54 protein-coding genes (2 of these 54 only partly in view) are annotated in these 55,661 nt (G+C 60.3%); 23 read left to right on the plus strand and 31 right to left on the minus strand.

Features of this window, described 5'->3' with window-relative positions:
- The 4 genes from FIV03_RS16345 to FIV03_RS16360 all read right to left on the minus strand — a co-directional run.
- Positions 1-216, minus strand: the 5' portion of a protein-coding gene (locus tag FIV03_RS16345) for a YHS domain-containing (seleno)protein (protein WP_152510289.1). 264 nt of this gene lie to the left of the window's left edge; the window shows 216 of its 480 coding nt (coding positions 1-216); it begins with the start codon at positions 214-216; the stop codon falls past the left edge of the window.
- 54 nt (positions 217-270) lie between these two features.
- On the minus strand, positions 271-1,128 hold the full coding sequence (locus tag FIV03_RS16350; protein ID WP_152510290.1) for a cysteine hydrolase: 858 nt from the start codon (positions 1,126-1,128) through the stop codon (positions 271-273).
- A gap of 209 nt (positions 1,129-1,337) precedes the next feature.
- Complete coding sequence (locus tag FIV03_RS16355) at positions 1,338-2,213, minus strand: HAMP domain-containing sensor histidine kinase (RefSeq protein WP_152510291.1); 876 nt, start codon at positions 2,211-2,213, stop codon at positions 1,338-1,340.
- A 292-nt stretch (positions 2,214-2,505) separates the two neighbouring features.
- Complete coding sequence (locus FIV03_RS16360) at positions 2,506-3,516, minus strand: AraC family transcriptional regulator (RefSeq protein WP_152510292.1); 1,011 nt, start codon at positions 3,514-3,516, stop codon at positions 2,506-2,508.
- A 329-nt stretch (positions 3,517-3,845) separates the two neighbouring features.
- On the opposite strand from FIV03_RS16360, the gene FIV03_RS16365 reads away from it, so the two are divergent.
- On the plus strand, positions 3,846-4,418 hold the full coding sequence (locus tag FIV03_RS16365) for a TetR family transcriptional regulator (RefSeq protein WP_173013869.1): 573 nt from the start codon (positions 3,846-3,848) through the stop codon (positions 4,416-4,418).
- A gap of 42 nt (positions 4,419-4,460) precedes the next feature.
- Here FIV03_RS16365 and FIV03_RS16370 read toward each other — a convergent pair whose 3' ends face one another.
- The 5 genes from FIV03_RS16370 to FIV03_RS16385 form a co-directional block, all read right to left on the minus strand.
- Complete coding sequence (locus FIV03_RS16370; protein ID WP_209009680.1) at positions 4,461-4,946, minus strand: hypothetical protein; 486 nt, start codon at positions 4,944-4,946, stop codon at positions 4,461-4,463.
- A 303-nt stretch (positions 4,947-5,249) separates the two neighbouring features.
- Positions 5,250-6,332 carry a hypothetical protein gene (locus tag FIV03_RS16375; protein WP_152510294.1) on the minus strand — a complete coding sequence of 361 codons (1,083 nt, stop codon included), beginning with the start codon at positions 6,330-6,332 and terminating at the stop codon, positions 5,250-5,252.
- Between the two features lie 235 nt (positions 6,333-6,567).
- A complete protein-coding gene (locus tag FIV03_RS16380) occupies positions 6,568-7,050 on the minus strand; it encodes a hypothetical protein (protein ID WP_152510295.1) in 483 nt (160 codons plus the stop codon).
- Positions 7,051-7,324: 274 nt separating this feature from the next.
- Entirely contained in the window at positions 7,325-7,495 is a 171-nt protein-coding gene (locus tag FIV03_RS31605) for a hypothetical protein (protein WP_173013870.1), read from the minus strand.
- A 140-nt stretch (positions 7,496-7,635) separates the two neighbouring features.
- Positions 7,636-8,598, minus strand: coding sequence for a helix-turn-helix domain-containing protein (locus FIV03_RS16385; protein ID WP_209009681.1), 963 nt, complete (start codon positions 8,596-8,598; stop codon positions 7,636-7,638).
- 187 nt (positions 8,599-8,785) lie between these two features.
- Between FIV03_RS16385 and FIV03_RS16390 the strand changes: the two genes are divergently transcribed.
- The 4 genes from FIV03_RS16390 to gstA all read left to right on the plus strand — a co-directional run bounded on the left by FIV03_RS16390 (position 8,786) and on the right by gstA (position 12,444).
- Positions 8,786-9,868, plus strand: a complete 1,083-nt coding sequence (locus FIV03_RS16390; RefSeq protein WP_152510297.1) for a methyltransferase domain-containing protein — start codon at positions 8,786-8,788, stop codon at positions 9,866-9,868.
- Between the two features lie 261 nt (positions 9,869-10,129).
- On the plus strand, positions 10,130-11,350 hold the full coding sequence (locus FIV03_RS16395) for an NAD(P)/FAD-dependent oxidoreductase (RefSeq protein WP_152510298.1): 1,221 nt from the start codon (positions 10,130-10,132) through the stop codon (positions 11,348-11,350).
- Positions 11,351-11,437: 87 nt separating this feature from the next.
- A complete protein-coding gene (locus tag FIV03_RS16400; protein WP_152510299.1) occupies positions 11,438-11,842 on the plus strand; it encodes a hypothetical protein in 405 nt (134 codons plus the stop codon).
- Positions 11,839-12,444, plus strand: coding sequence for a glutathione transferase GstA (gstA, locus tag FIV03_RS16405; RefSeq protein WP_152510300.1), 606 nt, complete (start codon positions 11,839-11,841; stop codon positions 12,442-12,444). Before FIV03_RS16400 ends, gstA begins: the two co-directional genes overlap by 4 nt.
- A 457-nt stretch (positions 12,445-12,901) precedes the next feature.
- On the opposite strand, the gene FIV03_RS16410 is transcribed toward gstA, so the two are convergent.
- The 7 genes from FIV03_RS16410 to FIV03_RS16440 all read right to left on the minus strand — a co-directional run bounded on the left by FIV03_RS16410 (position 12,902) and on the right by FIV03_RS16440 (position 19,331).
- Positions 12,902-13,525, minus strand: a complete 624-nt coding sequence (locus FIV03_RS16410; protein ID WP_152510301.1) for a hypothetical protein — start codon at positions 13,523-13,525, stop codon at positions 12,902-12,904.
- On the minus strand, positions 13,522-14,133 hold the full coding sequence (locus tag FIV03_RS16415; RefSeq protein ID WP_152510302.1) for a hypothetical protein: 612 nt from the start codon (positions 14,131-14,133) through the stop codon (positions 13,522-13,524). The genes FIV03_RS16410 and FIV03_RS16415 overlap by 4 nt, the downstream gene beginning before the upstream one ends.
- A 56-nt stretch (positions 14,134-14,189) precedes the next feature.
- Positions 14,190-15,731 (minus strand): ABC transporter substrate-binding protein, encoded by a 1,542-nt coding sequence (locus FIV03_RS16420; protein ID WP_152510303.1) that lies wholly within the window; start codon positions 15,729-15,731, stop codon positions 14,190-14,192.
- A gap of 5 nt (positions 15,732-15,736) precedes the next feature.
- The gene (locus FIV03_RS16425) at positions 15,737-16,615 is read right to left on the minus strand and encodes an ABC transporter permease (protein ID WP_152510304.1); all 879 of its coding nucleotides are present in this window, start codon (positions 16,613-16,615) and stop codon (positions 15,737-15,739) included.
- Complete coding sequence (locus FIV03_RS16430; protein ID WP_152510305.1) at positions 16,616-17,554, minus strand: ABC transporter permease; 939 nt, start codon at positions 17,552-17,554, stop codon at positions 16,616-16,618.
- Between the two features lie 327 nt (positions 17,555-17,881).
- Complete coding sequence (gene lysM, locus FIV03_RS16435; RefSeq protein WP_023000769.1) at positions 17,882-18,316, minus strand: peptidoglycan-binding protein LysM; 435 nt, start codon at positions 18,314-18,316, stop codon at positions 17,882-17,884.
- Between the two features lie 154 nt (positions 18,317-18,470).
- Positions 18,471-19,331 (minus strand): DMT family transporter, encoded by an 861-nt coding sequence (locus FIV03_RS16440; RefSeq protein ID WP_152510306.1) that lies wholly within the window; start codon positions 19,329-19,331, stop codon positions 18,471-18,473.
- A gap of 261 nt (positions 19,332-19,592) precedes the next feature.
- On the opposite strand from FIV03_RS16440, the gene FIV03_RS16445 reads away from it, so the two are divergent.
- From FIV03_RS16445 to FIV03_RS16470, 6 genes are all read left to right on the plus strand, one after another.
- On the plus strand, positions 19,593-20,984 hold the full coding sequence (locus FIV03_RS16445) for a PLP-dependent aminotransferase family protein (protein WP_152510307.1): 1,392 nt from the start codon (positions 19,593-19,595) through the stop codon (positions 20,982-20,984).
- 148 nt (positions 20,985-21,132) lie between these two features.
- Entirely contained in the window at positions 21,133-21,900 is a 768-nt protein-coding gene (locus tag FIV03_RS16450) for a glutaredoxin (protein ID WP_228872444.1), read from the plus strand.
- Between the two features lie 210 nt (positions 21,901-22,110).
- The gene (locus tag FIV03_RS16455; RefSeq protein WP_152510308.1) at positions 22,111-22,452 is read left to right on the plus strand and encodes a metalloregulator ArsR/SmtB family transcription factor; all 342 of its coding nucleotides are present in this window, start codon (positions 22,111-22,113) and stop codon (positions 22,450-22,452) included.
- Complete coding sequence (locus FIV03_RS16460; protein WP_152510309.1) at positions 22,449-23,375, plus strand: SRPBCC family protein; 927 nt, start codon at positions 22,449-22,451, stop codon at positions 23,373-23,375. The genes FIV03_RS16455 and FIV03_RS16460 overlap by 4 nt, the downstream gene beginning before the upstream one ends.
- Before the next feature lie 204 nt (positions 23,376-23,579).
- Entirely contained in the window at positions 23,580-24,566 is a 987-nt protein-coding gene (gene denD, locus FIV03_RS16465; protein ID WP_152510310.1) for a D-erythronate dehydrogenase, read from the plus strand.
- Entirely contained in the window at positions 24,563-25,339 is a 777-nt protein-coding gene (locus tag FIV03_RS16470; RefSeq protein ID WP_152510311.1) for an SDR family oxidoreductase, read from the plus strand. The genes denD and FIV03_RS16470 overlap by 4 nt, the downstream gene beginning before the upstream one ends.
- Positions 25,340-25,379: 40 nt before the next feature.
- Here FIV03_RS16470 and FIV03_RS16475 read toward each other — a convergent pair whose 3' ends face one another.
- Positions 25,380-26,300 carry a LysR family transcriptional regulator gene (locus FIV03_RS16475; protein WP_152510312.1) on the minus strand — a complete coding sequence of 307 codons (921 nt, stop codon included), beginning with the start codon at positions 26,298-26,300 and terminating at the stop codon, positions 25,380-25,382.
- A gap of 149 nt (positions 26,301-26,449) precedes the next feature.
- Here FIV03_RS16475 and FIV03_RS16480 point away from each other — a divergent pair, with 149 nt between their 5' ends.
- Together FIV03_RS16480 and FIV03_RS16485 are read left to right on the plus strand one after the other, a co-directional pair.
- Entirely contained in the window at positions 26,450-27,016 is a 567-nt protein-coding gene (locus FIV03_RS16480) for a hemerythrin domain-containing protein (protein WP_055655176.1), read from the plus strand.
- A gap of 76 nt (positions 27,017-27,092) precedes the next feature.
- Positions 27,093-28,133, plus strand: a complete 1,041-nt coding sequence (locus FIV03_RS16485) for a glutathione S-transferase C-terminal domain-containing protein (RefSeq protein WP_152510313.1) — start codon at positions 27,093-27,095, stop codon at positions 28,131-28,133.
- A 49-nt stretch (positions 28,134-28,182) separates the two neighbouring features.
- Here FIV03_RS16485 and FIV03_RS16490 read toward each other — a convergent pair whose 3' ends face one another.
- Positions 28,183-29,208 carry an AraC family transcriptional regulator gene (locus FIV03_RS16490; protein WP_152510314.1) on the minus strand — a complete coding sequence of 342 codons (1,026 nt, stop codon included), beginning with the start codon at positions 29,206-29,208 and terminating at the stop codon, positions 28,183-28,185.
- 242 nt (positions 29,209-29,450) lie between these two features.
- Here FIV03_RS16490 and FIV03_RS16495 point away from each other — a divergent pair, with 242 nt between their 5' ends.
- From FIV03_RS16495 to FIV03_RS16525, 7 genes are all read left to right on the plus strand, one after another.
- On the plus strand, positions 29,451-30,797 hold the full coding sequence (locus FIV03_RS16495; protein ID WP_209009682.1) for a lycopene cyclase family protein: 1,347 nt from the start codon (positions 29,451-29,453) through the stop codon (positions 30,795-30,797).
- Positions 30,794-32,359 carry a quinohemoprotein amine dehydrogenase subunit alpha gene (peaA, locus tag FIV03_RS16500; RefSeq protein ID WP_173013871.1) on the plus strand — a complete coding sequence of 522 codons (1,566 nt, stop codon included), beginning with the start codon at positions 30,794-30,796 and terminating at the stop codon, positions 32,357-32,359. The genes FIV03_RS16495 and peaA overlap by 4 nt, the downstream gene beginning before the upstream one ends.
- A 17-nt stretch (positions 32,360-32,376) precedes the next feature.
- Positions 32,377-33,813 (plus strand): quinohemoprotein amine dehydrogenase maturation protein, encoded by a 1,437-nt coding sequence (gene peaB, locus FIV03_RS16505; RefSeq protein WP_062488317.1) that lies wholly within the window; start codon positions 32,377-32,379, stop codon positions 33,811-33,813.
- Positions 33,810-34,142, plus strand: coding sequence for a quinohemoprotein amine dehydrogenase subunit gamma (gene qhpC, locus FIV03_RS16510; protein WP_152510316.1), 333 nt, complete (start codon positions 33,810-33,812; stop codon positions 34,140-34,142). Before peaB ends, qhpC begins: the two co-directional genes overlap by 4 nt.
- Before the next feature lie 36 nt (positions 34,143-34,178).
- Positions 34,179-35,270 (plus strand): quinohemoprotein amine dehydrogenase subunit beta, encoded by a 1,092-nt coding sequence (gene peaD, locus FIV03_RS16515; protein WP_152510317.1) that lies wholly within the window; start codon positions 34,179-34,181, stop codon positions 35,268-35,270.
- A 175-nt stretch (positions 35,271-35,445) separates the two neighbouring features.
- The gene (locus FIV03_RS16520) at positions 35,446-37,188 is read left to right on the plus strand and encodes an ABC transporter ATP-binding protein (protein WP_152510318.1); all 1,743 of its coding nucleotides are present in this window, start codon (positions 35,446-35,448) and stop codon (positions 37,186-37,188) included.
- Positions 37,185-37,862 carry a hypothetical protein gene (locus FIV03_RS16525; RefSeq protein ID WP_152510319.1) on the plus strand — a complete coding sequence of 226 codons (678 nt, stop codon included), beginning with the start codon at positions 37,185-37,187 and terminating at the stop codon, positions 37,860-37,862. Before FIV03_RS16520 ends, FIV03_RS16525 begins: the two co-directional genes overlap by 4 nt.
- Before the next feature lie 217 nt (positions 37,863-38,079).
- Here the strand turns inward: FIV03_RS16525 and FIV03_RS16530 are convergent, their stop codons facing one another.
- The 6 genes from FIV03_RS16530 to FIV03_RS16555 form a co-directional block, all read right to left on the minus strand.
- On the minus strand, positions 38,080-38,283 hold the full coding sequence (locus FIV03_RS16530) for a formate dehydrogenase subunit delta (RefSeq protein ID WP_152510320.1): 204 nt from the start codon (positions 38,281-38,283) through the stop codon (positions 38,080-38,082).
- A complete protein-coding gene (gene fdhD, locus FIV03_RS16535) occupies positions 38,273-39,091 on the minus strand; it encodes a formate dehydrogenase accessory sulfurtransferase FdhD (RefSeq protein ID WP_152510321.1) in 819 nt (272 codons plus the stop codon). Before fdhD ends, FIV03_RS16530 begins: the two co-directional genes overlap by 11 nt.
- Before the next feature lie 6 nt (positions 39,092-39,097).
- Positions 39,098-41,941 carry a formate dehydrogenase subunit alpha gene (gene fdhF, locus FIV03_RS16540; RefSeq protein ID WP_209010067.1) on the minus strand — a complete coding sequence of 948 codons (2,844 nt, stop codon included), beginning with the start codon at positions 41,939-41,941 and terminating at the stop codon, positions 39,098-39,100.
- A gap of 32 nt (positions 41,942-41,973) precedes the next feature.
- A complete protein-coding gene (locus FIV03_RS16545) occupies positions 41,974-43,491 on the minus strand; it encodes an NADH-quinone oxidoreductase subunit NuoF (protein WP_055655162.1) in 1,518 nt (505 codons plus the stop codon).
- Positions 43,488-43,916 (minus strand): formate dehydrogenase subunit gamma, encoded by a 429-nt coding sequence (locus FIV03_RS16550; RefSeq protein WP_229005909.1) that lies wholly within the window; start codon positions 43,914-43,916, stop codon positions 43,488-43,490. The genes FIV03_RS16545 and FIV03_RS16550 overlap by 4 nt, the downstream gene beginning before the upstream one ends.
- A gap of 175 nt (positions 43,917-44,091) precedes the next feature.
- Positions 44,092-44,976: a LysR family transcriptional regulator gene (locus FIV03_RS16555; RefSeq protein WP_031269215.1), complete on the minus strand. Its 885-nt coding sequence runs from the start codon at positions 44,974-44,976 to the stop codon at positions 44,092-44,094.
- 173 nt (positions 44,977-45,149) lie between these two features.
- Between FIV03_RS16555 and FIV03_RS16560 the strand changes: the two genes are divergently transcribed.
- A complete protein-coding gene (locus FIV03_RS16560; RefSeq protein ID WP_152510324.1) occupies positions 45,150-45,812 on the plus strand; it encodes a helix-turn-helix domain-containing protein in 663 nt (220 codons plus the stop codon).
- Here the strand turns inward: FIV03_RS16560 and FIV03_RS16565 are convergent.
- A complete protein-coding gene (locus FIV03_RS16565) occupies positions 45,764-46,159 on the minus strand; it encodes a VOC family protein (RefSeq protein ID WP_152510325.1) in 396 nt (131 codons plus the stop codon). The genes FIV03_RS16560 and FIV03_RS16565 overlap by 49 nt on opposite strands.
- A gap of 87 nt (positions 46,160-46,246) precedes the next feature.
- Positions 46,247-46,855 (minus strand): TetR/AcrR family transcriptional regulator, encoded by a 609-nt coding sequence (locus FIV03_RS16570; RefSeq protein WP_152510326.1) that lies wholly within the window; start codon positions 46,853-46,855, stop codon positions 46,247-46,249.
- Between the two features lie 141 nt (positions 46,856-46,996).
- Between FIV03_RS16570 and FIV03_RS16575 the strand changes: the two genes are divergently transcribed.
- A complete protein-coding gene (locus tag FIV03_RS16575) occupies positions 46,997-47,425 on the plus strand; it encodes a VOC family protein (RefSeq protein ID WP_152510327.1) in 429 nt (142 codons plus the stop codon).
- 145 nt (positions 47,426-47,570) lie between these two features.
- On the opposite strand, the gene FIV03_RS16580 is transcribed toward FIV03_RS16575, so the two are convergent.
- From FIV03_RS16580 to FIV03_RS16595, 4 genes are all read right to left on the minus strand, one after another.
- The gene (locus tag FIV03_RS16580; protein WP_173013872.1) at positions 47,571-48,065 is read right to left on the minus strand and encodes a hypothetical protein; all 495 of its coding nucleotides are present in this window, start codon (positions 48,063-48,065) and stop codon (positions 47,571-47,573) included.
- A gap of 169 nt (positions 48,066-48,234) precedes the next feature.
- Positions 48,235-49,701, minus strand: coding sequence for a hypothetical protein (locus FIV03_RS16585; protein WP_152510328.1), 1,467 nt, complete (start codon positions 49,699-49,701; stop codon positions 48,235-48,237).
- Positions 49,702-49,738: 37 nt separating this feature from the next.
- Positions 49,739-50,665, minus strand: a complete 927-nt coding sequence (locus FIV03_RS16590; RefSeq protein ID WP_055655153.1) for a DUF6384 family protein — start codon at positions 50,663-50,665, stop codon at positions 49,739-49,741.
- Between the two features lie 62 nt (positions 50,666-50,727).
- The gene (locus FIV03_RS16595; protein WP_055655151.1) at positions 50,728-51,933 is read right to left on the minus strand and encodes a hypothetical protein; all 1,206 of its coding nucleotides are present in this window, start codon (positions 51,931-51,933) and stop codon (positions 50,728-50,730) included.
- Between the two features lie 350 nt (positions 51,934-52,283).
- On the opposite strand from FIV03_RS16595, the gene FIV03_RS16600 reads away from it, so the two are divergent.
- Positions 52,284-54,710 (plus strand): DUF3772 domain-containing protein, encoded by a 2,427-nt coding sequence (locus FIV03_RS16600; protein WP_152510329.1) that lies wholly within the window; start codon positions 52,284-52,286, stop codon positions 54,708-54,710.
- 84 nt (positions 54,711-54,794) lie between these two features.
- On the opposite strand, the gene FIV03_RS16605 is transcribed toward FIV03_RS16600, so the two are convergent.
- Positions 54,795-55,661: the 3' portion of a pseudouridine-5'-phosphate glycosidase gene (locus FIV03_RS16605; RefSeq protein WP_152510330.1), read on the minus strand. 66 nt of this gene lie beyond the right edge of the window; the window shows 867 of its 933 coding nt (coding positions 67-933); its start codon lies off the right edge, out of view; its stop codon occupies positions 54,795-54,797.

A 55,661-nucleotide genomic window follows, 5' to 3' on the forward strand; every position in this document is an offset into this window, starting at 1 on the left:
ATAATAGTCGACACCATCATGGCTTGAGGTGTGGACCGCATCGCCAACGCCCGGGGTCGCGCCTGCGAACATGGAAACAGGGTCGATGCCGTGCATGCCGAGCGGATTGCCGTTGAGGGTGAGGCCGTTGGCAACGTTGTATTCGTCTGCAGCAAGGGCGGCGGTGGACAGAACAAGGGCTGCGGCCAGGGCCGGAAGGGCGAATTTGAGTTTCATCGGTTTGATCCAGTCTTGGGTTGGGTTAGTCGGTTTTGAGGAAAGTGCTGGTGGTCAGGCGGAACGGGCGATGCGTTCGACTGCGTCGTCGGTCCACCAGACGCCGTTGGCAACCATGCGGAAATTGATGATGGCGGCGAGGTAGCCGTCGCCCTCGGGCACCTTGGCGCCTGCGGTCGCATCGCGAACCACGGCCACTTCGAAGCCGAGCTCCAGAAGCTCATAAAGATGGGCCTGCGTGCACAGGTTTGCGGACATGCCGGCCAGGATCACCTTGTCGATCCCGCGCTTGCGCAGCTGCAGGTTCAGATCGTTCTGTGCCGGGCTGTAGACCTTGTGCGGTGAGCAGATGACGGTTTCGCCGTCCTCGATGTATTTCTTGTACTGCGGCATCCAGTCGGCGCCGGACCCTTCGAAATTCTCCAGGGAGAGCGGGCCCGGGCGATCGAACATGCCGATGGAATGCATGGTCTTTTCCAAGGTGCCCTCGAACTGCCACTTGTGGTCGTGCGGATAATAGTAGTGGGGCGAGATGAACACCGGCATCGCGGTAGCCTTGGCCGCCTTGAACAGGCGTTCGATGTTGTCGACGGTGCCTTGCTCGGTGACGCTTTCGCCAACGACACCCCAGGTGACACCGTCTTCGGACAGGAAGTCGATCTGCGGATCGGTAACGACAAGCGCGGTGCGGCCGGCTTCGATCTCCATGTCGATCTGCGGCAGGCCCGGGTTTTCCGGATCGGCATAGAGCGCACGGGCTTCTTCGGTTGCGGCGGTGGCGGAACCGGTGGCCATGGCGACGGCACCCACAGTTGCCGCACCGGCTGCCCCGGCAAGCAGGCGGCGGCGGGCGTGATCAACCGTTTCCGGTGTTACGCAGCAGGCGCAGGTCTTGTCATGTTCGTTGTCCATATGAAGTCTCCATTGCTTGTGTTGGACAGGGTTTGGGATGGGCAGCGCATCAACTTGAAACGCTGTCAGGTTCGCGGCCGATCACCGGGTGCCTGAAGGCACGGCTCTCCCGTTCCCGGCGCAGGGCAGGGTCGGCGTCGGGGGTGGCCGCGTTCCATGGGGCGGCACCGGCACGCCGGTGCCAGAAAGCTGAGGTCAGAAAGCCGAGGTCAGATAGTTGCGTGGTCCGGTGCCTTGCTGGCACGCTCGGGAACCTTCCGGCGGACTGAAACCGGTTTCGCATCATTTGCGGGTAGGGTCGGCAGGCGCACGGTCAGAACCGCGCCCCTACCACTGCTTCCGTCTCCGTTCCGGGCCGCAATCTTTCCGCCATGGCGTTCGGCAATCAGCCGGGCGATCCAGAGGCCGAGTCCCGAGGATGGCCCGGGCCGGGCCGCCTTTGCGGAAAGTTGGGTGAAGGGACGGAAGGCCCGGGCAAGATCGGCAGCGGTGAAGCCCTGACCCTGATCGCTGATACGTACGGAGACATTACCGTCATTTTCCCGGGTGATAGCGCAAAGAACGGTGCCGTCGTCCGGGCTGTGGCGCACCGCATTGCCGATGAGATTGTCGAAGGCCTCGAACAACAGTTCCGCATCGCCTGAGATCAGGCACGGGGATAGGGACACAATTTCCAGATTGACCGCATGGCGGCGAGCCAGCGGCTGGTTGACGGCGACCGCCAGCGCCAGAACCTCGGCCAGATCAACTGGCCGCAGCACGCAGGAGAGCGGATCCCGTCCTTCCTTGCCGCGCCTGACCAGGGCGCTGAGACTACCGGTCAGGTGCTGGAGGATACGGTCGGCCTTTGCGGCGTTATCCGCAATGGCGGGCTGACCTTCCCAGGTCGCGCATTGGGCAATGTGCTCAATCAACAGCGAGAGGTTGGCAAGGGGACCGCGCAGGTCGTGGGCGACGATGGAAAGCGTCCTGCCATAGGCGTTGCTGTCGGCCACGTTGTCCGAATGCGGCAGTGCTGCCGGAAAGGTCGAAGGTACATGGTCATGCCTGGCCGGACTGCGGGCCGTGATCTGTTCGATAATCATGTGGCGCTCCTTGTCTCAAAAGCCCCGGAGCGCTGCGGGAAAGTGCCCGGTGATGACCGCTCCGTCGTTCGATGACTTTTGAATACGCCGGGAGTGCCCTCTCGGTATCGGCCGGGCCTGCCACTGTTTTGGCCCTATCTGCCAAGCCAGTTCGGGCCCGCCAGAAGACAGCAAAACAGGTTGAGCCCGGCCAGTTTGGGCCGGGCTCTTCCGGGATTTGCGACTGTTTCGGGGTTTTTCCAGATCTGGACGCGACGGTTGCCGTGAGCCAGTGCGTCGGGCGGGTGTGTTCTCAGACGGTCGCGCTGTGTTGCCGGAATTGCGCCGGTGGCTGGCCGACCCAACGCTTGAACGCACGGGTGAAGGTGCTCTGTTCGGAAAAGCCCGTGAGGAAGGCAATTTCGGCAATGGAACAGCTGCTGCCTGCCAGCAGCTCCCGAGCCAGCTTCGTCTGTGCCTCGCGCAGCATGTCGCGGTAGGTCAGCCCTTCCTCCGCCAGGCGGCGATAGAGGGTGCGCTCGCTCATACCGAGATCACGCGCGACGGCTGCCGCGGAAGGTACGCCGCTGCTGAGTGTTTTCGTCAGGCGGTTCAGAAGATCGCGCGTCAACGCGCTGCCGGCAGGCAGGGCGTCGATTTCCGTCTCCAGATGATCGGTCAGGAAAGTGCAGACGCCTTGATCTCCAAGCCGGTTTGGCAGGTCCAGCATCGGCTGGGCCATCATAATGGCGTCTTGCGCTTCACCGAAGCGGACCGGGCAGCCGAAAAACGCTGCGTAGCGTTCTGCCTCACCGCGGCAGGGATGGCGAAAGGTGACAGCTTCAATTTTCAGGCGCGGCCCGACTTGAGACGCCAGATTATGAGCAAAGCCTGCAAGGGCACATTCGTTACGAAGATGCAGGATCGGCTGAGGGGAGGTCTGCCCGGCAATGGAGAAGACAGCAAGTGGCCCGTCTTCCTCCAGGCAATATACCGCGGTGTCGGTCACCAGCCGGAAGTAGCGCTCGATCAATTGCAGTGTGGTGCGAAGAGTGGGCGCGGTCTTGATGGCAAGGCCCAGAACGCCGAGATCGTCCGGTTTGATTTTCTGCGCATAGGCAAACACCAGCCCTGTTTCATCCGGATACCAGCTGCGTATCCAGTCGAGCAGCTCGAAGTGGGCTGTGTCCGGTATGCGCTCATCCTCGGTACGCACCTCATGGCGCACGGTTCCATCTGCTGCGACCAGCTTGCCGTCGCTGGTCATGGTCAGTCCTGCGGTAGCGGCCATGGTGTGCGCGAAGGCGGCAATGACACTGGCCATCGTCAGCCCCCTCTTGCTGCACGGTACGTCGGGATAGGGGCTTGACCTTGCGCCAGTTCAGAGCGCGCACCGGATACAGACCAGCTGGCAAGAGCCACGTAGTGCCAGTGAGACCGTTTCCCGGAACAAATGCCGGTGTCTGCAAGAATGTGAACCGCGATATGATTTCGGGACATGACTACCGCCTTCCTGATTGAAAACGTGACGTTGAGGAAATTTATACAGACAGGTCTGTATATATGTCAATAAGCCGTGATACCCTTGTGTGAGGGTGGACGAGAGGGGGCGAAACAGGATAGAGAAGTAGACAAACCTGTCTGTATATGGAGATGGTGGTGCAATCACGCCGAGACGAACTCGTGGATACAGCGCTCAGGCTGTTCTACACCCGCGGGTTCAATGCGACCGGAATAGACAAGATCCTCGCCGAGGCGGGGGTGGCCAAGATGACGCTCTACAAGCACTTCCGCTCGAAGGAGGAGCTTATCCTGGCCGCGCTCAACCGCCGGGACGAGCAGTTCCGCAACTGGTTGATGGGCGAAATGGAAAAAGCCTCGCCACGGCCGCGCGAGCGGCTTCTGGCCATGTTCGACGCGCTGGAGGACTGGTTCAACGGCCGTGCCTTCAAGGGGCTCGGCTTCAACGGCTGCGCCTTCATCAACGCGGCGAGCGAATTCGGCGACCACCAGCACCCGATCCACCGCACGGCGGCCGAGCACAAGCAGCGGATCGTCGATTACCTTGAGCCACTGTGTCGTCAGGCCGGCGCCGAAGACCCGGCAAGCCTTGCCGAACAGCTTGCCCTTTTGAAGGAAGGCGCCATCGCCACCGCACAGGTGCGCGGCATGCCGGCCGCCTCCAGAACCGCAAAGGCCATCGCCGAAACGCTGATTCCCGCCTGAGCAAGCGTTTGGCAGGACAGACCGGTCGAGTGTCTGGCGGTTTCAGATGCGGAAAGCGATGCCGGTCTGCTGTTCGGCCAGCTTGCCGAAATGGAGTTTCAACAGCTTGTGGTCATCCTCGGCCGAAGTCTGGAAACTGCGCCGCTCGGTGTCCTTCACGATCAGGAAGGCGGCGGCCCAGATGCCGATCAGAAAACCGGTGTCGTCGCGCAGCTCCAGCCGGTGGCCGATCAGGTCACTGCCGTCCAGGCCCACCGCATCCTTGCTGCCACAAACCTCCAGGCAAATCAGTCCGTTCTCGTAGAACCGCCAGGAGATCTTGTGCAGGACACAGTCCTTGATGGCCTGGTCCGACGTCCAGACGAACTCCTTCCAGGTGACCGGTTCTTCTTCCGGGCCAATTTCACCGGCGTTGTGGATGTCGGACGCCATCTGCCGGTGCGTGGAAAAATCGAGTGTTGCGGAAGGTCGGGACAGCGGAATCCAGGCCGTGCCCGTATCCCCTGTCACGGCCTTCTGTAACGCCACAAACCGCTCCCTGGCCTCATCACTGACACCAAGTTTCCCCAAAAGAGGCTTTGCAAAAAACGAAGCAAGCTGAATCACGACCGCCTCCCTTGGTGGGCGTTACCGGATCATCCCGTTTAGAGGATGGAGGGTAGGGTACAGGGGCGGCACGGGTATGACGAGAAAAAGCGAGCCGATTGGCTGGAAGGGGCCCGGAACTGGCAGCTTCGAACGTGGTGAAAGCCGATATTGCCGCCCCGGCACACCGTTGGCCTGACCTAAGCTGTGGTCTTCGTGCCGCGCACGCAGCAAAAGCAAGATGTTCTAGTCGTTTCTCAAAGCGCCGACACGATCCACGATATCTGCGCATTCGGCACGGCTCTGAGGTCCGCAGGTGGCGTTCAGCCGCGCGATCACGTTGGCAACTGCCGACGGGAAGGCGATGTTTGTGTCTTCCACGATGTATTCAAACAGCTCTTTGTACTGCCTTGCGTTGTTCACGCTGTAGAAAAAGGCGCGGGGCAGATAGGTTCGCAATTCGTCCTGTAGTTCCTTGTTGTCCTTGAACTGGTCAGGCAACTGGACAGGGTCCAGCGGAAAGTCCTGGGGGTGCTCGCCTTCCTGAATGTCGAAATAGAGAAAGGCGTTCTTGACGTAGCGCGGCAGTGGTTGACCGGCGATCGGGTTGCGTTTGCGGCAGGTAACGGTCTGCGCCAACCCGCCAAATTTGTAGAAGTCCGGATTTGTCCATTCGGAATCGCGATAGGCGAAGACCGTGAAGTCTAGCGCCACGGGACCCTCATCGGACTCAGTACCGACCCCGAGCTCGGAATTCAGCCGTCCGACGTAGTGGGTACCTTCCGGGTTCAACTCGACCTTGCCGACATCAAACAGCTCCAGCGCTTTCAACGACCAGTTCAGGCTGTTGACGTCCCAGGTCAGAGGCTGAGTATCGTATTGATCTTTCGGTACCTTGATCAGCGGTTGAACCGGGCGTGTCAGCCCGCAACCGGTTGAAATCTCTGAAGCATATCCGTCGTGAACCTTCAGGCGCGGGTGCACTCGGTCCTTGACGCGCGTGGAATATCCCCGCGCTTCATTCTGATCGAAAGCGTCCAGAGTGTGTATGATCCGCAGTTCCGATTGCGGGTTGTACAGAACCAGCCTTTCATCGTCTTCTTCTTCAATCTTGAAGGAATAGCCAATGCCGACTTCAGCCTCCAATGTACAGGCAAGATCCCGGCATCCCGTATAGGACTGATGCGTGACCACATCTGTCGTGTCGCGGCTTCCAAAGTCGTTTGCCGATATGTCGCGGGCCAGAACCGCTACGGGGATCCCGTAGTGTGTGGTGCCCTCAAGGTACTCTGATCGTCCTTGCACCGTGCTTCTTTCCAGATTGAACATGATCGTCATTCCGGGCAGGAAAGTCGCAAGTCTGTTTGCCTCCTTTTCCGCGCCCGAATAACTCTTGCTGCCTCTGAGCTCGTTGTCGCCAATTTTGGACAGCGCGAATGTGCCGCCAACGACCCAGCGTGCTCCTTCAGGGATATGGCCGGTCGGGTCCTGAGCGCATGCGACAGAAATTGAGCAGATAAAAAGCAAGCTGTGAAACATACATTTCATGATCAGGCATCCTTTCTTATCTGAAGTTCTGCGCCATCTCGTGCAGCGACGCTCCAAAGGTGGCTGCGAAGCCGTCTATGTTCTGCTGGGTCACTTGCGACGGTGTTGAGTACATCAGTTCTGCCTGGTCTTGCAGCTCGACCAATTTCGGGAACGCGGAAGTCGGGTAGATCGACCTGAGTTCCAGGAAAATCGTATTCAATTCCGTCAGGAAGGTCGCGATATCGCTTTTGCAGGCATTCGTCGAAAGGGTGCTAACGCTTCGCGTACAATCAAGGGCCAGAAAAGCGTCTGAAAACCGCGTGGTCAGCTTGGTTAAATGGCTGTTCCTGAAGGTGTTCAGCGCGTCGCGTTTCGACGCGACTTCGATTTGGTGGTCGACCCTGGCGATCAGGAATTGCGCGAAAAACACGATCACAAGGCCGGAGAGCACCGCTCTGAAGGTGATTTCCACCAGGCTTTGATTGAGCGACTCTTTCTTTCCCGACCAGAACGACACGCCTTACCTCACCAGTTCGAGTAAGCCTTGAACGCGCCGAACCTTTGAAACGGACAAGGCTCCAGACCAGCTGTTCTAACAGCGCTGATATCTCGGGTTGCAGGCTTCAGCCGGAACCGTAGACATGGTCGTGAAGACGATCGTCGCGGTAAAGAGTACTGCAAAAAACGTGTGCAAATTCCACGTCATCTCCAACTCCATATTTAAAAACGATATAAATCTTATATCTACAACTTATTCGATAACTTCCGTTACGTCAATATTTGATGGTTTGTCAAGCAAAGCCGCCAGGCTTGACGGTCAGCAAGATGGCAGCCCGGATGCTGATCAGGAAGCTGGTGTCGTCGCGCTGTTTCAGCCGGTGGCCGAACGGATCGCTGCCCTCCAACCCCGCCGCCTGCCTGCTGCCGCAGGCCTCCGGACGACCGGTTCCTGAGCCAGACATACCGTTGGTGTCCTTCGCAGAGAAAGACTGCTTTGCCTTTTTCGCCACGTGCTGCGAAGCGCATGAACGGCAGTTGCCTGGAACAGCAGAGACGGCGATGCAAACCTGGTGGCCCAGCTCGTAAGGGAGGGGGACCATACTCAGGATGAAACCGGAACCAACGCTTGCCATTTCTTTCGATAAGCAGACGCCGAGGTCCCGACGCGCTTTCGAAATGCAGATCGGAAACTCGAGGGTTCGGTATATCCGACCTCGGCTGAAATTTCCTCGATCGACATCGCCGTCGTCTCCAGCAGCTGTTTGGCTTCCTCGACACGCAAAGTCTGCACATAGTCGGCTGGCGCCTGTCCGGTCGCCTTCCTGAAGCGACGCAGAAACCCGCGCTCGGTCATTTGGGCCATTACCGCCATGGCGGTTACGGGACTTGATCTGTGGTAATTACGTGCGGCCCAGACCTGCGCCTCTGCAATCAGCTGGTCATCATGTTGTCGCCCGGAGGCAAGGGATGCGTATGTCAGCTGGCCCTGGTCATGTGGATCGATCAAATAGATCTTCGCGATCCTGCGGGCTTCTTCTGTTCCGGCGAACCGTCCGATCAGATACAGCATGAGATCAGCCCACGCCGAGGCACCACCTGCGGTGACCACCTGGTGACCGTCCCCCGCCGCGACGAGAATGCGTTCACGGCAAACCTTCACCTTCGGGAAGTTTCGTCCAAGCATATCCGCATAGCCCCAATGCGTCGTCGCTTCCTTGCCATCCAACAATCCTGCCGCACCCAGAAGGATTGAGCCAGAGCAGACGGAGGTGACAATCGCGCCGCGTGCGTAGGCTTCACTGAGCCAGTCCGCGACCGGGTTAAACTCTTCCGGCAGGTGGCCATTTGGGTCGAGGTGCAAATCGGACACGATAATCAAGTCGGGTTCCGGCGCTTCGGTCAGCATCCCGTCAGGTGTGATCTTGCGCCCGTTCACGTCCCAATAAGGTGCCCCATCGAGGGTTCTGAGGCTGACCTGAAACACCGGCGATTGCGCAGGCAAGCCGTGCAACATTTCCCAATCGCGGCCCACGGAGGCCAGCACGTCAAGGATCGAGAACAGCACGGACGTTCCGGTCAAGCGTGTTCCTATAACGGTCGTGTTCAAGCTCATATTGCACAAAACCCCTCAACTTTAGTCTGATTATCACCGTTTCATTCTTTTTCGCTTCTAACGCAGTTGGCGGATTTGGTCCATCCGTGGTCAGGACAGCGGCAGATCGTGCCGCATATTACCACCTCGGGAGCATCGGATGACCTACCAGAACCCAAACCTTGCATTCAACGAAGCGAAAGCCGAAGCCTTCGCCGAACGCTTTGTCGGTACACTGAACGAAGCGGCACTTGCGATCATGACGTCTCTCGGGCACCGCGCTGGACTGTTCGATGCGCTTGCGGCCAACCCCGGCCTCAATTCGCAGGTGCTTTCGCAGAAGGCCACTGTCAACGAACGCTACCTGCGTGAATGGCTCGGCGTGATGGTGACTGCGGGTGTCGTCGACTATGACCCGCGGGCGAGAAGCTACACGTTGCCGCCGGAGCACGCCGCGTTTCTGACCCGTAGCGCCAGCCCGGACAACATGGCCGTCACGACCCAGTTCATCAGCATCGCGGCGTCCATCGAAAACGAACTACTGGACCGTTTCCGCAGTGGCGAGGGCCTTTGCTACCACCATTTCGATCGCTTTCACGAGGTGATGGCCGAGGACAGCGCACAGTTGGTCGTCGCCAACCTTGTGAGCGCTATCCTGCCGGTGGTGCCGGGTCTGATCCAACGGTTGGAGGACGGCATCGACGTGGCCGATTTCGGCTGCGGGCGAGGCCTGGTGATGATGGCGCTGGCGAGCGCTTATCCAAACAGTCGCTTTCACGGTTTCGATCTTTGCGAGGACGCTTTCGCAGAGACGGCCGCTGAAGCCAGAACCAAGGGTCTGGAGAACCTGCACTTCGAAGCGCGTGATCTGTCGGCCGCAAACGAGTTGGGCCGGTTCGGTCTGGTGACCGCCTTCGATGCGGTTCACGACCAGGCGGATCCCAAGGCGTTTCTGCGTCTCGTGCGGCAGTCAATGCGGCCGGGCGGCGTCTTCCTGATGCAGGATATCGGTGGGTCGCGCGATCTTGAAAAGAACATCGCAAATCCCTTCGCGCCGCTCTTGTACACGATCTCGAGCATGCACTGCACACCCATCTCCATCGGTCAGGGTGGTCCGGGTCTGGGTGCGATGTGGGGAGTGGAGACGGCCGAAGAGTACCTCGCCGAAACCGGCTTCGCATCGGTCGAAACCCACCGGCTGCCGCACGATCCCATCAACGCGTATTTCACAGCCCGGATCTGACCGGGCACCAACAAGGACACATGACATGACGATCATATTGCCGTTCGTCGCCGGGCCGCACAGGACTGTCTCAAGTCGCATGAACAGCCTTTGGCAACGGATCAGAGAAGCGCGCGAAAAACGACGCTTTCGCCGGAATTTCGGAGACCTCTCGCGGCTTTCGGACCATCTCCTGCAGGATTTGGGTCTCGAACAATACGCACATCTGCGTGACCCCGAATTTCCTCAGCATTTGCTGAGAAGACATCGAAAGGACTGACCATGAAGTCCCAACAACATGTCAGCACGCTTGTCATCGGAGCAGGACTTTCGGGTCTTGCCATGGCACGCTCTCTTTCCGATCGTCGCCTTCCAGTCACCGTGCTGGAAGCACGGGACCGGGTTGCTGAACCCTGGCGGGCGCGGCATCCGGCGCTTCGGCTCAACATACACCGCAAGTTTGCCAGCCTGCCCGGCCAGAAGGCGCCCAAGACCGATGGCGTCTTTCTGAAGCGTGACACCGTAGTGGAATTTCTTGAAGCCTATGTCGCGGAACTGGAAACACATGTCCGATACGGTGGGAAGGTGACCGGGGTCACCCGTACGCCAGACGGGTGGCACGTCTCCGCCGCGACCGGTGACTATCAAGCAGACAATCTGGTTATCGCGACGGGCCGCGAAAGCATTGCGCACATTCCGGACTGGCCGGGACGCGACCAGTTTTCGGGTGAGTTTCTGCACTCGGCAGACCTCGGTGATGTGTCCCGCTTCAACGGCAAGCGCGTTCTGGTCGTCGGCGCCGGCAACTCGGGTACGGACGCGCTCAACCATCTCGCGCGGCACCAACCGGCAGAGGTCATCGTGTCTGTCCGATACGGGCCTGCAGTCGTACCACAGCGCATCTTCGGGTTTCCGCTGCACCGGCTGGCCCGGGTCTTTGCGGCCCTTCCAGCCTGGGTTCTGGATCCGGCCTTTCGGCTTACCGAGCGGGTTTTTCTTGGCAATCTTCGCCGATACGGGCTGAGCACCCATCCAGAAGGAGGCGGAACCCGGCTTTTGCGGGACGGTGTCACCTTTGCGATCGATGACGGATTCGTCGCCGGCCTGAAGACCGGGCGGTTCCGGGTCGTTCCCGGTGTTGACCGCTTCGAGGGGGACAACGTCATCCTCACGGATGGCTCAAGCTGCGAACCCGACGTGGTCATCGCGGCAACAGGCTATCGCACGGGGCTGGAACCGCTGCTGGGACATCTCGGCGTGCTCGACCCCAATGGGGTGCCGCACTACCCGATGGGCGAGCGTGATCCGGAAAATCCCGGTCTCTGGTTCACCGGGTTCAAGCCGATTTTCACCGGTTACTTTGATGCCGCCGGGATCGTAGCCAACAGGATTGCCGCCGGGATCGCCGCTGATACGACGCATGGCGTATCTTCTGACGACCACGGAGCGCGGAAGGTTCATGCCGACAACGGACAGTCCGTCCCTGCAAACGCAACCGCTTGATGTAGCCGCCCCGGGCCGGTGCAAGCCCGGCATGTCGGTAACCCGGGCTGCCTCGGGCGCAACACGCTTCGAACAGGAACCAAGAGAATGAAATTCGTCAAAATCTGCTCACGCGCAAACGGCGACTCCCATTTTTCGGATGAGTTCTGGACGCTGTCGGACGGTGATTTCACGCCGCCTTCGCCAAAGGGCTACAGTGTGACCGAAACCATAGATGCAACCGGCGTTCTCATGATGCATCCCCCCCCCGGGTACAAGGACGAATGGCATTGCGCGCCTGTACCTGTTCTTGGAACCGTTCTCGGTGGCTCGGTCCGCATTGAAACGAGCGATGGAGACACGCGGCTGCTATCTCCCGGTGATCAGTTCCTGGCTGCTGACCTGCATGGCTCGGGACACAGAATGGAGGAAGCGAACGGCCGGGCTTATGACGTTGCGCTCGTCCTGCTGGATGGCATTCCTGACATTGGGTCCGGAGGGCAATCGGAATGAAACTCTATTTCATGCCGGGAGCCTGCTCGCTGGCACCGCATATCGCCCTGCGTGAGGCCGGTCTGCATTTTCGTTTGATAAAAGTCGACTACAAATCACGACGGACAGAAGAAGGGGACGACTTTCGCCAGATCAACCCCAAAGGGTACGTTCCGGCATTCGAAATGAAGGATGGCCAACTGCTGACCGAAGTCCCCGTGATCCTGCAATATATAGACATGGTCCGTCCCGAGGCCCGCCTGTTGCCGGAAGCCGCACTGGAGCGCCTGAGAGCCCTGGAATGGCTGAATTACATTGCAACCGAGGTTCACAAAAGCTTCAGTCCGCTGTTTCGCCCAAAGACGCCGGAGGCATTTCTTACTCCAGGCCGCGCACACTTGTCGCTGCGGCTGAGTGTGATTGATCGACATCTCCAACAGCACAGATACCTGATGGGCCCAGCCTTTTCGCTGACCGACGCCTATCTGTTTACCGTTTGCCGTTGGCTTGACGATCAGAAGCTTTCGATTGCGGACTGGCCAGCCTTGCAACGACATTCCGACGACGTTGCAAGGCGGCAGTCCGTCCGCGATGCCCTGGAGAGCGAAGGTTTGGCAGAATAGGGCCGGCCATATCCGCTGACGAGGCAGCGCGGCGCGGACTGGGGGTCACCCTGTGAAGAGGTGAGAGATCCACGAACAAGCCCGTGCCGGCAGCGAACGCACCGCCAGTTGGCAGTGCGTCGCCGGCCAGAGCGGCGTGGGACACACGCGCCATCGTCAGATCTTCAGGAAAAGAGAGGCGGTCTAAGCGCAGGATCTGCGTGTGGGGGGACGAGAATGGTCTTTTCCAGCCGCGACGTGGGTATTGCCGGAAACCAATTTCTCTGCCGCCACTCCTCGGTATGTTCCTGATGTACTTCCTCGACACAGGCGTGTGCCGCTCAACATATTCGTAAATACCGGGGATCGTCAGGCTGGTTCCACCTACCAATTCTGAACAATCATGACGAATTCTGACAATGCCACCTTCACTCGAAGCGCATCGGGAACGCAGCGGAAAGGGCTGCGCTCAGGAGGCTTATGTCGTTGTCGCAAGTTCTGCAGTAGTCCCTTTCAGGAACGGCAGGAACCCGTCCAGAAACCGGGTTGTCGCCGGCATGAAGTAGCTGCCGTGATGGTACATCGGGTCGAGAGACGTGATCAGCAGGCGGCCGGGGGTGGAAACCGTGTCCTCGTAGAAGATCGAGCCGAGATCTCCGACATCGACCAGCGACTGCGCTCCGTCTGGCACCTGGAAATAACCATGATAGTGCCAGGTGACGTCGGCCAGGGAGAGCCGGTTGAAGAGGGGATGGTCGGGCGTTGCCAACTTCAGGCCGATCTCGCCGCCTTCCTTCCACCACCAGAAATTGGTCGGCGTGTCCGTCCAGTTCACATTGGGCAACCAGTCCGGATGTCCGGTGGAGCCCATGGCGACAACGGTCTTGCCGCTTGCCAGAAAGTCGGCGATCTGTTCGCGCCGGGGGCGCAGCACCGAAGGGTCCGTGCGGCAGGAAACAAGCAGGGTATCGACGCCGGATAAATCTGCTTCCGGCAGGTCGCGCGTGTAGATGATCTCGTCGAAAAAGTCGCGGTAGCGTGGCTCGTAAATGGTGCGATGATGGTAGTAGGTGCCGGCGTCGAGCACTGCGAGCGTGGTCATTGCTGGGGTCCTTTTCCGCTGGCCCAGGCGCAGAGCTGCGGGGCAATGCGCGCCGTTGTGTCGCTGGAGCCGACGTACATCCAAAGATCATTGCCGGCATGCATGAAGATTCGACCGCCGGACGGGCGCTCATAGACCCAGTCGCAGGGCAGGCGGTCCGGGCCGACACCGTGGAGGCTAACAGCGCCTTCCGGCGGCGGGTTGAAACCGCGGGCGTAGAAGCCGGCAACGCCCCGTCGATAGGTCAATTCCCCGGTTGAAACGCCTTCGAACACCGGGTGGTCGGTCAACCGGTGGATCTGAAGGTCTTCCAGCGAGAAGCGGTTCAGGGGAACGAAAGGCTGGAATTCGGGCAGCATTGGCCAGGCAACATGGCCGTTGAATACCAGCGTGCCGCCAGCATCCAGAAACTGTTCGATCTTCGCTGTCAGGCTGCCAAAAAATCGCTGGTCGAGATGGGCCGGCAGGCAGAGCGCGGGGTAACGCGACAGGTCGGCGGTTTCGAGGTCGTAATGGCCGATCACGTCGATGTCGGGCACATAATCGCCAACATCGGGCAGGTCGTTGCCGGCGCCCTTGATCGGTTTCAGAAAAAGGCAGGATGCCATTCGGGTCTCCCGGAAAGGCCCGGACGGATAACCGTCCGGGCAAAGGTCAGGCGCAGTTACTGTTTGCTGACGGCCTTGAAATTGTAGAAGAAGCCGGAAGGATGGACCTTGTAGCCACTGACGTCCTCGCTAGAGGCAGCCACATAGATCTTGTGAACCAGCGGGATGATCGGCGCGTCGGTCTGCAGGATTTCCTGTGCCTTGGCATAGGTTTCCAGAGCTTCCGGACCTTCTTCCAGCGTGCGGCCCTTGTCGACGAGCGCGTCGAATTCCGGGTTCGCCCAGTTCTGGTAGTTGAGGCCCGCCTTGGAATGGAACTGCGACTTCAGGTGCAGATCCGGATGACCGGTCATTTCCGGGGTCCAGAAGACGACGGAAACGTCATAGTCGCTCTGCTTGACGAGATCGAGCATGCCTTCCCAGGTGTACATTTCCAGCTTTGTGGCAATGCCCTGCTGCTGCAGAAGCGCGGCCATTGTCTCGCTGATCGTGGCCATTTCGGCGCGGCTGGAATAGCTGAGGATACGCAGGCTCAAAGGCTCGCCGTCTTTCTGCCAGGTGTTGCCGTCTTTCTCGTAACCGGCCTCGGTCAGAAGCCTGGCTGCTTTTTCCGGGTTGAAGGAATAGGCTGAAAGCTCCGGTGCGGCCCACGGGAATTCCGGCGGAAAGAAAGTCCAGGCCGGCTTGCCGATGCCGTCGAGCGCGCCTTTGACCAGGATCTCCCGGTCAACCATCAGGTTTACCGCCTGGCGAACCTTCGGATCATGCAGCACGCTGTTTTCACCGGCATTGAAGGCGCCGTAATAGAGACCTGCGCTCGGCTCGGCATAGACTTCGAACTTCTCGTCGGCCTTCATGCGTTCCACATCGGAAGGCAACAGGTGGACGACGAAGTCGACCTCGCCGGTTTCCAGGGCCAGCGCGCGGGCATTGTGGTCCGGGATGTAGCGGTAGACGATTTCTTCCAGCTTGGGTGCTTCGCCCCAATAGTCATCGTTGCGTACAACGGTGGTGCGGTCCTGCTTCTGGTACTCCTTGAACACCCAGGGACCGGTGCCGACCGGCTTCACGAACTCGCCGTTGTCGTCGAACGAGGCCTTGCCGTAGATGACGGTGATGGCGTCGGTCAGCTGGTTTGGCAGGGCTGTGAAAGGTTCGTTGGTCTCGATTTCCAGTTCAAGGCCGGAAACGGCGCGGACTTCCTTGATGTTGAGCAGGTCGGATGCATAGGGCAGCAACGCGATCACCCGCTCCAGCGAGAACTTTGCGGCTTCCGCGTCAAAAGCGCTGCCGTCATGGAAGGTGACGCCGTCACGCAGCTGGAAGCGCCAGACATTGGGTGAAACGCGTTCCCAGGACGTGGCAAGACCGGGCACAAGTTTCATGTCGAAATCGAGCTTTACCAGAGTGTCCAAAATCTCGCTTTCGTTGAAGAAACGGCTGCGGCGCGGTTTCATCGACAGCGGCAGGGCTTCCCACATGGTGGCAACGGTCAGCGTTGAACTGCCTTCGGCCTGCGCCGGCATGTGCGGCAGGCTCAGCATGGCGGCCGTTGCCACGGAAACGGCAAGACGGACCAGGGTTCTGCGGGAGATCATGAGGATTAGCTCCTTGGTTTGAGGATTGTTTTTCGAAGGGTCAAAAGGTTGGTGTGGCGGGCGCGCATCCGGTCGCCGATGCCGTCGCCCAGCAGGTTCACCAGCATGACGAAGGCGGTGATCGACAGGCCCGGGGCGAGGACGAGATGCGGATGGCTGCGCATGTGGTTGCGCGCATCGGCGATCATCCGGCCCCATTCGGCTGTTCCAGGTTCCACGCCAAGGCCAAGGAAGCTGAGCCCGGCAAAGGCGAGGATGACCCAGGAGAGCGAATAGGCGGCCATGGTCAGGAGAGGCGCGGTAATGTTCGGCAGCAGATGGCGATGGACAATGCGTTTGCGCGACGAACCGAGCGCTTCAGCCGCCTGCACATAAAGTTTGGCCCGTTCCACCAGGATCATGTTGCGCACCAGCCGGGCATATTCGGTCCAGTGCACGGCAGTCAGCGCCAGAAGCACGACGGCAAGGCCAAGCCCCATGACTCCGGCGATGATCATGGCAATCGCCAGTGCTGGCAGGACAGAAAGTCCCTCGCAAAAGCGCATCAGAAGCTGATCCGGCCAGCCGCCGAGATAGCCGGAGATGCAGCCGAGCAGCGTGCCGGTGAGCGCGGACGCCAGCACCACCAGCAGGGCCGCGCCGGTTGTGAGGCGGCCAGCGTAAAGGAGGCGGGAAAAGACATCACGGCCCATCTGGTCGGTGCCCAGAAAATGCTGCCAGCCCGGAGGCGCAAGACGGTTCAGGATGTCTATCTGGTCCGGCGGGTAGGGCGCTGCGAGCGGTGCCAGCACGATCAGAAGTATGAGAAGGGCCAGCAGTCCGGCACGCGTTTCTCGGCTCTGTGCATCAGGTCTTGTCTGAAGCAGGCGTCGGGATATTGCCATTCAGATGGCCTCCTGAACGCGCGGGTCAGCCAGCGTCACAAGGTAATCGACCAGGAGATTGATGATGATGTAGCCGCAGGCGATCACCAGGAAGCAGATCTGGATCAGCGGGTAGTCACGGTTGAGCAGCGAAGCGACCAGCAGGCTGCCGATGCCCGGCCAGGCGAAGATCGTTTCCACGATGATCATGCCGTCAAAGGCACGGGCGAATTGCAGTCCGGTCAGGGTCAGGAGCGAAGGCAGGATGTTGGGCAGGGCGTGATGCAGCAGGATCCGCGTCTGGCTGAGGCCCTTGGCCTTGGCCGTGCGGATGTAGGCATGGTGGAACTCGTCCAAGAGCCTGGCCCGCACGAAGCGCGCAATCACGCCTGTCATGGTGGTCGCGATGACCAGCGTCGGTAGCACCGCATGCGCAATCGTGCCGTGGCCCGAGCTCGGCAGCCAGCCGAGGGTAAGCGAGAACAGAAGCGCCAGCAGCAGCGCGTACCAGAAATTGGGAATGGACAGGCCGGCAACGCTTGCCACCGCCAATAGACGATCCGCAAGGCCTCCGGCGTGATAGGCACAAAAACAGCCGATCGGCACTGCAAGGACAAGGGCAAGGCCGATCGACAGCAGTGCCAGGATCAGTGACTGGCGTATCCGCAGCAGGATATCGGCGGAAACGCTTTCTCCGGTGACGAAGGAAGTGCCCAGATCCCCTGTCAGCACATTGCCGAGCCAGCGCAGGTATTGAACGGGCAGGGGATCGTCAAAGCCGTTTTCGGCTGAAAATCTGTCGACCGCAGCCGCATCCGGCAAGGTGCCGTCCATCTGGGACAACAGCAGTACTTCAGCAAAATCCCCCGGCAACAGGCGCAACAGGGCGAAGCCGGCAATGGACACCAGGAACAGCAGTATTACCGATTGGACAAGCCTGTGGCTCAGCCGGCGCACCATCCGAAAACCGCCCCAAATCCACTGAATGAGAAAACTTGAGCTTTATAATCATATTTCTAAGGGTGGTGTCGAGGCTGGTTTGTAAAAAAACTTGAAAAAAATACTCAGATTTCTATCCGGCAGTTTGTACTGCCGTTTGAAAAGCGGAAAAGTCGAGGGCGCAGCTATGAGGTTGCCCAGGAGGCATGGGGACCGGGCGTCTCGGAAAATATGCCTGGAGAGAGGTTCTGAGCGGTGCCGGCCCTGCGGGCGGACATGGAGCGCAACGGGTAACACCCGGAAAAGGAAGCAAGCCACGGGGAAGCCGTGGCTTGCGGAAATTCGGACTTAGAGGGCGGGGATGCGCAGCACCTGACCCGGATAGATCTTGTCCGGATCGGACAGCATCGGCTTGTTGGCTTCAAAGATCGCCTGGTACTTTGCGCCGTTGCCATAGGCCGCCTCGGCAACCTTCCAGAGCGTATCGCCCTTGACCACCGTGTGGAACTTGGCTTCCGGTTCGCTGCTTTCGACCGTGATTTCTTCCTCGACCTTGGAAATGCCAAGTACGTTGCCGACGGCAAGGATCAGTTTTTCACGGGCTTCCTGGGTAGGGGCTGCGCCTGCGATCTTGACGGTGTCGCCGCTGACTTCAACCTTGACGTCGCCATCGAGGCCGAGGTCGGCAACTTCCTTTTCGATGGCTCCAGCGCTTGCTTCCGGCGCTTCGTCATCGCCGAACAGCTTCTTGCCCGCATCCTTCACGAAATCAAAGAAACCCATGTCATTTTTCCTTTAAGTCAATTCAGCCGAAATCCGCCGGTACGCCCCGGCGGAGGCAATTTCACGATACGGAACCATATTGCAAAATTCTCAGGGAGGCGGAATCGAATTCCGGTTGGGCAAGACGTGTGCGGCGGGCCGGAAAGAAGAGGCTTCAGGCGAAGCGCTTGGCACCGGCAACGCAGCCCACCACCAGGGTGGTGACGAGGAGCATGGTTGAAGACACCGGTTCATGCAGCAGCAGGCTGGCCAGCATCAACCCGAAGAAGGGCTGCAGCAGTTGCAACTGGCCGACACCTGCAATGCCGCCGATGGCGAGGCCCCGGTACCAGAAGATGAAGCCCACAAGCATCGAGAAAATCGAGACGTAGCCGAGCCCGACCCAGGCGGGCATTTCGATGCCTGTCAAACTGTCCGGCCATGTCAGCAGTGCAAGCGTTCCCATGACGGGAAGCGAAAGGGCAAGTGCCCAGGAAATGACCTGCCAGCCGCCAAGACGGCGGGAGAGGGCGCCACCTTCTGCATAACCGAAGCCGCAGACAATGACCGCCGCCAGCATCAGGAGATCGCCCTTGAGTGAAAGGTCCGCACTCTGTGACAGCGCATAGGCGCCGACAGCCGCGCTGCCTGTACAGGAGAATACCCAGAACAGGGGCTTTGGGCGCTCCATGCCGCGCAACATGCCGAACAGGGCGGTCGCCAGGGGCAGAAGACCGATGAAGACAATCGAATGGGCCGCAGTGACATGTTGCAGGGCAAGTGCCGTCAGCAGCGGAAAGCCGACGACGACACCGGCCGCAACAATCAAGAGCGAGACCACGTCGCGCCGCTCCGGTCGAGCCTGCCGCAGCAGTAGCAGCAACGCAATGCCAAGGAGCGCCGCAACAACGGCACGGGCGGAGGTCAGGAACATCGGGTTGAAACCACTGAGCGCAACCCGTGTTGCCGGCAGGGAGCCACTGAAAATGAGAACGCCCAGGAGCCCGCTGCCCCATCCTGCCATCGATGCCTGCATATCCGGTCCTTCTGCTGTCTTGTTTTTCGAGGTTCACTCGCGTGTCAGGGAGGCTGCCGCATCCGTCCTGCTCTTTTGCGAAGCCGAGAGGCCAGCAGACAAAAGCGAGGCTTGCCGAACGTAGCCTCTTCCTGAACGTCCATGACGCCACGTTGCAGGGGCAGGAATAATCCGGAGGGGCTGGTCAGGACAGAGACAGTGCAATACAATTTTGCAAAACTGTACTGTACACACTTGCCATACACTTCAGCGGACAAACGAATGGAACAGGACACACGCACGGCCACGGTAATGGAAGCCGTCAAGCGGAAGATCGCCAGCCGGTTGCTGCAACCTGGTGAAAAGCTGCCGTCTATCCGTGGATTTGCCGCGACCATGCGGGTGTCGCCGTCAACAGTCGTGACCGCATACGACAGGCTGGCGGCAGAGGGCATCATTTATGCCCGTCGAGGCTCCGGCTTTTATGTTGCCGATGCCGCCCGTCCGTTCTCGGTCGCCGACGTCGGGCCGCAGCTTGACCGGGAAATCGACCCGTTCTGGGTGTCGCGCCAGTCGCTTGATGCCGGGCCGGATGTTCTGAAACCCGGCTGCGGCTGGCTGCCGGCGGACTGGATGCCAAGCGAGGCCATGCAGCGTGGCTTGCGCGCGCTGGCACGTACCGGCGGTGGCCACCTGTTCGACTATGGCGAAACTCGGGGTGCTTTGAACCTGCGCCATCTGCTCGCCCGGCAGTTCTCGGAAGAAGGCCTTGAGGTGAACCCCGGCCAGGTGCTGCTCACGCCATCGGGAACGCAGGCGATCGACCTCATTTGCCGCTTCTTTTTGCGGCCGGGCGACACGGTTCTGGTCGATGACCCGTGTTACTTCAACTTTCAGGCGCTGCTGAAGGCGCACAGGGTGGAGGTTGCCGGTGTGCCGTTCACGCGCAGCGGACCGGATACCGAGCTGTTCGAAGAAGCGCTGACCCGGCACAAGCCCAAGCTCTACATCACCAATTCCGGCCTTCACAATCCCACCGGCGCGACGATCTCGCCTCAGGTTGCGCACAAGGTCCTGAACCTTGTGACAGCCCACGGCCTGGTGGTGATCGAAGACGATATATTCGGCAGCTTTGCGCCTGAACCCCTGCCGAGCCTTGCCGTTCTGGATGGACTGGAGCGTGTCATCCGCATCGGCAGCTTTTCCAAGACCCTGTCTGCCTCCGTGCGCTGCGGTTACATTGCCGCTCGGTCGGACTGGATCGAGGCGCTTGTTGACCTGCAAGTGGCCACCAATTTCGGTGGCCCGGGACCGGTCGCGAGCGATCTTGTCTATGGCGTCCTGAGCGACGGCAGTTATCGCAAGCACATGGAAGCCTTGCGGGTGCGCCTTGCGAAGAAGCGGCGCGAGGTTGCCGGCAGGCTGGAGCCACTTGGTATAACGCCCTGGCTCAGCCCCAAGGGTGGCTTTTATCTCTGGTGCAGTCTGCCGGACGGCCGGGATGCAGCCGCCATTGCCCGCTCGGCGCTGCGCCGGAACGTCGTGCTCGCCCCCGGCAACGTCTTCAGTGTTTCGCAGACGATGACCGGTTTCCTGAGGTTCAATGTCAGCCAGATGGGCGAGCGCCAGGTTTATGACGTGCTGGAAAGCGCGATGAACCCAGGTGGAGGCTGATCCTCGCAACCATCCGTGGCTCGCCGCGTTTGCCTGTCAGAAAACTTCAGCCGACCGGTGCGGGACAGGCATGCTTGCGCAATCAGTATCATGTCGAAGTGAGTGGTCGTTTCCCGGTCGGATCCCGTTTGACTGAGGAGCTTTTCCGATGAACGGCACTGACGAGCAAAAGACCGCCAGGCTTTACCGAATGGTCATGCCCGGGCACATCTGTCCCTATGGCCTGAAATCGAAGGACCTTCTGGAACGGCAGGGCTTCGAGGTTGAAGATCATCACCTCACCACCCGTGAGGAGACAGACGCCTTCATGGAAAAACACGGTGTCGAGACGACCCCACAAACCTTCGTCGGCAACAAGCGGATCGGGGGCTATGACTCCTTGCGCGTCTATTTCAAACTTGATCCGCCAGAGGAGGAGCGTAGCGACACGACCTATCGGCCCGTGATCGCCATCTTTTCAGTGGCCCTGCTTCTGGCGCTTGGCCTCTCCTGGCATCAATATGGAACGCTGCTCAGCTTGCGGGCCGTGGAATGGTTCGTGTCGCTTTCCATGACAATCCTCGCAATCCAGAAGCTGCAGGACGTGGAGAGTTTTTCCACGATGTTTCTCAACTACGACCTGCTGGCGCGGCGCTGGGTTCCCTATTCCAGGATCTATCCCTATGCCGAAGCCTTCGCCGGTATCCTGATGACGGCCGGTGCATTGGTCTGGCTGTCGGCGCCGGTTTCCTTCTTTATTGGTCTGATGGGCGCTATCAGCATATTCAAGGCGGTTTATCTGGAGAAACGGGAGCTGAAATGCGCCTGCGTTGGCGGCAGTTCCTCCGTTCCACTCGGCTTTGTTTCATTGACCGAAAGCCTGATGATGACGGCCATGGGGCTGTGGATGCCGGCTCGGGTTTTGCTGATGGGATGACGGGGTGCGAAGCACGTTGGCTTCTGCGGCCAGGGGGGATGGACGGCAGATTGGCCAGGTTCGCCCTTGCGATTAATTTTCAAGGTTCGGTTATAACTATCTGACGTTAAAGTCTTTTATTTTAATCGCGCTGACCGTTTTAGGCTAAAACTTAGCTAATTGACGAAGTTTTTTCTTGCGCCTGATGTGGATTTCGAAATACTTAGCAATATGGCTAAGCATGATCCTGATCTCTCCCTGTTGTTCCACGCGCTGTCCGACCCGACGCGCCGCGCGATATTGACAAGGCTCGCAAGTGGCCCGGCGCGGGTGACAGACCTTGCGGAGCCGACCGGACTGAAGCTGCCGACGGTCATGCGGCACCTTTCCGTGCTGGAGGAGGCAGGTTTCATCACCACCGCCAAGGATGGACGCATACGCACCTGCGCCATCGTTCCGGAAGCCATGGAGCCGGTGCGGACGTGGATCGATGAACAGCGCGCCATCTGGGAGGCTCGCCTCGACAGGTTGGATGCGTTTGTAATGAACGTGATGAAGGAGAACGGAGAATGACGCAGAGCGTGGTTCTGAACAACACAGCCTCCAACGCGGCTGGCGAGGGAAGAAACGGATTTGCGACGCTTGTCTTCGAGCGCGACATGGCTGCTCCTGCCGAAACCCTCTGGCAGGCCTGGACCGCTCCGGCGGCAAGGGCTGTCTGGGCGGCACCGTCACCTGCCGTTACCGTGGAATTTCTCGAAGCCGACACCAGGGTGGGCGGACGCGAAATTTCGCTCTGCAAGGTGGATGGCCAGCCGGATATGCGCTGCGAATGCGGTTGGCTGGACCTTCAGCCACCTCTGCGCAGCGTGAATTACGAGGTGATTTCGTGCGAAGGAGAAACTCAGTCCATCGCGCTTGTTACGGCGTCGATCGCGGATCTGGGTGAAAGCAGCCGCATGTCCGTAACCGTGCAGCTTTCCTCGCTGGCCGCGAATATGGAAGGCGGATATCGGGACGGCTTCAATGCGGGCCTGAACAATCTGGCAGGCGCTGCCGAGCGCACGATGATCTTGCAGCGGGTGATCCGCGCACCACGGTCCGTTGTCTGGGGCGCCTGGATGAACCCTGAAACCCTGCCGCAATGGTGGGGGCCGGACGGCTTCTCCTGCCGCACCACCCGGATTGATCTGCGCGCAGGCGGCGAGTGGGTGTTCGACATGATCGCACCAGACGGTACGGTTTTTCCGAACCACCATCTCTATACGGACGTCCGGCCAAACGAACGGCTCAGCTATACGCTGCTCTGGGGCGAGAATGGCCCGAAGCATGCCGACGCCTGGGCCTCGTTCGAGGAAGAAGACGGCGCAACGAAGGTCACGCTCGGCATGGTCTTCAGCACTGCTGCGGAATTCCAGGAAGCCAAGGGCTTTGGTGCTGTGGAACTTGGACAGCAGACATTGGGCAAACTGGAAAACTTCATCAAGGCGGGTTGAGCCGCCGCGTTGTCTCCCTGATCTGCGAAAGTGGCTCAGGGGGATCACTTTTATTGCGGGCCGCTCACAGGCCGAATGTCGAAGCATTCAGGTTGTACTTCGGCCGGGAGAACACCTTTCCGCTTAATCCGCCTTGCCCTTCGGTCCAATCTCCGCAAGTCTCCCGAGGAACGTTCCTGCCATCAAGTTCCGCGGAGACCCTCCATGCATGTTCTCGTCATCGGCGCTGCCGGTATGGTTGGCCGCAAGCTGGTTGAAAAGCTGGCTGCGCAGCCGGAGGTTCTTGGTTTTGAAGTATCCCGACTGACGCTGGCCGATGCCGTTTCGCCAACAGTTCCAGCAGCATTGCCCGGAATTGCCGAGGCGATCACCTTGGATCTTTCGAAAGCAGGAGCCGCCCGGACGCTGGTCGCTTCGCGCCCCGATGTCATCTTTCACCTGGCGGCCATCGTCTCCGGCGAAGCGGAGCAGGAGTTTGAAAAGGGCTATGCGGTCAATCTCGACGGCAGCCGCGAGTTGTTTGAGGCGATCCGGATCGAAGGCGCACGCGAGCCGTATTTTCCGAAGGTGATCTTCGCATCGTCGATTGCAGTGTTCGGTCAGCCGTTTCCCGAAAAGATCGGCGATGAATTCTTTACAACGCCGCTGACAAGCTACGGCACGCAAAAGGCGATCACCGAACTTCTGCTGGCCGATTATTCCCGCAAGGGCTTTTTCGACGGCATAGGCCTGCGCCTGCCGACCATCTGCATTCGCCCGGGCAAGCCAAACAAGGCGGCCTCTGGGTTCTTCTCCAACATCATGCGCGAGCCGCTTGCCGGGCAGGAGGCTGTTCTGCCGGTGGAAGACAGCGTGCGCCACTGGTTCGCCAGCCCTCGTGCCGCGGTCGGCTTCTTCGTTCATGCCGCGCGGATGGACACTGCTGGCATCGGTCCACGCAGAACGGTCACGCTGCCGGGTCTTTCCGCCACTGTCGGGGAGCAGATCGAGGCCTTGCGGCGGGTCGCGGGGGAAAAGGCCGTCAGGCTGATCCGCCAGGAACCGGATGAAGCTATTGCACGGATCGTTGAGGGCTGGCCGAGGAATTTCGATGCCAGGCGTGCGCTGGACCTTGGGTTCCAGGCGGAAGCAAGCTTTGACGACATCATCCGCATACATATCGAAGATGAACTGGAAGGCAGAAACCCATGACCGCAGACGGATTTGACGTGAAGGGAAGGATCGCGCTTGTGACCGGTGGCGGCACGGGGGTAGGCAAGGCAGTTGCCGCTGGTTTGAGCCGCGCCGGCTGGCGGGTTCTGATCACTGGCCGCCGCAAGGATGTCCTTGAAAAGACTGCGACCGAACTCTCCCGCAACAGCGGCAATGAAGTCTCTTGGATTGCCGCTGATGTCGGTGACCCGGCATCTGTGAAGATGCTTTTTGACGAGATCTCGAAGACTTTCGGCAGGCTCGATCTCCTGGTCAACAACGCAGGGATCTCGAATTCGTCCGTTCCACTGGAAGATATTTCTTTCGAGGAATGGAGCGCTGTCGTGGCGGCAAACCTGACTGGTGCCTTCCTGTGCACCCAGCAGGCCTTCCGGCTGATGAAGGCGCAGGAACCAAGAGGCGGGCGCATCATCAACAACGGTTCGATTTCGGCCACGACGCCAAGACCGAATTCGGCTCCCTACACCTCGACCAAACATGCCATTACCGGCCTGACGAAATCGGCCGCACTGGATGGACGCCCCTTCGATATTGCCTGTGGCCAGATTGACATCGGCAACGCGGCCAGTGACATGACGGCCAAAATGAGCGGTGGTGTGCTGCAGGCAAATGGCGAAACCGCTTCCGAGCCGACCATTGATCCGGCCCACGTCGCCAATGCCGTCACCTACATGGCCAGCCTGCCGCTGGATGCCAATGTGCTGACGTTGACGGTGATGGCAACCGGTATGCCGTTCGTGGGGCGCGGCTGATCTAGACTTCGCGCTGCAAGGGTTTCAGTCCGGAAGGGTTTCAGTCCGGGGCAGGGACTTGCGGCTCGTTGCCAAGGCCGGAAAGACAAGCTGCCCGGATCTCCTCCGCAAACAGGCGCATGCGACGGTTGAGGCGGCGTTCACGGGCGTGGAGCAGATAGATGCCCCAGGCCGGCACAGCGATGTCCGGTAGCAGGGGCACCAGCTGTCCGGCTGCCAGTGCGCCCGTCACGATGAAATCCGGCAGCCGGCTGATGCCATGCCCCAGGATGGTTGCATCCAGCAGGAACGCGCCACTGTTGGAATTGAGTGCGGGCTGAAACTCAAGTTGCTGGCGCTTGCCTTTTTGCGTTTGGAACTCCCAAACGGTCCGCCTGGCCCAGCCGAAATGAAGAAGCCGGTGCTGCTGCAGATCTTCGATCGATTGCGGTGCAGGATGCTGGCGCAAGTAGTCGGGGCTGGCAAAGAGGCAATGCTCCACGGTACCCAGTTTCAGCGTGATGGCATCTTCGGGCCGCGTTTCGGTGATACGGATCGCAAAGTCGTAGTTCTCTCTGGCCAGATCGACCAGCCGGTCATCGAAATCCACGGTCAGCTGGATATCCGGGTGACGAGCCTGGAAATCAATCAGCGCTACATTGAGGAAACCGTGGCCGAAATCTCTGGGTATCGAAATCGACAAGGGCCCGGAAGGGGCTGTTCCGCTGCTCAGGAAATCGTCCTCGATATCATCGACATCACTGACGACGCGGCTCGCGCGCTGAAAGAGTTCGCGCCCGGGCTCGGTCAGGTCCCAATGGCCGGGCGAGCGATCGACGAGACGGGTCCCATAGCGATCTTCCAGGAGGGACAGGCGTCGGCTGACGGCCGACTTGGCAATGCCGAGTTCTCCAGCGGCTTTCGAGATGCTGCCACTGGCAACCACCTGAACGAACAGGCGCAGGTCTTCTATCTGTCCCAAGTGTTCTCCAAATCAGAACGTTGATCCCTGATTTTGATATCTGGTTATGAAATTTGCAACTTCCTATCTGTGGCAAGACCTGAAGTGCCGGACCGTTTCACGCCAGGTGTCTTCCGATCCGGCCCGCCAACAATCAGATTGGAAACGTCATGAACGCAGATATTGAAATTCGCACCACGGAAATGCCCGCGGACATGCGCATTCTGCTGGATGCGTATCCGCGCGATACCTGGGAGGCACATCCCGGTTTCAAGGAGAAAACCAGCAACTGGCTGGGGGCACATGTGATGTTCCGGCAGTTGGCGGAACTGGTTCGTCTCGAAACGGAAGCCTATCTGGAGAAGCTGAGAGACCCGGACGATTTTGCTGCCAGGCTCTCTCGTTACGGCGATCTGCTGGTACGCAATCTCCATGGCCACCACACCTGGGAAGACAAGAGCTACTTTCCGGAACTCTGTGAGGCCGACCCGCGTTTCGAGAAGGGACTGGAGATCCTGGAGAAGGATCACGAGGCGCTGGATGCGATGCTGTTCCAGCTCTCGCGAACCGCCAATCGCGCCATCAAGCTGGTCCAGCTGGACGAAGCGCAGGCGCGTGAGGAAGCCGGCAAGCTGCAGCCGGTCACCGGGACGATTGAAAGCCTGCTGGCGCGCCACCTGAGTGATGAAGAGGAATTGGCAGTTCCGATCATTCTTCACCATCGCCTGCGCGGATAACGGCAACAAGCGGCCGGGTGCGGTTTTGCGCCCGGCCGCTCGTTGGTTCTAGACTGACAGCCCCCGGAGGAAGACGATGCCCAAGCCGAATGCCGATTTGTCCAAGGAAGAAAACCAGTCTGATGCGGCCGGTCGACGTGCGCAAGGAGAGTTCGTGCGCGGTGTCAGCGGCTTTCGGTCTGCTATCGGCGATGCGGATTTCCCGGCCGAACCCGGGAGATATCATCTGTTTGTCGCACTCAATTGCCCCTGGTGCCACCGTGTAACCCTTGCCCGAAACATCCTCGGGCTTCAGTCCGGTGTTTCCATGGATGTCGCCTTTCCGGGCCGGACTGAAAAAGACGATCCGGCAGGGGAGAACCTTTGGGAATTCAACCCTGGTCGGATTGCGAGCCTGACAGGTGCGCCCTTGCCGGAATGCACTGAGGAAACGGCGACGGGCGAGGGGCTGCGCCTGGTGCAACAGATATACCGCGCCGAAGGGTCTGATGAACGATCCGTCCCGGTCCTTTACGACAAGAAGCAAAAGCGCATCGTCAACAACGAAAGCGCCGAGATCATCCGCATGCTCAACGCGCATGCCGAGACGCTGGGCAGTGCGATAGTTCGGGAAAAAAGGCCTGACCTTTATCCGAACGATATGGATTTGCAGTCGGAGATCGATGCCCTGAACGAGGCAATCTACACACGCATAAACAATGGCGCCTACAAGGCCGGTTTTTCTTCCGACCAGAGCGTCTATGCGGCAGCTTACGAAAGTTACTTCACCATGCTGGCAGAGCTGGAAGACCGGCTGGCAGCGAATGGTGGACCGTTTCTCACCGGGGAGAGCTTTACGGAAGCCGACCTGAGGCTGTTTCCGACGCTTTACCGGCACGACCCTGTCTATTTTGTGCGCATGAAGCTGAACGGCGCGCGGATCCTGGACTATCCCAATCTCTGGCACTGGCTGTGCCGGGTGCATGCCTTGCCGGGTGTTGCCGACAGTTCTTCGCTGGTCCACTGCAGGCAGGGGTATTTCGGGCGCTCCTGGAACAACGTCGTGCCGCTAGGGCCGTTCCGGCCAATGCCTTACCCGCAGGCCTATTCGCATCCCGAACTTGCAGGGGCGCCGTAAGTGGGGTGGAGGCGAGCTACGTGTTGTTGGTCAGTCTCTCAGGCGTCAGCTAGCGCGCAGGCGTTCGGCCATAACTTTGCCGATACTGCTTCGGCGTCATGCCGGTCTTGCGCTTGAACGCCCGCTCGAAAGCGGTCTGGTCGGAATAGTCCAGTTCGAAGGCGATCTGCGCCAGGGAATGGCTGGTATCGACAAGGGCATGGCGGGCTATGCGGTAGCGGCAGTCGTCCAGGAGAGTGGAGAAGCGCAAGCCTTCCTCACCCAGATGCCTGTGCAGACTGCGGCGCGAAAGGCCGAGGCGCCGGGCAACGGCTTCCTGGTCGGAGGTCCCGGTGCCGAGACCCTCGTAGATGGCCGTGCGTGTGCGTGCGGTCAAAGACTTGGTGCGGGCCTTGTTGGCAAGTGCCTCGCTCAAGCTGGCAAGAGCGTTGCGATGGCCACCGCCACTGTCGCGCGGCATTGAGGCGGACAGGACCTTTTCAGGAAAGCTGAGCGCGTTCGTTTCACAGTCGAACAGGCAGAAGCTGCCCGCGGTTTCCGCCCAGATCGACAGCGGGCGCGCCGCCGTGTGTTCGAAGCAGATGAGATCCGGTTGCCAGTTGGGTCCGGCACCACGCCGGATAAGCTCTGTCAGGACGGAAAGCGTGAATTCCGCATCCTGCCTGCGCGGCCAGATATCCGGATTGAGGATACGGTAGGTGAGGGTGGCAACGCCGTCTTCAACGGTCAGCTGCAGATCGGTCTCGCTCTGGATGAACTTGATGAAGCGTTCGAACGTTCGCAAAGCAGAACCGACGGTGGAGGCAGTCAGAAGGGCTTCACCCAGTTCGCCGAGGTCGTGAAGGTTGAGCCTGGGTCCTGATTGCCAGCCGATGCCGGGTTGGCCAAGCATGGCGGCGCCGTGCTCGTAGATCTCGACAAACGCATAAAGCGGGATTTCGAAGTGTGCGTCCTGCCAGGCGTCGACAGGCACGCCGCTCTGGCGTCCCAGAGCTGCCGGCTCCAGCCCCTTGTCGATCAGCATTGACTGCAGACCGCTCAAGGCACCTGCGATGATCGTGGCACCTGTTGGCATGACCCCCGCCTCTCCCGAAAGTCCCGCTTGGCCCACCTGCCGCAGTAAACGGCAAGTGGAAGCTTCAACTACAGCAGAGTTCCGGAGTTGTTGCAATTGACCAGTTCGGGATTTCAATAGGCCGGCAAAGATTGGCCGAAATTGTCGAGAAGTACGAAAAAGCCCTCTCTCTAATGGCAGGCACAGAGAGATCCGGTTCAGCACCTTGAAAACTTGGGCGGCCGGACGAGGGAACAGATTTGGTGACCTGCATCGATGTGGCAGTGGCCGGCGGTGGACCCGCCGGTGCATTCACAGCGCGTGAGCTGGCTTGTGCCGGGCTCAGCGTGCTCCTGATCGACCCGGCAACCTGTCGGCCCAGGCTGGAAGGCCTCGGCGAGCGGGTGGCGCAGCTTCTTGTTGCCAAGGGACTTGGCGACGTGCTGGGTGCTGCCAGCGACCCCTTACCCCGACACGTGACATGGGCTGGCCTCACCGGAACGGCCAATGGCGAGCGGCTGGTTCGACGTCATGTCTTCGACGAGGCCTTGAGGCGTGCAGCCATTGAGGCAGGCGCACAGACCCGGCAGGCACGCCTTGCCCGGATCCTGAAATCCGACGAACAGCACGGCGTCGTGTTGAAGCTTACGACTGGTGAGGAGATCCGCGCTCGCCTGTTGATCGACGCACGCGGACGGCAGACTTCTACCGCCCAGCGCCTCAAGGGGCCGCAGACCCTGGCAATTGCAGGACTGGCCACGCAAGCTGCAGGTGCCGCCGGTACCCATGTGGAGGCCACCCCTGAAGGCTGGCTCTGGGTTGCGGAAGATCCGGGTTTTGGCCGCTGGCTGCAGATTTCCGTTGGCGCGGATGATCTCGTTGGAGCCGGACAAGCAGCCTTGCGGGAACGAATGGCCCGGTTCCTTTCCCAGGACCAACTTGCTGGCCGGTTCTCGGACCTCGTCTTTCAGGATCCGTTGATTGCCCGCTCGGCCGGTCTTGTTCTGGCAGCTCCCCGGTTGAAGCTGCCGGTCATCCCGGTTGGCGATGCCGCGGTTGCAATCGATCCCTTGTCCGGTCACGGCCTGTTCTGGGCCCTGTCGTCCGCGCTTTCCGCGGTGCCGAGCGCGTTGACCATGCTCGAGAACCCGGAGGATGGAAGCCGTCTTGCCGTCCGGTTCTACCGTGACCGCGTCGTGGAAACCTTCTGGCGTCAGGCGCGAACGGGACGCGATTTCTACCGGTTGGAAACGGGCCTTTCCGACAATCCTTTCTGGGCGGAACGGGTTTCATGGCCGGATGACGAACCGTCCCATCCGACCGTGTTCGAAAACAGCCTGCACAAGCGCGTTGTTGTCGAAGGTAACCACCTGGTCGAGCGCGAAGTGCTGGTGACGCCGCAGGATCCCGGCGGCGTTGCTTATGTCGCGGGCATTCCAGTGGGCGACCTGAAGCCTTTCTTTCCGTCTTCCGCCTTGGCGCAGCCGCCGCCAGGCGCACCGTCTCCCGCGCTCAAGGCCGCCTTCAGCTGGCTTGAAAGCCGCGGACTTCTGCATGGCTCGCTGAGCCGCACAAAACAACAGCAGACCAAAATGAGGGAAACAGCATGATCAAACGAATGCGAAAGGGGCATCTGGCCGGTCTTGCCGGGCTAATGCTTCTGATGCCTCTTCCGGCGGGGGCGCAGGATGGTGCCACGCTTCTGGAGGAAAATTGCAGCGGCTGTCACATGGCCGACGACAATGGGGCGCTCAGCCGCATCAGCGGTCAGCGAAAGACGCCCGAAGGCTGGTTGATGACCATCGTTCGCATGCGGCTCTTCCACGGCATGGAAATAGAGCCTGCCGTGCAGAGCGAGCTGGTGCACTACCTTTCGGATACGCAAGGTCTTGCCCCCAGCGAAACCGAAGGACTGCGCTACGTTCTGGAACGTGAACCTGCACACCTGGAAGAGGTTGAGGCCCCGCTCGGCGAAATGTGCTCCCGTTGCCATTCAGCCGCTCGTTTCAAGCTTCAGCGGCGCACACAGGAGGAATGGGCGCTCCATATCGATTTCCATGTCGGTCAATGGCCAACCCTGGAATATCAGGCGCTCGGGCGTGATCGTGAATGGCTGAAACTGGCCCGCGAGGAAGTGGTGCCGCTTTTGGCCGAGCGCTATCCGCTCGAGTCCGACGCCTGGAACACCTGGCTGGAGGCACAAAAGCCGGAGGCCGCTGGAAGCTGGGTGTTCGCAACCAGCCTGCCGGAGAAGGGCGAAGCCTACGGCACGCTTGAAGTCTCAGGTGACAGTCAGCCCTATACGGTTTCCGGCACCTTGATGACCGTCGGCGGCGAGGAGCTGACCCTAGAGGGCAAGCTGAACGTCTATACCGGCTACGAATGGCGCGCCAACCTGGACATTGGCGGAACGAAGTACCGGCAGATCCTCGCAATTTCGGAAGATGGCAGCAGCTTGAGCGGCCGCCAGTTCCTACATGCCGAAGATAGTCTGGGAGGCTCCTTCAAGGCGGCCAGGGCTGGCGGGACTCCTGCGGTCGTCGGCGTCGTGCCGTCCACGGTTCCGGCCGGCAGCAGCGCTACGGTCCAGATCGTTGGCACTGGGCTTGGCGATATTGCCCTCAGCGGTGCGCTTGAAGCCACCGGTGGCGCTGCCAACGCCTATGGATCCGCAATTGAAGTCTCTCCCGCGGCGGATACCGATGGCCTGATCACGGTTGCGTCCGGAGACACCGCCACGGATGAGACGCTGGCGGTCTATAGCCATGTCGACAGCCTGAAGGTGGAGCCGGCCTTTGCCGTTGCCCGTGTCGGCGGTGGTGGCGGGTCTGCCGGCAAGGTACCCGCCCGCTTCGATGCGGTCGGTTACTGGAATGGTCCGGACGGTCAGCCGGGGACCGAGGACGATATCCGCATCGGCTCCGTGCCGGCATCCTGGTCGGTTGCGCCCTTCAACGAAGAGGCCGAGCACCTGAAAGATACGGAATATGCAGGTGTGATGGATGAGACGCTCGGCATCTTCATGCCTGGCGTTGCGGGCCCGAATACCGAGCGTCCGTTCTCCACCAACAATGCGGGCAATCTGAAGGTGCTGGCAACCAGCGGAGAGGCGACCGGCGAAGGTCAGCTCATCGTCACGGTGCAGCGCTGGAACGATCCCCCGATCCGCTGAAACAGGAGTTTGTAATCATGGGATATCTCTTTTTTCAGCCGCAGAATGCGCACCGGGTCGAAGTTGACGGACGCCATCTGCTCTTCCACGTGCCGACGACATCTCTGTTCGAGATCGACCGGCTCGACAATGACGTGATCGACCTCTTCAGAGACCGGACCAGGGTTTCCGAAGCCGATGTCCGGGAACGGTTCAGCGGCCGGGTCGATCCGCTCGAGGTGACAGAGCGGATCCGTTCGTTTCTCGATCTCGACATTATCACCGACGGCCGCCCGCCACGGGCGGAACGGCCGCCTATCCACATCCAGAACTTCCCGCTGACGACGATCGTTCTCAACGTCAACACGGGTTGCAATCTTTCCTGCACCTATTGCTACAAGGAAGATCTGGATACGCCGTCCAAGGGCCGGCGCATGGCGTTCGAAACGGCGAAGCGCTCGATCGAACTATTGCTGGCGGAAAGCCCCGACCGGGACAGCTACAATGTTGTCTTCTTCGGCGGCGAGCCTCTCAGCAACCTGGCCCTGATCAAGGAAGTCGTTGCCTACGCGGAAGACCGTTTCGGCACTCTCGGCAAGCGTGTCGACTTTACCCTGACGACAAACGCGACACTTCTGACCGAGGAGATCGTTGACTGGCTCAATGCACACCGGTTCGGTCTGACCGTTTCGATGGACGGGCCTAAGGCGCTTCACGACAAGAACCGCAAGACAGTCGGCGGCAAGGGCACCTACAACGTCGTTGCCTCCAAGACGAGGATGCTGCTGGAACGCTACACCTCCCGCCCGGTCGGCGGGCGAGTGACGCTGACCCATGGCGTGACTGCCGTCTACGAGATCTGGGATCACCTGAAAAACGAAATCGGCTTTCATGAAGTCGGCTTCTCGCCGGTGACCTCCGGTCCCATCGCGCCGTTCAACCTGACCGGCGACGAGCTTCAGACAGTGTTCGACGAGATGAAACGTCTTGGACGGCACTACCGGGATGAAGCGCTTCTTGGCCGCAACATCGGCTTTTCCAACATGCACCAGCTCATGAACGACCTTTACGAAGGCCGGTCAAAGGCACTGCCTTGCGGGGCAGGGCTCGGCATGCTGGCGGTCGATCACGAGGGCGGTCTCAATCTCTGCCATCGGTTCACCGGGTCCGACATGGAGACCTATGGCACGGTCGACGGCGGCATTGAAAAGCAGAAGCTCGCCCGTTTCATCGAGGACCGGGCAGACCGCACTGACAAGGGCTGCTCCACCTGCCGCATCCGCAACATCTGCGCGGGTGGCTGCTACCACGAGAGTTACGCCCATTTCTCCGATCCGATGAAGCCGACCTACCACTATTGCGACCTCATGCGCGACTGGGTGGATTTTGGTATCGGCGTCTATGGCGAGTTGATCGCCGGCGCTCCGGCTTTCTTTTCGGATCACATCATGCCTCGGAGGGCATTCGGCAAATGAGACACTTGAAACCCCTGAACCAGAAAGCTGACCGCGTCGTCACTGCGGTCGAAACCGACAAGATGGACGAAGTGCGGGCCATGCAGACCGTTGTGGTTGGTTGCACATCGACCCTCGATCCCGGCTGGGAAGTCGACCCGTTCGGCGGTGTCGCGGCCCTGTGCCAACCGATGGAGGCCGATCTTTATGGCTGTTCGGACCCTTGCTGGTGGCCGGCCCAGGTGCCGGACACCATCAATTCCTATCGGAACTGGAACGCCGATGCCGACAATGCCGGCAAGGACTGGCGCTCGCTCGGAACGGTTTTCCCGTCCGACAGCGAAACCTGACCGGCTGACGCCCTTCAAGATATTCGGAGAAACCCGATGCGAAACCTTATTGCTGCGGCAAGCGCAGCCCTGGCCTTGAGCCTTACCGCTCTGCCGGCCCTCGCCAAGGATCTGATTGTCACGGCCGCAAAGCCCGACCGGCTTTACGTGATCGACGCCAAGGCACGGACGATAGAGACCGACTGCAAGCTCGACTTCAACCTGATCCCCGGTGTCATCGTTGTCTCGCCGGACAACAAGATCGCCTATATCCTCGGCAATCGCTGGGAGGATGTTTTCGGTATTGACCTTGCCACCTGCGAGACGGTGTTTTCCGCGCATCAGTCGGAAGGCGACATCCGGCGCAAGACAATTGCCTCGCTTGCCGTCTCCAAGGACGGCAAGGAGGTTTACACGGTGCGCAATCCGGTTCGGCTGCTTGCCGACCGATACGAGGTTCTTGAACCGGAAATCGCGGTCTATGAGACGGCAGCCGGTCTTGACGCCAAACCGGCCCGCACATTCCCGAGCCCGCGCCGAATGACGGTGATGGCAACCGGGCGTGACGGCATGCTCTATGCCGCCGGGCATGAGATCTATGCGATTGACCCGAAGACCGGCGAAATCTCCATCAAGATCAAGAATGCCACCTGGGACCGGCCGACCTATTCTCCGCCGGACGTCCTTGCCTTCTGGCCCATCGGCACGCAGGCAGACGAGTTCATGCTGCTTTATTCGGCCGCCAAGTTCACCGACGAGTCGATGAGCGAGATTGCCGATTTCGTCTGGGGATACCAGTCGGTCGATCTGACGACCGGGCAAGCCGACATCGCGGATTTTGCCAGCCTGGAAGTGATCATGTTCTCCGCCGTGCGTGACCCCAACGACAAGAGCAAGCTTTACGGTGTCTACACCCAGCTCTCCAAGCATGATGTCGAGAAGAAAGAGCTGATCAAGCGGGTCGACCTGCCGCACACCTATTACTGTGTGAACATCTCGTCCGACGGCAAGGAAATCTATGTCGGTGGTACGAATGACGACATTGGCGTCTATGATGCAGAGACCCTGGAACGTATCGGCGAAATTCTTCTGCCTTCCGGTGGAGACATGGCTGCCGGTACGATGCAGGTGATCAGCACCGGAAGCTAGGGGAGAACCGAACCTGCCAGGCCCCCGGTTGTCATCCCGATTTGCCGCATCAGCGGCAAATCGGGACCCGGTATTCCCGGTGGCAACTGAAGTGCTCCAATCTCATTGCCGGTAATTACCGGGTCCTCGATTTCGCGGGGACGACAATGGGGGAGGTTGCAAACAAGGAATACGGATGAAACAGGCAGTTTCCTTGAGAGGAGCAGACCGGGCCGGGACCATGTCGTCCCGGCCTTCGGTGCTGCGTGGGCTGTTCAACCGGGTCTTCGGCACCCGTGAGGCGGCGTGGCTGGTGCCGCTGGTCGAGCCATACCGCTGGCCGCTGGCAATGCTGTTCCTCCTGTCCCTTGTGGCGGCAGCTGCGGCGCTTGTGCCGCCTTACCTGACCAAGCTGGTCATCGACCGGGGCCTGATGGCTGGCGACAAGCACGCGCTTGTGGTCTTTGTAGCCATCCTTTTCGGGGTTGGCCTGGCAGCACTGGCGCTGGGCGCGCTGAATTCCTTGCTGCACTTGAGGTTTTCGGCAAGGCTGCTGAAGGACCTGCGCCGGTCGGCCGTCGACAGGATCCTTGCCCAGTCTCCCCGCTGGCAGGCGAAACAATCCATCGGCGAACTCATGAGCCGCCTTGATGGCGATGCCGGGGAAGTACAGCAATTCACGTTTGCCGTTCTGGTGAATGGTGGTGGCAGCCTGTTGAGACTGGTGGGCGGCCTGGTCATGTTGTTTGTGCTGGCGCCCAAGCTGGCTCTTCTTGCACTGGCACTGGCACCAGTCGAACTGTTGTTTTTCGCTCGTGCCCGTCCCGTGACCCAGGCGAAGGCAAGCGAGGTACGGCAAGCGCGGGGTGTGCTCGCATCCGGGCTTGCGGAGACGATCACCGGGCTTTCCGCGCTGCGGGCGTTGAATGCGACCGGAACTGCGGCAAAACGGATCGAAACACGCCAACAGGGCCTTGTCGCAGCATTGATGTCTGCGCAGATGTGGAACGAGGTGACCCGGGCGGTGCCGATGGTGCTGACGGCGATCCTGCGTGGTGCGGTTTTTCTGGTTGGCGGGCTCGCGGTGATCGACGGCACCATGCCGCTCGGCTCCCTGATCGCCTTCACTGCCTACCTCGCATTCCTGATCGGGCCGATGCAGTCGCTCATTTCCCTCTGGCACGGACAGGCGCGCATGAAAGCGGCGCTTGACCGGCTCGACCGGATCATGAGTGCCGTACCGGATGTCCAGGACCCGGTTTCACCTGTGCCTCTGACTGCCGGTGGTGGTGAATTGGTGCTGGCAGGTGTTGCCTATGCACCGGATGGCGGCGTGCCGCTGTTTGAGAATGTTAGCCTCATCGTCCCCAAAGGACAGAAAATCCGGCTGAGCGGTCCGTCCGGCGTCGGCAAGACGTCGCTTCTGTCGCTGCTTCAACGCCACGACGACCCGAAGACCGGAACGATCCTTCTGGATGGTACGGACTTACGTCATCTCTCTCTTCAAGATCTCCGCACGGTTGTCGCCCTCGTGCCGCAAAAGGGGCATGTCTTTTCCGGAACGGTGGCGGACAATCTCTGTCTCGGGTCTTCTGAGGCAGCCGAGGAAGACATGCATGCCGTTCTGCAATTCGTGGAGCTGGAGGACCGGTTTTCTGGCAAGGGACTTGAAACGGCTCTTGGCGAAGGAGGGCTTGACCTTTCCGGCGGAGAACGTCAGCGGCTGTGCCTTGCCCGCGCCCTGTTGCAGCCGTTCCAGGTGCTGATCCTGGATGAAAGCCTTTCGGAGGTTGATGCGGACCGGGTGTCACGGATCATGATCCGGATAGATACCCGATTTGGTGATCGTACCCGCCTTGTCGTCACGCATGGAGACACGGAACGGTATGGGACCTTTGACAGTGAGCTGGTGCTGCAAGCAAGAGAGGTCGGGGCTTGATCAGGGTCGGGCTGATAGACGGCGCCTTGCCGGGTGACTGGCCGGGCCTGGCAGGACAGGAATGGTTCTGCAGGCCGGACGGCGCTGAACTTGCCTCAGGGCATGCCGCGGCCATGGCGCAGACCGTGTGCACTCATGCGCAAGATGTTTTGCTTCTCAACGCCGTTGTGTTTCCGGGGCAGCTTTCAACCACGCTTGACACTATCTGCGCTGCCTTCAGCTGGCTGGCCGAAGATCCGCCCGACATTGTCCTGTGTGCCTTCGGTATGGCGCGCTCTTCCGTTGAACTGTCCGTTGCCGTGGCAAGGTTGCAGCGCGCCGGGTGCCTGATGGTTGCCTCGGCACCCGCCCGTGGCGGGCAGGCCTACCCGGCTGCGTATGACGGCGTTCTGTCCGTTCAGGGCGATGCCCGCTGCGGCAAGGCGGAGCTGTCAAAATTGGATCTGCCGCAGGCCACCTTCGGTGCCTGTCCAATGGCTGCCGGGCGCGAGGATATTCGCGGCGCCAGCGCGGCGGCAGCGCATCTCGCCGGACTGCTGGCGAGATCGGTTCAGGGGTCTGAAAGGAATGCCCTGGTCGGGCTGGAGACCTTTGTCCGCTACCGGGGGCGGGAACGGCGCGGGGATGGGGCGCTTGCGGGCAGCGGAGCGGCCGGGGTATCTGCCGGCGGGTAGTCTTATTTGAAAAGAGGCCGGAGTTTTTGGCCCATCCTTCGAGACAGCGCTTCGCGCTTCCTCCGGATGAGGTTGTACTTGTTGCGAGGCCGAGATCTCCCTTTCGACCTCATCCTGAGGAGGACCGTCAGGTCCGTCTCGAAGGATGGGCCGCATATTCGCAGCTGCAGATTTTCCGAATTTCAGTAGCGTGGCAAGGAAGAGGGAAACCCTCCCGTCAGAGCCTGCGCACGCTTTCCAGGACGACCGCGTCGAGACCGACACCGCCGGCTTCCACATGGGCTCTCAACTGGTCGCGCATGCGCGGTTCCCAGAAGTCCTTCAGGTGACTGGCGACCTTCTCCGCCTGGTCAATGCCTGGCTGGGTCTTGAAGAAGGTGGCGATCTGGTTGGCCATATAGACCATCTTTTCAGGCGACATCTGCAACTCCGGATAAGACGCGCTCTGGATGCGCGTAAAGATCAAACCCGCCGTCCCTTGAAAATGCGGCGACCGTTATGCCGGCCTCGTCGGCGAGGCGGAGTGCGGTCGACGTCGGGGCCGAGGCGGCAATCAGGGCCGGGCAGCCGGCGAAGGCGCATTTCTGCACCAGTTCCACCGACAGCCTGCTGGTCAGGACGAAGGCGCCGGTTGCGGGGTCGGTCCCGGCTTGGGCAAGGGCGCCGATCAGCTTGTCGAGCGCATTGTGGCGGCCAACGTCCTCGCGCGCCACGACCACACCCTTGCCCGGTTGGAGGAAACCGGCGGCGTGGGTGGCGCGCGTCTGGTCCCGAAGCGGCTGCAGCCGGCTGAGCGCATCGGTCGCTCTGGCCACATCCAGGCGGGACAGGACTGTTGTTGCGTCGACCTTCGGCAAAGGCCGCAGGGCCTGATCCAGACTTTCGATGCCACACAAGCCGCAACCAACCGGACCGGCCATGGCACGACGGCGGGCAAGAAGCCGTTTCGAGCGGTCTGCGCGTAACCAAAGGCGAGCCTCTATGCCGCGGTCATGAGAGACCTCCTCGAAGGCTTCGATTTCGGTGATCGAGCTGATGATGCCTTCGCTCAGGGCGAAGCCGACGGCAAAGTCGGCAATATCGCCCGGCGTTGCCATCATCACCGCCTGCGTGGTGCCATCGAACACGAGCGCAACAGGGCTTTCCTCCGGCAGGCTTCGCGCGACCGCCACCTGGCCGTCCGCGTGGACGGCACGGCCGGGCATGGAGCCGGAGAGTGGGCGATCCATCACCAGTTACTCCGCAGCCGGCAGGATCCGCCGGGACATAGCTGCCTGGGCGGCATAGTCTTCCTGCCAGTTGGTCGGTCCGTTGGACAGGCTGACCTGAACCGCCGTCACCTTGTATTCCGGACAATTTGTGGCCCAGTCGGAGAAGTCGGTTGTGATGACATTCGCCTGGGTGTCCGGATGGTGGAAGGTGGTGTAGACGACGCCGGGGCTGACCCTGTCGGTGAGATGGGCCCGCAAGGTGGTCTCTCCGGAACGCGATGCCAGCTTCACCCAGTCGCCTTCCTTCAGTCCGCGGTTTTCTGCGTCATGCGGGTGGATTTCCAGAAGATCCTGATCGTGCCAGATCACGTTGTCGGTTCGCCGGGTCTGGGCACCGACATTGTACTGGGACAGGATACGGCCGGTGGTCAGAAGCAGCGGGAAGCGCGGCCCGGATTTCTCGTCCGTCGCCACATACTCGGTGACGATGAACCGGCCCTTGCCACGCACGAAGCCATCGACATGCATGAGCGGTGTGCCATCCGGCGAAGCTTCGTTGCAGGGCCATTGCACCGACCCTTTTTCTTCCAGAAGATCGTAGGTAACGCCCGCGAAAGAGGGCGTGGTTGCAGCGATTTCAGCCATGATTTCGGACGGATGGCTATAGGTCCAGCCGGCACCCATGGCGTTGGCGAGCCTCTGGGTGATCTCCCAGTCTGAATAGCCGTTGCGCGGCGCCATCACCTTGCGCACGCGGTTGATGCGGCGTTCGGCGTTGGTAAAGGTGCCGTCCTTTTCCAGGAATGTGGAACCGGGCAGGAACACATGGGCGTAGTTGGCGGTCTCGTTCAGGAAGAGGTCGTGAACGATGACGCATTCCATGGCGGCAAGGCCGGCTGCCACATGCTTGGTGTCGGGGTCCGACTGGAGAATGTCCTCGCCCTGGCAGTAGAGCCCCTTGAAGCTGCCATCGACAGCGGCATCCAGCATGTTGGGGATGCGCAAGCCCGGCTCGGCATCGATCTCCACGCCCCAGACGTCCTGGAAGATCGCGCGGACGTCCTCGTTCTTCACATGGCGGTAGCCCGGAAGCTCATGCGGGAAGGAGCCCATGTCGCAGGAGCCCTGGACGTTGTTCTGGCCGCGCAGCGGGTTCACGCCGACACCCTTTCGCCCGACATTGCCCGTGAGCATTGCAAGGTTGGCAATGCCCATGACCGTGGTCGAACCCTGGCTGTGTTCCGTCACGCCGAGGCCGTAGTAGATCGCGCCGTTGCCGCCGGTCGCGAACAGGCGGGCCGCCTTGCGCAGCTCTTCCGCCGGAACGCCGGTCAGGCCTTCGCTGGTTTCCGGGCTGTGGCGCGGATCGCGGACGAAGTCGGCATAGGTCAGGAACTCGTCCCAGTCGCAACGCTCGCGAATATAGGCTTCGTCGAAAAGGCCTTCGGTGACAATGACATGGGCGAGGGCGGTTACCACGGCAACGTTGGTGCCGGGACGCAGCTGCAGATGGTGGGACGCCTCGATGTGAGCCGATTTCACCAGGTTGATGCGGCGCGGGTCGATAACGATCAGCTTGGCACCGGCGCGCAGACGCTTCTTCAGGCGGGAGGCAAAGACCGGGTGACCGTCGGTTGGGTTGGCGCCAATCACGATGACGACGTCGGTATGTTCGACGGAATCGAAATCCTGCGTCCCCGCAGAGGTGCCAAAGGTCTGGCCGAGGCCATAGCCGGTCGGAGAGTGGCAGACGCGGGCGCAGGTGTCGGTGTTGTTGTTGCCGAAGACCGCCCGGGTCAGCTTCTGCACCAGGAAGGTTTCCTCGTTGGTGCAGCGGCTTGAGGTGATCACGCCGATGGACTTGCGGCCGTGTTTTTCCTGCAGGCCGCGCAGGCGGTTGGCGGCGAAGCCGAGGGCCTCGTCCCAGGAAACTTCCTGCCAGGGTTGCTCGATGCTGTCGCGGATCATCGGGTTGAGGATCCGGTCCTTGTGGGTCGCATAGCCATAGGCGAAGCGACCCTTGACGCAGGAATGGCCGCGATTGGCCTTGCCGTGCTTGTAAGGCACCATGCGCACCAGTTCGTCGCCGTTGAGTTCAGCCTTGAACGAACAGCCGACGCCGCAATAGGCGCAAGTGGTGACGACGGACCGTTCCGGTGTTCCCAGGTCGATGACGGATTTTTCCTGAAGCGTGCCGGTTGGGCAGGCCTGCACGCAGGCGCCACAGGACACGCAGTCGGAAGACAGGAAATCGTCGAATGCCGCACCCGGCGAAACACGGCTTTCAAAACCACGACCCTCGATGGTCAGGGCAAAGGTGCCCTGAACCTCTTCGCAGGCCCGCACACAACGCGAGCAGACGATGCATTTGGCCGGGTCGTAAGCGAAATAGGGGTTTGATACGTCCTTCGGGATATACTCCGGGTTCGGCCCAACAGAGGTACGCTGTTCGAAGTGGTTACGGCCCGGCTCGTAACGGACATCACGCAGGCCGACCATGCCGGCCATGTCCTGCAACTCGCAATCGCCATTGGCAGCGCAAGTCAGGCAGTCCAGCGGATGGTCGGAGATGTAGAGCTCCATCACGCCCTTGCGGATCTGCTTGACTCTGGAGGACTGGGTGTGAACGACCATGCCCGGCGCAACCGGTGTGGTGCAGGAAGCGGGTGTGCCGCGCCGGCCCTCGATCTCGACCACGCAAAGGCGGCAGGAGCCGAAGGCGTCGATGCTGTCCGTGGCGCAAAGCTTGGGAACCTGAAGACCGATTTCAGAGGCCGCGCGCATTACCGATGTGCCTTCCGGCACAGTGACCTCGAAGCCATCGATGGTCAGTGTGACCGGAGCGCCTTCCTTTGCCGGAGTGCCCATGTCGCGATCATCATGGATGTTGGCGAGATCCGTCATTCGGCGGCCTCCTTCTGGCGGGCAAAATCTTCAGGGAAGTGGGTAAGGGCGCTCATGACCGGATAGGGCGTGAACCCACCGAGGGCACATAGCGAGCCGTCTTTCATCGTGTCGCAGAGATCCGTCAGCAGGTGGACAGCCCCTGCATCGCCAGCATCGATCCGGTCGATTGTCTCGACACCGCGCACGGCGCCGATCCGGCACGGTGTGCATTTGCCACAGCTTTCCACAGCGCAGAATTCCATGGCGAAGCGGGCCATCTTCAGCATGTCCGCCCTGTCATCGAAGACGACAATACCGGCATGTCCGATGAGGCCACCCTGGCCGTCGAATTCTTCATAACCGAACGGCGTGTTGAACTTGGAAACGGGCATATACGCCCCAAGGGGGCCACCAACCTGGACAGCCTTGACCGGCCGGCCACTGGCGGTGCCACCGGCAATATCGTTGATCAGCTCACCCAGAGGCATGCCGAAAGCGGTCTCGAAAAGACCGCCGTAGCGGACATTGCCTGCGATCTGGATCGGCATGGTGCCCTTGGAGCGGCCGAGGCCGAACCCGGCATAGAACTCCGCGCCTTTTTCCATTATGACCGGAACAGTTGCCAGTGAGAGCACGTTGTTGACGACGGTCGGCTTGCCGAAGAGGCCTTCAAGCGCAGGCAGCGGCGGCTTGGCACGCACGATGCCGCGCTTGCCTTCCAGGCTGTTGAGGAGGGACGTTTCCTCACCGCACACGTATGCGCCTGCACCAGTGCGGATTTCCAGGTCGAAAGCCTTGCCGGAACCGAGAACGTTCGTGCCGAGCAGGCCGGCCTTGAGACCGATCCTGACGGCGGCTTCCATGACTGCGATGGCGTCCGGATACTCGGAGCGAATATAGACGAAGCCCTTGGTGGCACCTGTGGCAAGGCCGGCGATGATCATGCCTTCGATCAGCGTGAAGGGATCGCCTTCCATGAGCATGCGGTCGGCGAAGGTGCCGCTGTCACCTTCGTCCGCGTTGCAGACAATGTATTTTCGCGCCGAAACTGCCTTGCGGACCGTGTCCCACTTGATACCCGTGGGAAACCCTGCGCCACCACGGCCGCGCAGGCCGGAGTTGGTGACTTCCGTAACGATCTCTTCTTCGCTGAGAGCAAGAGCGCGTTTCAGGCCGACAAGTCCGCCATGGGCTTCGTATTCGGCGAGGCTGAGCGGATCGATCAGGCCGCAACGGGCAAAGGTCAGCCGGGTCTGGCGGGCGAAAAAGGGGATGTCTTCCACCGTGCCGAGACTTTCCAGCGTGCCGTCCAGAAGAGAAGGAACGTCTTCGGCTGTGACGGCGCCAAAGGCCTTGCGGGTGCCGTCGATTTCGATTTCGACAAGCGGTTCCAGCCAGACCATGCCACGGCTGCCATTGCGTACCACGGTGACATCGAGACCACGGTTGCCGGCTTCGATTTGAATTGCTGCGGCAACTTCATCGGCACCCAGTGCCTTGGCAGCACTATCCAGGGGAACGAAGATCTTCATACACCGGCCTCCTGGAGGATACGCGTCATGCGATCTTCGGTGACACGGCCGATGACCTTGCCGTCGACCATCGCGGCAGGGGCGCAGGCACACAGGCCGAGACAGTAGACAGGTTCGAGAGTGACGGCACCGTTGCGGGTTGTGCCGTGCCAGTCTAGACCGAGCTTGGCCAGAACCGCCTCGCCAAGGGCTTCGCCGCCGACGGCCTGGCAGGCCTCTGCCCGGCAGATCTTGACGACGTGGCGCCCGGCGGGGGCCTTGCGGAAATCATGGTAGAAGGAGATGACGCCGTGAACTTCCGCCTTGGAGAGATTGAGCGCTTCTGCAATCAGCTCGACCGCTGCCTGGGGCACATAGCCGAATTCCGCCTGCAAGCCATGCAGCATGGGCAGAAGTGGACCTTCCAAGGTGATAAAATCTTCCATCACGGCCGAGATCTGTTCGGCCGTGGGCTCTCCCGTCGCATACGGCATGCGCGTCCTCCCGTATATTTCGAGGCGCATCACACCATTAAGTTTGATTTGATATCAATAATGATTTTCCGTTGATCGATTGGAAATCATGATCGATGATGATTTGACCGTTTCGGCTAACTTCCGGTCAGACCTCGGAAATACGCCTTGCTTCGGACAGAAGAGCACGCAAAACCGGGGTGTGCGGTTCGCGATAGGGGGCCACAAGGCCGACAGTGTGACCGGTGTGAACGCCTACAAGAGGGATCGTCTTCAAGGGTTTTCCGGCTGTCAGAAATTCTGCGAGATCCGCGGGTAGGACGGTTATCCAACCGCCGTCCAGCACATTTGCCACCAGCACGACCGTGGAATTGGACTCGATCCGGGCTTCCGGCATGATTCCGGCCTCGCCGAAATGACGGTTGATGATCCGCCGGTTCTGCATGTCGGGGGTCAGGAGGCAGATCCGTTCCTCGGCCAGCTCCTTCCATTTGACCGACTTTCTGCCCGCGAAGGACGAAGCTTCATTGCAAACCAGCATATAGCTTTCATTGTAGAGCGGTTCGGTGCTGACCCTGCCGGTCGGTTCGTTGTCGAGGTAGGAAATGCCGGCATCGATATCGAGGTTCTCCAGCATCGACAGGATTTCCATCGAATTTCGCGACAGGATGGTGAAACGCACGTTCGGGTGCTTGTTGCCGAACCATGTCGTCAGTTTGGCTGCCCAGGTGAGGGCGGTCGGGATGACGGCTATGCGCAATTGTCCCGTCAGGCCGTCGCGGGAGAACCGCATCTCTTCGCGCAACTGGCGGGCATCCCCCACGATCTGACGAGCCCAGACCAGGGCACGCTGGCCTTCCGGTGTCAGGCCGCCGAACCGGGAGCCTCTGAAAAACAGCTGAACACCAAGCTGATCCTCAAGCTGCTTGATGCCGGTCGAGAGCGTCGGCTGGGCGATGCCGAGGCTTTCGGCCGCACGGCCGAAATGTTCTTCCCGGGCCACGGCGAGAAACATCTCCAGCTTTTCGATCATCACAAAGGCTCCGAACCGGTCAGTAGTGGGTAGGTCCATGCTTCATGACATTTGATCAGAAGAATTGAAAGTGGCGTTCTCAATCAGGATTTTCGATCGATGTTTACTCGCAGCTGCCCACGCCACGTTGAACAATCTCGCGTGCGCTGCCGCCACCTGCTAAAGATTTGTCCATGAGTGGCACGGTCAGATTTGAAAAATGGCATCACGGGATCGACACAGCGGAAAATGCTCTGATCTTTCCGGATGGTTGCCGGGATGTGCTGGTGGTGCGTGAGCAGGGCAAGCGGGAAAAGGTTCTGCTGACGGACCTCGATTTCCAGCCGCGCGTCGCCGAACTCGCGGCCGGGACGCATATCACGGGGTTCCGGTTGCGGCCGGGTGGCGTCATTGAGGACGAGGTTCTTCAAGCCATTGAACGCGACTGCGAGCGAGTGGAAGACATCCTCGGCAACGCACTTGACGAGACCAATGACCTGGACGACGTGATCGTTGCCCTGACGTTGCCAAAGTCGACCGTCGAGCGGGCATCGAAACAGGCAGGCGTGTCGGTGAGAACACTGCAGAGGCGGTTTCGGGAGCAGGGCCTGCCACCGCCGGAATACTGGCGCTTGCTCGCGCGAGCGCGCAGGGCTGCAGGACTGCTGGCGACGGAGGTGCCGCTGGTGGAGATCGCCGCTGTGTGCGGTTTCAGCGATCAGGCCCACATGACGCGCGACCTGCGGCGCTGGTTTGGACGGTCACCGGCGCAATTGCGCCGGGACCCCGATAGCCTGTCGCTGTTGTCTCAACCAGCACTGGGCAACTGGATCGGCGAGCAGATCTCCACGAGGTAGCCGAAAGGATCGCTCACATAGGATGTGATCTGCCCCCAGGGTTCCTCTCGTGCATCCTGCAACTTGTTTGCACCGGCGGCGACTGCACGGGCAAGGGAGGCTGCAACGTCATCCGTCTCGAACGCCAGTTCGAACACAGGTGCCTTCGGTTCGGGGGTGCCGGGTGACTTTCCGAGCTGGTTCATCAGCGTTTTGGATGAGAACGCGAGCTTTGTCTCGCCCGTCGCGAGTTCGCCGTAGTCTCCGGATTCATGAAGGAACAGACGTTCCAGTCCGAAGGCCTTCTCGTAGAAGTCGAGAGCGGCGGCGACATTCTCGACGTAGAGGATGGTGTATCTCAGAATCACTTGGGTCTCCCGGTCGGTTGGTTTGGCGCCAGCCATAGAATGTTGGTGCAAGGCCGTCTTGAAGGATCACGACATCAGAGCCGATTGTCAGTCTGCCAGGATGCCGGCCAATAGCTTGCGGGTCGCGGCTTCATACGCTTTCCTGTCACCGCCATTTGCAATTGCCAGCGCCGCGCGGTCGAACGCGGAAGAGAGCAGGTCCGCCAAAGGCTCCAGGGGAATATCTTTCAGTGCACCGTGATTGGCTGCATGCCGCAGACCTTCCAGAAGCGTGGCGCCGCCGGTCTGGCGATCGATCTCCGCCATTTCCGACAGGCCGAGCACCGTCGGTCCTTCCAGCAGCATGATCCTTGCCCGGCCTGAAACGGACATGGCCGAGAAATAGGCGCTGGCGCCGGACATGAAGGCGTCGAGCGGTGTCTGGCCCGTGTTCGTCTGGCTGTTGATCTCCGCCGCGATCGCTTCCGATTCCTGGTGGACCAGCGCCCGCATCAGGTCTGCCTTGTCGGCGAAGTGATGATAGAGCGCGCCGCGGGTGACGTCTGCCGCCTTGACGATCTCAGGTGTTCCGGTTTCCGCATAGCCTTTTTCAACGATCAGCGCCCTTGCCGCATCCAACAGGGCCTTGCGCGTTTCCGCGCGCCTTTCCGCCTGTGTACGGCGTTCGCCTGACTTCTCGGGGTTTTTATCTTGCATACATGCAGCCTGTATGTTAGTTGAAAAATTACATACAGACTGTATGTCTTTTTGTTGTGATTGGAAAGCCTCGGAAACAGCCGGAGGTCGGGTGGGACAGGCAATCCACATCCGAAACTGGCGAGGAACAGGAGAAAATCGATGAAATGCACCCAGTATTATCCGGTCCTCATGACCGACAAGGTCGCGGAGACTGCCCGGTTCTATTCGGAAAATTTCCGCTTCAAGCCGATGTTTGAAGCAGACTGGTACGTGCATCTGCAGTCGGAGGAGGACGAAAGCGTCAATCTCGCGATCCTCGACCAGAACCACGAAACCATTCCGGAAGCCGGTCGTGGCCGGGGCGCAGGAGGGCTTCTGCTGAATTTCGAGGTTGAGGATGTTGATGCGGTTTATGAGGCCGCTCAGGCGAACAGGTTACCCATTCTGCAGGTGCTGCGGGACGAGGCCTTTGGTCAGCGCCATTTCATCACGTGTGATCCGAACGGAGTGCTGATCGACGTGATCAAGCCAATCCCGCCCAGCGAAGAGTTCCTGAAGCAGTTCGCCGCTGAAGCTATGCCTGCCTGACGCGTCGACAGTCATGCCGGTGAATGCGTCCGGAGTGAGGGAAGTCTCCCACTGCTGTGATCCGCTTCGGTATCGGCCGGCATGAAAGAGGCGTGGCCGGAAACCCGGCCACGCCTCGTCATTTTCAAGACCGACTGTTGATGCGTCAGGAGGAAACCGGCGGACAGGAGCTACCCTGTTCGGCGCGCGACTTCAAACCCTGCAGGCTCTGCATCGTGTTCGGGTTGCCCGGCAAGACGAAGCTCTGCTCAAGCGCCGTGCGCACGTTGTTGATCACGGCAAGATCCTGAACAGCCAGCGTCTGGCAAGGCGTTCCCGTGAAGCGAACGCGGATGCGGATCACGCGCTGGCCGTTGTCGGACGGGCCGAATTCGGAATCGAGCGCCGGGTTCGCGCCGGTCATTGGCCGTTCCAGAACCACCATGTTCGGCTGGTCCTGCAGCACGACGGTGCCGCGTTCCTGGGCACTGGAGACCAGTGCGGACCGTACGCTTGCCGGATCGGCTGCGATATTTACCGATTGCGCGCCCGCCGGCACGTCCAGCCTTGGCTGATCCGGCTGTGTGGGGCGCTGAGTGGACCCGGACTGGCAGGCGGCAAGAGCAAGAGCGCAAAAAGCGGATAAAACGATACGTCGCATGGGCAGTCCCAAGGTTAAAATGGTCAACTTAAGAGCCGGTCTAGAACACGTCTTCACAAAGCACAAGAAAACTGCATGTGACCGCCACCATCTTCTGCCAGTAAACTGACATAACACTCCTAACGAAGCCTTGTGGCCTCACGGGGGCACGGATTTCAATCGGTGAAGATCAGAATGTATCGCCTGTCTTGAAACCGCCACCACCAAAACTTCCACCGCCTTTGAAACCACCACCACCGAAGCCGCCACTGCTGCCGGACCGTTTGCCGGAACTTCCGCCAAAGCCGCCACCGAAGCCTCCCATGGACTTGGGAAGACCCGAACCGTTGGGGAACGCGACCTGGCGTCCCTTCGGTTTGCGGCGCTTGTGCGAACGCTCCGCGCGGGCCCAGTATTCGGCACCGGTAATCGCACCCTTGACCAACTCGCCCAACAGGACGGTTGTCAGCTTCTCGTCGGAGAAGGTGGACTCCCAGCTGCCATAGCCGCTGGAACGGAAACGCTTGATGACGTCTGCAAGTTCCGCACGGCGTCGGCCAATATCGCGTTGCAGTTCCCTGTCCTGACGGATCTCGCGTGTAACCTGGTCGATGCGCTCCTTCAGATCCTCGATCCGCTGAACGATTTTCTCGTCCTCGGGCGAGGGGGTATCGAGCGCGGCGCGCCACAAATCCTTGAGGTCATCCGCCTGCAGAGAAACGGACAGATGCTCCTCCGCCTTCTGGAAGTCGGTGTCTTCCCCGCTGGAAAATTCGGCGAGGGCGGAGGACAGCGTTTCGATCCGCCTGTCCAGATTGTCGAGTTCTCCGTCGATACGGTCGATGTCCGCGCTGAGGGTTTCGATGGTGCCGACAAGATCCGTTCCGGCAGCGTCGGTCATCGCATTGCGGCTGAACTCCGCGAGCTTGTCCTGTTCTTCCAGTGCGATTTCGGCACAGCGCTCCGCATGGCGCGCCATCCGGTCCGGAATGCTGGTCAGCATGGCAAAATTGGCGCGGGCGTCGTTGAAGCCGACAAGGCCGGCCACCCATCGGTCGAGCGAGCGCACAAGACCGCGGTGCGCGTACGCCGGTGTTCCGAAACCGCGTTGCCACAGATACATGAACAGCGGATCGGCCTCATAGGCCTTGCCTTTTTCCTTTCGGTCCTTTTCGGACGTAGCCGCCTTGGAGGCGGCTGCCTCCGCAGTCGCCAGAGCGGCTTCTGTCTTCTCGCGCTGTGCCTGATAACCGGCATCGCCTTCCAGACGGCCGTCGACAGCCTCCATCAACTCGTCCATCTGGTTTTCGGCGGCATCACGGGTGCTGTCCAGCTCGACGCGCTTCTTCTGCAACTGGCTGCGGTCGCTTTCGCACTGGCGCAACTGGTCGGTCAGAACCTTGTAGTCCGCATTGCGCTTGTCGAGAAGCTTGCGGGCTTCCCGCGCGGCGCTGTCGAGGCGTGTGTTGAGTGCACCGGCACTGTCCGTATCCAGTCGGAACCGGGCAAGGTCCCGGTAGGCCTCGCTCTGGCGTTCCTGCAGGTCCGTCAGGGCGCGGGTCGACCGCTCGATCCGCTTGCTCAGCTCGGCTTCTTCACGGCGCAAATCGGCAAGCGACTGCTCGATGGTGCCCAGGGTCTGGCGTCCCGTCAGCATGCCGGTGCCTCCCGGTGAGGCGGTGCAATCCTAACCGCTACCATTTCGTAATTGCTCCGTCCTGAACGCCGCTGCGCCATTTGATATCCAGCTCTCCGCGCCGCTTCTGCCCCAGGACACCTTTCTGCACGATGCCGTCTTCCATCTTGTCGCGGCGAACGGCGTTGTAGATGGTTTCCGAAACGCGCTGGCCCCATTTGTCGACAAGTTCGGCCTTGCTGCTTTCCTCCGACACGATCCTGCGTTCCAGGATCTTGCCGTCCGCATCCACGGCTTCGACCACGATGTAGTAGTTCTCGGTGTCTGGATTGGATTCGGGAATGCGGGAAACGCCGGTCGGCACGCCTTCGCGGGAAATGATCCGAACCTCGAACACTTCCTGCAGCCGTCCGGCAAGATCGCGCAAGTCGGCCTCCGCCTTGAAGGCTGCCTCGTTGTTGCCGTCCGAAAGGGCAAGGTTGCCGTCGGTGGCCAGACGCGCGGCGTCGGCTTCGATTTCGGTATTTTCGGTCAGGGAATCGATCCGCCCGACCAATTCGGTATAGGTCGCGGGCAGCGCCTGAAGCCTTGCCAGCAGGTCCGCTTCCGCGCGTTGCGCCGGCAGCTTGACGATGAAGTACCAGGCCGCAATGCAAACGATGACGACTGCAACGACCGCCGCCAGCCATTTTGACCAAGTGCTGCGCGAGATGTAGATCATCGCCAGGGTGCGCTGGAAACCGGCGGAAGGTGGAGAATAGACGAAGCGGTCGCGCTTCAGGTCCTCGACACCCGCCTTCAGGATATGGTCCGGAACATCAATGCCCTGGGACGCATAGACCTGACGCAGCCGTTCGACCATGGCGGCATCGCGTTCATCGGTCTTCAGCTCGCGGGCCACCTGACCTTCTTCATGACGCAGCGTGTCGACCACGTCCATCGCCATCATCAGATCGTCAAGCGGGGCGTCGGATTTGCTTGCCATGAATGCATGTCTTCTTGAAAAAGGGCGGGCCGGAGGGTCCGGCCTGCCGGATTATCGTCAGATCAAAGGGCCTTGCCCTGGGCGGTCAGCTTGGCAAGCCGCCGCTTGCCGTCTTCCACGGCGTTGCGGATTTCCTCGGAATTCTTGGTCGACATCTCGCGCATTTCGTCGATGATTTCACGCGATTGGACCTGGAAGTTGACGACGGAGTCGACCAGCTTTTTCACCGAGGCTGCGGCAACCGTCGGTCCATAGCCGGCTTCGAGCGCCTTTTTCTGCACTTCGTCGCCGATGTCCGCCAGCGTTTCCAGGCTCTTGTTGATGCCATCCTTCATGGCATTCAGCGTCTCGGTGCTTTCGTGCAGGCCCTGCAGGCCGGTGAACGAGGCGTTGAGTGCGGTGAGAACGGATTCATTGGTGGAGAAGAAACTGACCGACTGGGCGTAAACGCGCTCCTTGGCGTTGGTCGTCTGGACCAGGCGCGCCATGATGACCTCTGACGTGTTGTAGCCGATTGTCAGGTTGTCGGAGAGGTCCTTGGCGATCTGATACCGCTTTTCCTCGTCCTGCATTTCACGCAGCTTCTCGTCGCGTGCCAGTTCAAGGCGTGCCTTCTGCGCCGGGTCGTCACCGGTGTAGGCTTCGACTTCTCCGGAGGCAGCTTCAAGGGCGCCCTTGGCGGCGTCCAGTTTGCCTGTTGCGATATTCAGCAGTTCCAGCGCGGTGACTTCCGCCTGTTTCAAGGCGCCGCGAAAATCGCGATAGGCTTCCAGAATGGTCTGTTCCCGCTCGATCTGGTCCTTGGTTGCCTTTGCAACGTCCTTGTAGGTGCCCCGGATATCATCGAAACGATCGGAAATGGTCCCGCGGCGGAAGTCGCGCCACTTGTTGGACAGGTTCTCGGTGAAGGAGATCTTGCCGTCGGCCAGCTGATCGACCAGCGCCTTCGCGTCATCACGGATGGAATTGAATGCCTCGGTTATCTGCTCGTAGCGTTCACCGATATCCATCTGCTGAACCTGCGAGCGAACAACCTCGTTGAAATTGGAAGCCTGGGCCAGGGTCCGGGTGATGATCAGCACCTTGTCGGGAGAAAGATCGGTAATCTGTTCCAGAAGGGCGTTGATCGGTGCGTCCTGCTCGCTTTCCGGCGTGATGCCGATGTCGCGGAGGGTCGACAGCGCACGGTCGAGGTACTGAAGCGGGGAAAAGCTTCCTGCCGGAGCCGTTGCAGTCTGCGGGTTTTCTGGGGTTGCCGCGTCTGTCATGTCTGACCTCCTTGAAGGACGCGGCTTGTTTTCAGGTATTTTGCCGCAACGTCCTGTTAACGTCATAATTTCGCATGTTAGGGCAGGCTTACGCCGCTCTGTCAACGGCTTGGCATGCATTTCGGGCCAAAGCCGGGCAGCCTTAAAACCTGCCAGAGCCTTTCCTTAGGCCCGTTTTGCGACAAATGTGTTTCCATGGTGAAAGATCTGCCGAAATTCGCAAATAAGCTGATTGTTCGAATCGGACCGCGGATGGATGCATATGCCTTGAAGCCCACCTGGCTTCCCTGGCGAAGCAATCGGCCTGCGAACCGGACTCGGGGCCTTGTCCCAAAAGTGATGGCGTCTTCATGAAGTTTCTCAAATGTATCCTGCTGGTTCTGGCCTTATCCATCACTTTTTCCGGTGGCATGCCGGCCGGAACGCTGCTTGCACAGGAGGCCGGGCAGGCTCCGGCTGAGCCCCTCGCGCGGTCGGCCGATTTGTTCAGCCGGGCGGCAACGGCGCTGGAAGAAAGAAGCATTTCTCCCAAGACCCTCGATCAGCTCCGGTCTCAGCTCGTCGAGGTTCGGGACGCCAGTGCGGAGATCATCGATCGCGGGAACATTCGGGCCAGCGCTCTGGAAGCCCAGCTGAACAGCCTTGGTGCACCGCCTGCAGACGGGCAGAAGGAAGCTGAAGAAGTTGCCGCAAGACGTCTTGAGCTTACCAATGCGCTGGCAGCCGCAAATGCGCCGGTCCGTGTAGCCGGTGAAATCAACAATCAGGCTATCTTCTATATTCGCCAGGTCGACAGGCAGCTTCGCGCACGGCAACTTTCGACACTGCTGGACAGGTATCCTTCGCCGCTTGCGCCGTCGACCTGGGCCGCGGGCTTTCAGGAGATAGGGGAATTCATAAAGCGTTTCGAACGCGGTGTGCAGAACGAACTGGCTCGCCCGAGCGTCTCGAAGAAACTGCATGAGACGGTGCCGCTTTCCCTCGGTCTAGCTATTTTCGGGATTTTGTTCCTGACGGTTCTGCAGCATCCGATTTCGCGGGCTCTGAAGCTCTATTGCGAAAAGCCGGCCACCGGTGCAAAGGCGTTGATGCTGGCGGTGCTCTACAATGCCAGCTTCATCGTGCTGCCGACCATTGGTGCAGTCGCCCTGGTCTCCATCTTTCCCATTCTCGATATCTATCCGAACTCGGTTCGCACCGCAGTGATCGCCGTGCCGGTGATGGCTCTCGTGATGATCATTGCGAACTGGCTGGGGCACACGATCTTTGCCCCCGGGCAGGATCGCTGGCGTCTGCTGGAGCTGGGGGACCGGGAAGCAAAACTCGGGTTGCGTCTATGCCAGGGACTGGGCGTCTTCATGGCCCTTGAAGTGGCGGTCGAGGCATTCGAACTCGATAACGCCTTCGGTACGGCGGCGATTTCGGTGCTTTCGGCTCCCCCCATTGCGATGGCGGCGGTACTGCTTTGGTCTCTGGCCAGCGTCATCAGATCCAACAAGTCCGTTGAAAGCAGTGCCGTGGAGAGAGAGCAGACTGCGGAAGAACCCGAAGAGGCATCAGTAAAGCCCCAGGAATCCGGCTTTCTGCTGTTCTTGTCGCTGCTCATGAAGACATCCGCCGTTCTTGCCGTCTGCGTGACGCTGGTGGGTTACGTCCAGCTTGCCCGGGTTGCGATCCTGCCGGTAATCATGACGGTTGCGGAGCTCGGTTTCGGCTTCATGCTTTACCATCTCATTCTCGTTGTCGTGAAAACGGCTATCGGCAAGCGGGAAGACGAGCCCGCTCCCGTCCTCGTCGCCTTTGGGCTGATCTGTTTTCTGACGCTGATTTTCGCGCCCCTGATCGCCATGACCTGGGGCGCACGCGGAACGGATATCGTCGAGGTCTGGTATCTGCTCACAAACGGGGTACAGTTGGGTGACATTCACCTGTCGCTGGACTCCTTCATCCTCCTGGTTGCCATTTTCGGCATCGGCGTTGTCGTGACGCGCTGGCTGCAGAACCTGCTGAAGGCGACCGTGCTGCCACAGACGCGGATGGACAGTGGCGCTCAGAATGCTGTTGTAACGGGCACAGGCTATGTCGGGCTTACGCTGGCGGCTCTGATTGCGATTTCCACCGCCGGATTGAACCTGTCCAGTCTTGCGGTCGTGGCCGGTGCCCTTTCGGTCGGTATCGGTTTTGGTCTTCAGACCATCGTTTCCAACTTCGTTTCCGGCATCATCCTGCTCATCGAACGGCCGATCAAGGAAGGGGACTGGATAGAAGTATCCGGGCAATCCGGATATGTCCGCAAGATCTCTGTCCGTTCAACGCGCATCGAAACCTTCGACCGCCATGACGTCATCATTCCGAATTCGGAGCTGATTGCCGGCACGGTCAAGAACATGACGCTGACCAACAAGTCGGGCCGGCTCATCCTGCCGGTTGGCGTTGCCTATGGCAGTGATCTGGAAAAGGTGAAATCCATCCTGTTCGATGCAGCGCGCGGGCATAGCACCATCGCGCGTTATCCGACGCCGCAGGTTCTTTTCATCGGGCTGGGCGACAGCTCTCTGAATTTCGAACTGAGATGTTTCCTGAAAGACATCGGCAATGTGATGATTACCAAGTCGGACCTTTACTTCACGGTCTACAACGAGCTTGGCAAGGCGGGTATCGAGATACCGTTCCCGCAGCGGGACCTGCATTTCAAGGATATCGACCGGTTGGCGGCGGCGCTTGAGCGCCGGCAGGCACCGGAAGTACCTCAACCGGTGGAAGACAAACCGTCCTGACAAGTCTGCCGGGCTTTCAATCCGTTTGAAGTGAAAGCCCGGCGAATTTTTGGGGTCCAGTTGGTTTCTCGAGAAAACGTGCCGTCAGACCAGTTCAGCGGCAATACGCGCGGCCAGGCGGGCATTGTTACGCACCAGCGCGATGTTGGTGTCGAGGCTGCGGCCGCCGGTCAGCTCCAGGATAGCGCCGAGAACGAACGGGGTCACGTCCTTGCCGCGAACACCCTTCGCAGTGGCATCCGCAATAGCTGCATCGATGTAACCGGTCATTTCATCCCGCGGGATCTGGTCGGCTTCCGGTACCGGGTTGGCGATCAGGACACCGCCATGATCGGGAAAACGGGACCGCATCTTCAGGAGCGAACCGATTTCGGCAGCCGAATTCAGGGAGTAGGGGGCCTTGAGACCACTGGCCCGCGACCAGAATGCCGGCAGTTCTTCCGTGCCGAAAGCAATGACGGGAACGCCCTTGGTTTCCAGAACTTCAAGGGTCTTGGGAATGTCGAGCAATGCCTTGGCACCGGCGGACACCACACAGACCGGCGTGCGGCCAAGCTCATCCAGGTCGGCGGAAATGTCGAAGCTTTCTTCCGCGCCTTTGTGAACGCCGCCGATGCCGCCCGTGGCAAAGACCTTCAGGCCCGCCGCATGCGCCGCCATCATCGTGGCGGCGACCGTTGTCGCGCCGTAGCGTCCGGTGGCAAGTGCGAAGGTCATGTCGGCACGTGAACACTTCATCACGTCCTTGGCCTGTGCCAGGCGGTCGAGATCCTCATCGGAAAGGCCCACCATGATCTTGCCGTCCATCAGCGCGATGGTGGCTGGAACGGCGCCTTCCGCGCGAATATCGGCTTCCACCTCACGGGCGGTCTCAACGTTCTTCGGAAAAGGCATGCCATGGGTGATGATGGTCGATTCCAGCGCAACGACCGGCTTGCCGTTCGCAAGTGC

It is taken from the genome of Labrenzia sp. THAF187b, from assembly GCF_009363375.1.
In the GTDB taxonomy this organism is placed as follows: Bacteria; Pseudomonadota; Alphaproteobacteria; order Rhizobiales; family Stappiaceae; genus Roseibium; species Roseibium algicola.

What these genes read in the sequence shown, in the direction of transcription:
- FIV03_RS16350 (WP_152510290.1), bottom strand. Translation starts at nt 1,128, where the DNA reads ATGGACAACGAACATGACAAGACCTGCGCCTGCTGCGTAACACCGGAA.
- FIV03_RS16355 (WP_152510291.1), bottom strand. Translation starts at nt 2,213, where the DNA reads ATGATTATCGAACAGATCACGGCCCGCAGTCCGGCCAGGCATGACCAT.
- FIV03_RS16360 (WP_152510292.1), bottom strand. Translation starts at nt 3,516, where the DNA reads ATGGCCAGTGTCATTGCCGCCTTCGCGCACACCATGGCCGCTACCGCA.
- FIV03_RS16365 (WP_173013869.1), top strand. Translation starts at nt 3,846, where the DNA reads ATGGTGGTGCAATCACGCCGAGACGAACTCGTGGATACAGCGCTCAGG.
- FIV03_RS16375 (WP_152510294.1), bottom strand. Translation starts at nt 6,332, where the DNA reads ATGTTCAATCTGGAAAGAAGCACGGTGCAAGGACGATCAGAGTACCTT.
- FIV03_RS31605 (WP_173013870.1), bottom strand. Translation starts at nt 7,495, where the DNA reads ATGTCTGGCTCAGGAACCGGTCGTCCGGAGGCCTGCGGCAGCAGGCAG.
- FIV03_RS16390 (WP_152510297.1), top strand. Translation starts at nt 8,786, where the DNA reads ATGACCTACCAGAACCCAAACCTTGCATTCAACGAAGCGAAAGCCGAA.
- FIV03_RS16395 (WP_152510298.1), top strand. Translation starts at nt 10,130, where the DNA reads ATGAAGTCCCAACAACATGTCAGCACGCTTGTCATCGGAGCAGGACTT.
- FIV03_RS16400 (WP_152510299.1), top strand. Translation starts at nt 11,438, where the DNA reads ATGAAATTCGTCAAAATCTGCTCACGCGCAAACGGCGACTCCCATTTT.
- gstA (WP_152510300.1), top strand. Translation starts at nt 11,839, where the DNA reads ATGAAACTCTATTTCATGCCGGGAGCCTGCTCGCTGGCACCGCATATC.
- FIV03_RS16410 (WP_152510301.1), bottom strand. Translation starts at nt 13,525, where the DNA reads ATGACCACGCTCGCAGTGCTCGACGCCGGCACCTACTACCATCATCGC.
- FIV03_RS16415 (WP_152510302.1), bottom strand. Translation starts at nt 14,133, where the DNA reads ATGGCATCCTGCCTTTTTCTGAAACCGATCAAGGGCGCCGGCAACGAC.
- FIV03_RS16420 (WP_152510303.1), bottom strand. Translation starts at nt 15,731, where the DNA reads ATGATCTCCCGCAGAACCCTGGTCCGTCTTGCCGTTTCCGTGGCAACG.
- FIV03_RS16425 (WP_152510304.1), bottom strand. Translation starts at nt 16,615, where the DNA reads ATGGCAATATCCCGACGCCTGCTTCAGACAAGACCTGATGCACAGAGC.
- FIV03_RS16430 (WP_152510305.1), bottom strand. Translation starts at nt 17,554, where the DNA reads ATGGTGCGCCGGCTGAGCCACAGGCTTGTCCAATCGGTAATACTGCTG.
- lysM (WP_023000769.1), bottom strand. Translation starts at nt 18,316, where the DNA reads ATGGGTTTCTTTGATTTCGTGAAGGATGCGGGCAAGAAGCTGTTCGGC.
- FIV03_RS16440 (WP_152510306.1), bottom strand. Translation starts at nt 19,331, where the DNA reads ATGCAGGCATCGATGGCAGGATGGGGCAGCGGGCTCCTGGGCGTTCTC.
- FIV03_RS16445 (WP_152510307.1), top strand. Translation starts at nt 19,593, where the DNA reads ATGGAACAGGACACACGCACGGCCACGGTAATGGAAGCCGTCAAGCGG.
- FIV03_RS16450 (WP_228872444.1), top strand. Translation starts at nt 21,133, where the DNA reads ATGAACGGCACTGACGAGCAAAAGACCGCCAGGCTTTACCGAATGGTC.
- FIV03_RS16455 (WP_152510308.1), top strand. Translation starts at nt 22,111, where the DNA reads ATGGCTAAGCATGATCCTGATCTCTCCCTGTTGTTCCACGCGCTGTCC.
- FIV03_RS16460 (WP_152510309.1), top strand. Translation starts at nt 22,449, where the DNA reads ATGACGCAGAGCGTGGTTCTGAACAACACAGCCTCCAACGCGGCTGGC.
- denD (WP_152510310.1), top strand. Translation starts at nt 23,580, where the DNA reads ATGCATGTTCTCGTCATCGGCGCTGCCGGTATGGTTGGCCGCAAGCTG.
- FIV03_RS16470 (WP_152510311.1), top strand. Translation starts at nt 24,563, where the DNA reads ATGACCGCAGACGGATTTGACGTGAAGGGAAGGATCGCGCTTGTGACC.
- FIV03_RS16480 (WP_055655176.1), top strand. Translation starts at nt 26,450, where the DNA reads ATGAACGCAGATATTGAAATTCGCACCACGGAAATGCCCGCGGACATG.
- FIV03_RS16485 (WP_152510313.1), top strand. Translation starts at nt 27,093, where the DNA reads ATGCCCAAGCCGAATGCCGATTTGTCCAAGGAAGAAAACCAGTCTGAT.
- FIV03_RS16490 (WP_152510314.1), bottom strand. Translation starts at nt 29,208, where the DNA reads ATGCCAACAGGTGCCACGATCATCGCAGGTGCCTTGAGCGGTCTGCAG.
- peaA (WP_173013871.1), top strand. Translation starts at nt 30,794, where the DNA reads ATGATCAAACGAATGCGAAAGGGGCATCTGGCCGGTCTTGCCGGGCTA.
- peaB (WP_062488317.1), top strand. Translation starts at nt 32,377, where the DNA reads ATGGGATATCTCTTTTTTCAGCCGCAGAATGCGCACCGGGTCGAAGTT.
- qhpC (WP_152510316.1), top strand. Translation starts at nt 33,810, where the DNA reads ATGAGACACTTGAAACCCCTGAACCAGAAAGCTGACCGCGTCGTCACT.
- peaD (WP_152510317.1), top strand. Translation starts at nt 34,179, where the DNA reads ATGCGAAACCTTATTGCTGCGGCAAGCGCAGCCCTGGCCTTGAGCCTT.
- FIV03_RS16520 (WP_152510318.1), top strand. Translation starts at nt 35,446, where the DNA reads ATGAAACAGGCAGTTTCCTTGAGAGGAGCAGACCGGGCCGGGACCATG.
- FIV03_RS16530 (WP_152510320.1), bottom strand. Translation starts at nt 38,283, where the DNA reads ATGTCGCCTGAAAAGATGGTCTATATGGCCAACCAGATCGCCACCTTC.
- fdhD (WP_152510321.1), bottom strand. Translation starts at nt 39,091, where the DNA reads ATGGATCGCCCACTCTCCGGCTCCATGCCCGGCCGTGCCGTCCACGCG.
- fdhF (WP_209010067.1), bottom strand. Translation starts at nt 41,941, where the DNA reads ATGGGCACTCCGGCAAAGGAAGGCGCTCCGGTCACACTGACCATCGAT.
- FIV03_RS16545 (WP_055655162.1), bottom strand. Translation starts at nt 43,491, where the DNA reads ATGAAGATCTTCGTTCCCCTGGATAGTGCTGCCAAGGCACTGGGTGCC.
- FIV03_RS16550 (WP_229005909.1), bottom strand. Translation starts at nt 43,916, where the DNA reads ATGGAAGATTTTATCACCTTGGAAGGTCCACTTCTGCCCATGCTGCAT.
- FIV03_RS16555 (WP_031269215.1), bottom strand. Translation starts at nt 44,976, where the DNA reads ATGATCGAAAAGCTGGAGATGTTTCTCGCCGTGGCCCGGGAAGAACAT.
- FIV03_RS16560 (WP_152510324.1), top strand. Translation starts at nt 45,150, where the DNA reads ATGAGTGGCACGGTCAGATTTGAAAAATGGCATCACGGGATCGACACA.
- FIV03_RS16570 (WP_152510326.1), bottom strand. Translation starts at nt 46,855, where the DNA reads ATGCAAGATAAAAACCCCGAGAAGTCAGGCGAACGCCGTACACAGGCG.
- FIV03_RS16575 (WP_152510327.1), top strand. Translation starts at nt 46,997, where the DNA reads ATGAAATGCACCCAGTATTATCCGGTCCTCATGACCGACAAGGTCGCG.
- FIV03_RS16580 (WP_173013872.1), bottom strand. Translation starts at nt 48,065, where the DNA reads ATGCGACGTATCGTTTTATCCGCTTTTTGCGCTCTTGCTCTTGCCGCC.
- FIV03_RS16585 (WP_152510328.1), bottom strand. Translation starts at nt 49,701, where the DNA reads ATGCTGACGGGACGCCAGACCCTGGGCACCATCGAGCAGTCGCTTGCC.
- FIV03_RS16590 (WP_055655153.1), bottom strand. Translation starts at nt 50,665, where the DNA reads ATGGCAAGCAAATCCGACGCCCCGCTTGACGATCTGATGATGGCGATG.
- FIV03_RS16595 (WP_055655151.1), bottom strand. Translation starts at nt 51,933, where the DNA reads ATGACAGACGCGGCAACCCCAGAAAACCCGCAGACTGCAACGGCTCCG.
- FIV03_RS16600 (WP_152510329.1), top strand. Translation starts at nt 52,284, where the DNA reads ATGAAGTTTCTCAAATGTATCCTGCTGGTTCTGGCCTTATCCATCACT.